Origin of the sequence: Streptomyces yaizuensis, assembly GCF_034961445.1 — a bacterium.
GTDB classification, from domain to species: domain Bacteria; phylum Actinomycetota; class Actinomycetes; order Streptomycetales; family Streptomycetaceae; genus Streptomyces; species Streptomyces yaizuensis.
In genome coordinates this window covers 749,730-807,400 of record NZ_BSBI01000001.1, presented here as the reverse complement: position 1 = coordinate 807,400, position 57,671 = coordinate 749,730, and the positions used below count along the sequence as shown (strand labels likewise).

Here is a 57,671-nt window from a genome sequence, read left to right as displayed (position 1 = left end):
GGACACCCTGGCCGACGAGGCCGCGCTGCTGCGCACCGACCCGGAACCGCTCGCCGGGCCGTTCGCGCACATCGTCGTGGACGAGGCCCAGGAGCTGACCGACGCGGAGTGGCAGATGCTGCTGCTGCGCTGCCCGTCCCGGAGCTTCACCATCGTCGGGGACCGCGCCCAGGCCAGGCACGGATTCACCGAGTCGTGGCGGGAGCGGCTGGAGCGGGCCGGGCTCGACCGGGTCTCCCTGGCCTCGCTGAGCGTCAACTACCGGACGCCGGAGGAGATCATGACGGAGGCCGAGCCGGTCATCCGGGCCGTGCTCCCGGACGCCAATGTGCCGACGTCCATCCGCAGCGGCGGCGTCCCCGTCGTCCACGGGTCGGTCACGGAGCTGGACGCGATCCTCGACACCTGGCTCGCGGCGAACGCCGACGGGGTCGCCTGTGTCATCGGTGATCCCGCGTTCCGGGCGACGCCCCGTGTGCGGTCGCTCTCCCCGGAGCTGTCGAAGGGGCTCGAATTCGACCTGGTCGTCCTCGTCGACCCGGAGAAGTTCGGCGAGGGGATCGAAGGAGCGGTCGACCGCTATGTGGCGATGACCCGGGCGACCCGGCAACTCGTCGTCCTCACCGGTTCCTGATGCCGGCCGGGACGGCGTGACCGCGTCCCGGCACCGCTCTCCCCGGGACCCGTCGCCCGGCACCTCGCGGGCGGCCGGCGGACGGCGCGCGGGCGGCTCCGGCGCACGACAGCGCCGGATGCGCCCCGCCGCCCCGCTGCTTCTCGCCATTCACGGTCGGAGCGTCTCCTGACGGGGTCGGGGCTGTTCAGGCGGGTGGAACCGGTGCGTGGCGCTGTTCGCCACCGGGCGGTGCGCCGATGGCGGTACGGGCGCCGTCGCGTTGGATCTCCCCAGGTCAGCCCCCGCGAGGGTCGGTGCCTGGGGCCCGGCCCGGCAGAGCGGCTCCCCCTGGCTCGATGGAGTCCCCGACCCGCCCGGAGCGATGACAAACCGTCATTTCCTGTCAGTGGCCGCTGATACACCGTATTCCTGGGGGCGGGCCGCACACCGGTGGCCCGCCGACGGGAGGGGAAAGGCATGACGAGGGTTCCGGACGGGTTCCACTCCGTACGCGCGCACATCCGCCGCAATCCCAGGCGCAGGAGCGCGAAGCGGATGAGCGGCTGGACGATCGCCGGTCTGGTGGCCGGTGTGTGGCTGTGGGGTCAGGTGTTCGGGTTCGGTGAGTCCACGGCCTCGACGCCGCCCGCCGATCACGGGCCGGCCGCTTCCACTCCGGCCGGCCGCTGATGGGGCGGCCGCGCCCGCGGCGCCCCCGTGGTGCGGCCGAGGTGGTATCGGCGGCCGTGGTGGCGGTGGCCGTGCTCGTCCTGGCCGTCCGGGCGGCCGCCGCGGCCCTCGGATCCCCGGGGGAGGTACGGGCGGTGCTGCTGCCCCTCGTCCTGGTCGCGGGGGCCGTCGCCGGGTGGCGCCTCAGGCGGGCGGTCTCACGGCGGCGCCGCGCACGCGAGCGGCTGGCCACGCTCCGTATCGACCTGGCCGCGCTGGACGCCATGGACGACCGGTGCTTCGAGTACGCGCTGCGGGATCTGCTGCTCCGCGACGGCTGGCCGGCCCGCAGGGTGGGCGGCGGCGGTGACCAGGCCGCCGATGTCATCGGTGACCACCGGCGGCGGGGTCGGATCGTCGTGCAGGCGAAGCACACCCGCGTCGGCGGGAAGGTGGGGTCGCCGGTGATGTACGCGGTGAAGGGCACGGCCGGCCCGGTGCACCGGGCCGACCACGCCGTCGTCGTCACCAACGGGGCCCTGACCCGTGACGCCATGGCCTGGGGCGACCGGCACGGCGTCCACTGGGTCGACCGGGAGAGACTGCGGCGGTGGGCCGAGACCGGCGCCGCCCTGCACGAACTCCTCCCGCTCGCCGCACGACCCCGCCGCAACCGGTTCAACCGCGCCGCCTGACCCACGCCGCCTGACCCGCGCCGTACGGTCCCGCCAGGGGCGCGGGGGCGCGGGGGGCGCGGGCTCACTCCTCCTTCGTCAGCAGGGCGAAGACCGCCGAGAAGTCCCGCTCCCCGAGCCCTTCCTCGCTCATCCGGGCGTACAGTTCGCGTGCCCGGTGGGTCACCGGCAGGTCCACCGCGTGGGCGGCGGCCGTGGCGAGGGCCAGATCCAGGTCCTTGCACATCAGGATGCCCTTGAAACCGGGCCGGAAGTCGTTCTCGGCGGGACTGGTCGCGAGGACTCCGGCCACCGGCGGGCGGGTGCGCAGGGCCCAGCAGTCCCCGGAGCCGGCCGAGACCACCTCGAAGAGGAGCCGGGGGTCGACGCCGAGGCTCCGGGCGAGGGCGTAGCTCTCGGCGACCGCCGCCATCGAGGTGCCGGCGATGATCTGGTTGGCGAGTTTCACCGAGACGCCCGCGCCGTTGCCGCCGCAGTGGACGATCGTGCGGCCCAGTTCCCCGAGGAGCGGGCGGAGTTCGGCGAGGGTCGCGGCGTCGCCGCCCACCATCACGGTGAGGGAGCCGTCGGCGGCTCCGGCGCTGGAGCCGCTGACGGGCGCGTCGAGCATGCGCACGCCGTGCCTCCCGGCCAGCTCGGCCAGTTCTCTGCTGGTCGGCGGGTCGATGGTGCTCATGTCGACCAGGACGCCGCCCGGCCGCATGGCCGCGAGCGCCCCGTCGGGGCCGGAGAGCGCCGCGCGGACATGCGGGCCGTTCGGCAGCATGGTGATCACGACGTCCGCGCCGGTGGCGGCGGACCGGGCGGAGCGGGCCGTACCGGCGCCGGCCGCGGCGAGCGCGTCGACCGCCTCGGGCAGCAGGTCGTGGACGGTGAGGCGGTATCCGACGGCGAGCAGCCGGCCGGCCATCGGGCGGCCCATGGTTCCGAGGCCGATGAAGGCGACGGTGGTGTCCGGCATCTGTGTTCCCTCCATGCTGTCTGTGTCCTGGGGGTGCTGCGTCCTTGCGGTGCCGTGTCCTTGCCGTGCTGTGCTGTGCCCTTGACGTGCTGTGTCCGTACGGGACGGACTGACCGGCCGACCGGTCTGTCGGAGCCGGCCGGCGCCTCGGGCGGGGTCAGTCGCCGGACGGCTCCAGCCAGATGATGTCGCCGAGGGTGACGGCGAGATGGGTCATGGCGCTGCCCGCGGTGGCACCGTGCCAGTGCTGTTCGCCGGGCGGGCAGGCGACGATGTCACCGGCCCGTACCACCGTGGGCTCCTGGCCGCGCACCTGGACGTATCCCTCGCCCTCGGTGATGTAGAGGAGCTGTCCCCCGGTGTGCCAGTGCCAGTGGTTGCGGGCCCCCGCCTCGAAGCGGACCAGCAGCACGCTGGAGGTGTGGGCGGTGTCCGAGGGGAACAGGTCCGTCAGCAGGGCCTCCCCCGAGAAGACCTTGGCGTACTTCTCCGGCAGCGGCTCCAGAGCGGCCCGGCAGTCGGCGGGGCTGTTGATGATCATGGCGTGGGTGGTCCTTCCTGGTTCCTGATTCAGGGTCGGGGTCGGGGTGTCGTGGTGGCGCGGGCGGCGAGGCCCGCGGGCGTGGGGTCCTCCATCAGGTCCGCGAGGCCCAGCGCGCCGCCGAGCCGCTCGCGGACCCGGGCGAGCAGCCGTACGGCGGTCAGGGAGGTGCCGCCGGCGGCGAAGAAGTCGTCCCCGGCGGCCACCGGGGTCCCCAGCACGTCGGAGCAGGCCGCCACGATCACGGCGAGCACCTCCGGGTCGGCGGGCCGGGAGGGCACCGGAGCCGCCCCCGTGGCGGGAGTGGCCGGGGTGCCGCGCCGGGTCTCCAGCTCCACGGGCGGGTCGTCGGCGCCGAGGAAGTCGTCCAGCGCCTGCCGCAGCCGGTCGTGGGGGCCGGGCGGCACCACCGTCACCAGCGCCGGGGCTCCCGCCGCGGGGGTCACGGCTGTGCCCCGCGGCGGCTGCGGCACCGCGGAATCCCGCCGGACGGCGAGGACGTTGTGGTAGCCGGTGCCGCGCAGCGCGGACACCGTCTCCACCGCGCAGTCGTAGCCGGCGTCCGTGAGCAGCGCGACCAGGTTCGCCACCTCGGACTCGCGGTGCACCTCCATGATGATCTGCCGGATACGTGACCAGTCCCGCGCGACCAGCGACCCGAGGATGTCGGCCTCCGCTCCCTCGGCGTCCAGTTTCAGCAGGTCCACATCGGCTCCGCCGAGCCTGTCGAGCACGTCGCGCAGGGCGATCACAGTGACCCCGGCGGTGCGTGCGCCCCGCATCCGTTCGCCGGCCAGTTCGCCGGCCACCTGGGTGCCGGCCCGGGTCCCGGTGTCGACGGCCGTGTCGATGGCGGCGCTGATCGCGGCGTGGTCGGCGGCGTCCTCCGCGTGGAGGCCGGAGTAGACGGTCGCGCCCGGGTAGACGGTCATGGCCGCCGTGCCGGCGGCGCCGCCCACCGCCCAGGGCAGGGCGACCACGGGCAGGCCGAGTGCCAGGACGTTGGCGGCGAGGGCGGTGAAGGCGTCCGGGGAGGGTTCGAAGGCGTAGACGGTCGCCCCGGGGTGGGCCCGGGTGAGGAAGAGCGAGCAGACGCCGATGTTGGCGCCGATGTCGAGGATCACGGGCCGGGCCGGCATGCGCAGGCCGACGGGGGCGTACACCCGGTCCTGGAAGATCTCCTGGTACAGGTAGTCGGTCTCGTAGCCATTGAGTTCGTAGAGCGGGGTGCCGTCCGGGAGGGTGCGGCGCGGCAGGCCGCAGGGGGTGTCCTCGACCCACACCGTGGCGAGCACCCGGTCGCCTCCGGGTGCGGGGCCGGTCTCGACGGCGGTGACCCCGTTCTGCGTACGCAGGAAGTCGCGCACCCGGTGGGCGGCCTGGGCGGCTGTGCGACTGCGGGTCCGGCCCCGCCGGATCAGGGACTGGGGGGTGAGGGAGGAGGGGCGGTCGGGCATCAGGGCCTGGCTCCTTCGACGGGGGTGGGGGCGAGCCGGGACACGGGGACGGCGAAGACCAGGTCGGTCAGGGGGTCCTCGTCCCGCCCGGTGGGCGCGGGGTCCGCCGAGCCGTGGCGGCGGAGGAACTCCAGGGCCGGTCCGTTGCGTCCGGTGCGCCGGAAACGCACCCGTAGTGAGGGGGACGGACCGTCCTCGGCGACGGCCGTGAAGAGGGCCTCGGCGACGCCCCGGTCCAGGGCCCGGCAGCTCATCGCGAAGCAGTCCACGTGGGTGGTGCCGTCGTCGCCGGGCGTGGCGACGGCGGCGGCGATGGTGCCGTAGTCGCCGAACCGGTCCCGCAGCCGCGCGGTCCAGGCGGTGGCGGCGGGGCGCCGCAGCAGCGCGGGCAGATCGGCCGCGCCCGCCGTCGCCGAGGTGAACTGGTTCGTCCTGGCGAGGAGCTGGCCGATACGGGGCAGGTCGGCGGGGCCGGCCCGGTCGACGGCGACGACGGTGCCGAGCCGTTCGTTGAGGAGGGCGGTGTCGGTGGCACCGGCGCCGGCCTCGCGCCGCAGTGCGTCGGCCCGGTAGCCGTCGTTGCGTGTGCGGTCCTCGGCGGTGGAGAAGAACCGGTCCAGCTCCCAGCAGTGCCGCAGCACGGCCGGCGGGTCGGTCCCGGGGCCGACATGGACCACGGCCACCTCCGGCAGGGCCTCGGCGACCTCGGCGCACACGTACGGGTCGTCGTCCACGAGGACGAAGGCGTCCACGCCGAGGCGCAGCTCGTCGGCCAGCGAGAGGATGCTTTGGGACTTGGGTTTCCAGTCGACGCGGGCGGCGACGAAGTGCTCGCGCGTCAGCAGCAGGTCGCGGGCACGTTCCGTGAACACCCGTTCGACACTGTCCGGGTCGTTGCGGCTGGCCAGGGCGAGGACGAAGCCCTCGTCGTGCTTGTGCCGCAGGAACCGCCGCACCTGCGCGAAGTGGCCCCCGAGGTCCAGGTCGGCGGGGGCGCGGTCGCCGCACGCACCGCCCCACAGGGTCTCGTCGCAGTCGGCGACGATCACCTTGCGGGGGCGGGCGAGAGTGGAGTGGACGACCCGGGCGATGCCCACCGCCAGGACGGCGAACGCCTCGTCGGTGTAGGGGATGTGGGCGATGTCGGCGGCTTCGGTGTCGTGGACGTCGTGGCAGCCGTAGGCGGTGAACCAGTCGGCGGCGTCGACGAGGGCGAGACCGGGGACGTCCCTCAGCCCGGCGAGGAGCCGGGCGGGCGCGGGCTCGCGTCCGGGGTGTTCCACGCCGGGCTCGGGCGGGTCGGGGCAGAGGACGAACACGGTCGGCGTGCCATGAGCTGCGGCGAACTCCCGGGCCGCCGCGACGAAGGCGTCCACGCGCTCAGGGGAACCGGCCCAGTCCGCGGTGCGGACCAGTCCGGCGTTGATTCCGGTGGTGTTGCGGGCGAAGTGGCCGGACGGCGAGAGCAGTTGCTCCACGAGTTGCCCGTACGGCGCGGACTCGACGCGGTGCGGGGCCTCGATGTGCTCCAGAGCGTCGCGTAACAGGGGTGGCAGGGGGTCGGCGGTGAAGGTCGCGGCCACGGCGACGAGGTCACGGGTCATACCTCAAGAACGGATCACCGGGGAGACCCGTTCAGACGTTCTGCGGCGGCGCGGTGCGGGGCGGGGCGGTGTGTGGCCGGTGTCCTGGCGCCATCGGGTGGCCCGGCGGGCCGTCAGCCTCCGCGAATGGCACCGCCGGCGCCCGGGGGCCGGCCCGGGTTGGCCGGATCACGCTCCCGTTCCCGTGCCACGCGGGCCCGTGACATGTCCTCACCCCGGGGCGCCCGCCGCCGGGTCCACCGTGTCCGTCGGGCCCTGGGACCTGCGACGTCCGCCCGATCAGGGGGACGGGACCGGTGTGCACTCCTCAGCGGCCCGGCCCCCGGTGGCGACCGTACGGGACCCTCCCCGGTAGGCGGTGGGGCTCACCCCGTGGACCCGCTTGAACGCGGAGCTGAAGCCGAACGCGTCCGCGTACCCGACCTGGTGGGCGACCGCCGCGACGGTCGCAGCCGACCCGGTCAGCAGATCGGCGGCCAGGGCCATCCGCCAGTCGGTGAGATAGGTCAGCGGGGGCCTGCCCACCAGGTCGGCGAAGCGCTGCGCCAGCGCCGTGCGGGACACCCCCGCCTCGCGGGCCAGAGCCGCGAGCGTCCAGGCCCGGCCGGGGGCCGCGTGCATCGCCCGGAGCACCGGGCCGGTCACCTCGTCGCCCAGCGCCCGAAACCATCCGGGGCACGCCTCTCCCGACTGGTCGAACCAGCCCCGTAACGTGCACACCAACAGCCAGTCGAGCAGCCGGTCCAGCACGACCCGCCGCCCCTGTGGGCGGGTGGCGGTGTCCGCGTCCAGGAAGTCGAGCAGGGGGCCGGACTCCTCGCTGGCGGGCATCATCAGGACGGGCGGCAGGACGGCGAGCAGCCAGCGGGACCGCTCGGCGCGTACCCGGTACGTCCCGACGAGCAGCACCGTCCGGTCGGCGGGCGGGGCGGGCGACCCCGGTGGCCGGTCGGTCAGGAGGAGCGGACCCGGCCCGTGGGTGACGACGACATCGCCGGCCCGCAGCGGCCGGGGGCTGCCGTCGGGTCCCCGGGTGATCCAGCCCTCGCCCCGCAGCGGTGTGCACAGCGTCAGGGACGCCTCGTCGTCGGCGAACCGCAGCGACCACGGCGGCGACAACTCCGTCCGGCTGAGGCCGTCGCCGTCGGCGCGGACGCCCCGGAGAAGATCGTCGAACGGATCCATGGAGTTCACGATAGCCGCCGGGACGGACACCGGCGGCCCGTGAACGTGCCCCGGACGGCCCCCTGGGCACGCCGGGACGATCACGCATGATCCGTGGACGACCGGCCATGTCCCCCGCTCCGCCGGGGCGGTTGAGTTGCCGAACATGACAACACATAAGCAGACGATTCTGGTTCTGGGAGCGACGGGGAAGACCGGGAGCCGGCTGGTACGCACCCTGCGGGCGCAGGGCAGATCGGTCCGGGCGGCGTCCCGCTCCGGCGAGTTCCGGTTCGACTGGTTCGACGAGGACACCTGGCAGGCCGCCCTCGACGGGGTGACGGCGGTCTATCTGATGGTTCCCGACGACCCGGCCCCGGTACCGGTGTTCGTCCGGCGCGCGACCGAGGCGGGCGTCGGCCGCTTCGTGGTGCTCTCCGGACGGGGCATGGGTCAGCTTCCCCCGGAGCTGTTCCAGGGGATGGCCGCGGCCGAGCGGGCCGTGCGGGGCTCCGGTGCGCGGTGGTCGATCATCCGCCCGAACAACTTCAACCAGAACTTCGAGGACGTGTGGCTGCCCCAGCTGCGGTCGGGCCGGCTCGCCCTGCCCACCGGCGGGGTGGGGGACCCCTTCATCGACGCCCAGGACATCGCGGACGTCGCGGCGGTCCTGCTGACGTCGGAGGGCCATCACGGCCGGGTGTACGACCTGACGGGCCCCCGGGTGCTCACTTTCGGGGCGGCGGTGGCCGCCATGGCCGAGGCGGCGGGCCGGACCATCGTGTACGAGGAGATCACGCCGGAGCGGTACCAGGAGGAGCTGCGGGAGGGCGGGGTGCCCGAGGAGGTGGCCCGGGAACTCGGGACGATGTTCGAGGTTCTGCGCACCGGGCTCCACACGGGAACGACTGACGCGGTACGGACACTGCTCGGCCGCGAGCCGGTCGACTTCGGCACCTACGCCGCCCGGACCGGTGCGACCGGTATCTGGTCGTGACCGGCGCCTGGTCGTGACCGCGGCCCCGGCACCGGCCCGGTGGACCGGGGCCGGTGCCGGTGCCGACGGGTCAGCCCAGGGGGACGGTCTCCACCGGTCCGCCCGAGGCCGCGTGGGCACAGGCCAGGCACTCCGCGGAGCAGCGGGTCAGCCCCGGTTCGGCGGCCAGCACGGGCGCCACGGCGGCCAGGACCTCGCGGACGGGATGGGCGAGCCAGCGGGCGGCGCCGACGGTCGTGGTCCGGGCGCGGGCGCGGAGCAGGGGTTCCAGCCGGGGGAACCCCTCCGAGCAGGAGCCGACCTCCACCAGCGCGGTGCGGCCGTCCCCGGTCCTCGCCCAGCGCCGGAACAGCCGGCGCCCGGACTGCTGCTCAGCGAGGTGGAGTACGGTCATCCGGTTCAGTCCGACGCCGATGAGCAGGCTCCGTCCGTCCCGCTCGGCCAGCGCGCGCAGCGGGGCGTACACGTCCACCGGGCTCTGGTCGCGGACGAGCGCGGCGGCGTCCGGGCCGACGGCGGCGAACGAGTTCAGCGGATGGCCGCCCCGGTGGACGCCGGGGCGGGCGACGAGGGCGGCGGGGAAGGCCCCGAGGTGGGGGTTGACCAGTCCGCAGCCGGGTGTGTAGACGTCGGGCGCCGCCAGTGGCTCGCGCGGCCACGGCCTGGAGTAGTCGATTCCGTTGCGGGCCGGGCGCATCGGCGGCGACGGCGGTGGCGCCACCCCGAAGTGCGGTTCGGTGAAGGCTGGGACGAGGACGGTGCAGCCCCGGTCGACGAGGGCGTCAGTGAGGGCGTCCGCGCCGCCGTCGAGGGGTTCCCCGAAGGATCGCAGGGCGGCGTGGACCAGGACGGGCCGCCCGGCGAGCCCCAGCTCGTCCACGGCCCGCCCGAGGTGTTCGGCGGTGATCGTCACACTTCCTCCTCCGTGGTGCACGACGGGGCGGCCGACCCGCCCCGGTCCGACCGTACGCCCGGACACGGCGCGGTCCGCCGTCCCGGGGACGGGACGGCGGACCGGACGGTGCTGCGGAGGCGACTCCCCCGGTGCCGGGCAAGCGAGGTGGCTCCCCCGCCGCCGGGCGGCGGAGGCGGCCTCAGGCCAGCGGCGCCGGGTAGGTCGGGTACTCCACGCCGGAGACGTACTGCACGACCCGGATGACCTGGCAGGAGTAGCCGAACTCGTTGTCGTACCAGAGGTAGAGGATCGCGTTGTCGCCGTCGACCTTGGTGGCCCCGGCGTCGACGATCGAGGCGTGCCGCGAGCCGATGAAGTCGCTCGACACCGCGTCGGGGGCGGTGGTGAAGTCGATCTGGCGCTTCAGCGGCGAGGTCAGCGACACCTGGCGCAGGTGGTCGAGGACCTCCTCGCGGGTGGTCTCACGGCCGAGGCGCAGGCTGAGGATGGCGATCGAGACGTCCGGCACGGGGACCCGGATCGAGCTGCCGGTGATCGGGGCGTCGAGGTCGGGCAGGGCCTTGGCGACGGCGGAGGCGGCACCGGTCTCGGTGATGACCATGTTGAGCGGCGCGGAGCGGCCCCGGCGGTCGGCCTTGTGGTAGTTGTCCAGCAGGTTCTGGTCGTTGGTGAACGAGTGGACGGTCTCCACGTGGCCGCGCAGCACGCCGTACTCGTCGGCCATCGCCTTCAGCGGCGGGACGATCGCGTTGGTGGTGCAGGACGCGCAGGACAGGATCTGCTCGTCCGGCTTGATGGTGTCGTGGTTGACACCGTGCACGATGTTCGGGACGTCGCCCTTGCCGGGCGCGGTCAGGACGACCTTGTCGATGCCGGGGCGCAGATGCCTCGACAGGCCCTCGCGGTCGCGCCACTTGCCGGTGTTGTCGATGAGGATGGCGTCCTTGATGCCGTACGCCGTGTAGTCGATCTCCGACGGGTCGCCCGCGTGGATCACCTTGATCTCGTTGCCGTTGGCGACGATCGTGTTGCTCGCCTCGTCGACGGTGATCGTGCCCTGGAACTGGCCGTGGATGGAGTCGCGGCGCAGCAGCGAGGCGCGCTTGACGAGGTCGTCGGCGGCGCGGCCGCCGCTCGGGCGGACGACGATGGCGCGCAGCCGCAGGCCGTTGCCGGAGCCGGCCTTCTCGATGAGGAGGCGGGCGACGAGGCGGCCGATGCGGCCGAAGCCGTAGAGCACGACGTCACGCGGCTCGCTGCGCTCGATCTTGCCGGTGCCGGTGGCGCCGGCGACGGCCTCGGCGGTGAACTCCGCCACGGTCAGGCCGCGGTCGTCGTTCCGGTAGGTCGCGGCGAGCATGCCGAGGTCGATCTGCGACGGACCGAGGTCGAGCGTGGTGAGCGCCTGGAGGAACGGCATCGTGTCGGTGACCGACAGCTCCTCGCCGGCGATCTGCCGGGCGAAGCGGTGGGTCTTGAGGATGCTGACCACCGACTTGTTCACCAGGGAGCGGCTGTGCAGCAGGACGGTGACGTCCCGCTCCCGGTGCAGCTTCCCGATGACGGGGATCATCGATTCCGCGATCTCTTCGCGGTTCTTCCAGTTGGTGAACGAGTCCTCGTTGACAGTCACAGGATCCATCTTTCGAGCTAGGCGTCGCTCATATGTTAACCATCCGTCGCTTTGATCTTTCAAGGGGCGCCACTCGATCGATGCTTTTATTGGCACTTACCCCTTTTGTTCACTTCGTGGTGGCGAACTGGTGATGGCGAACGGTCGGGGACCGCGTCACCCCGGGGCGGTTCACGATGGCGACGCCCTGGAGCCACTCCGGCACTCTCTGTGATCGAAAGGGGGGCGATGGCCGCCGGGGGCTGTCCGGGGCGGGCCGCACTCCTGCGCCGGGCTGCCGGGACGGGCCCGTACGGGGACAATGACCAGGGGACGGCGCGAGCGAGAGGTCCCGGGGGCCGCACTCCACGGGAGGCGGCGCATGCTCTTCATGGACAGGGTCGACGCGGGCCGGCGGCTGGCCGGACGGCTGGGCCCGCTCAGGGAGCGGAGCCCGGTGGTCCTGGGCCTGCCCCGGGGCGGTGTCCCGGTCGCCGCCGAGGTGGCCGAGGCCCTCGGCGCCCCGCTCGACGTCTGCCTGGTGCGCAAGCTGGGCGTGCCCTACCAGCCGGAGCTGGGCATGGGCGCCATCGGCGAGGACGGGGTACGGGTCGTCAACGACGACGTGGTGCGGCGGTCAGGGGTGTCCCCCGCCGAGCTGGCCGCCGTGGAGGAGCGCGAGCGGGCCGTGCTGACCGAGCGGGCGGCCCGGTACCGGGGCGAGCGCCCGCCGGAGCCGCTGGCGGGCCGTACCGTCGTGCTGGTGGACGACGGCGTGGCGACCGGTTCCACGGCCCGGGCCGCCTGCCGTATCGCCCGCGCCCGTGGTGCCGCGCGGATCGTGCTCGCCGTGCCGGTCGCGCCGCCGCGCTGGACGGCCGTGCTCGCGGGTGAGGCCGACGAGTTGATCGCACTGGAGACCCCGGCGGACTTCGCGGCGGTCGGCCAGTTCTACACGGACTTCGCCCAGACCTCCGACGACGAGGTCGTCGGCGCCCTGCGGCGCGCGGCCCGGCAGCTGCCCGGCACCGCTCCACCGCACAACGGAACCGGAACCGGAAACGGAGCCGGAAACGGCATGGGGCGGGTGGATCCGCCGGACACCGAGGTCTGGATTCCGGTCGGGGCCGCCCGGCTGGGCGGGACCCTGGCCGTGCCCGCCGGCGCCACCGGAGCGGTCCTCTTCGCGCATGGCAGCGGCAGCGGCCGGCACAGCCCGCGCAACCGGCGGGTCGCGGCGGGGCTCGGCCGCGCCGGGCTCGCCACCCTCCTCCTCGACCTGCTGACCGTCCCCGAAGCGGCGGACCGGGCCCTGGTCTTCGATACGGAGCTGCTGGCCGGACGGCTGAGCGCCGCCACCCGGTGGCTGCTCGCCCGGCCGGGCTGCCGGGAGTTGGCCATCGGCTACTTCGGTGCGAGTACGGGGGCCGCCGCCGCGCTGTGGGCGGCGGCGGAAACCGGCTCCCCCTGTGCCGCCGTGGTCTCCCGGGGCGGCCGCCCCGACCTGGCCGCCGCCCGGCTGCCCGCCGTGACCGCCCCCACCCTGCTGCTGGTGGGAGGCGCCGATCACCGCGTGCTGGAACTGAACCGGTGGGCCCGCGACCGGTTGCGCTGCGAGAACCGGCTGCTGGTGATCGAGGGCGCCGGCCATCTCTTCGCGGAGCCCGGCACCCTGGAACAGGTCACCGACGCGGCGGCGGAGTGGTTCACCGGGCACCTGGTCCGCCCCTGAGGCACATCCGGGCCATTCACCGCGCCCCGCCCCGCTCTGGCCCGGCCCGGCTCAGCGCAGACGCGGACTCCGGGTGAGCCCCAGCGTCCCGAGCAGATCCTCGATCATCTCCTCGAAGAGCGCGTCGCCGTCCCCGAAGGCGAACGCCAGATGCTCGTGCACGGCCATGGCGACCAGCCCGTAGATCTGCCGCCAGCAGGTGATCATGAGCAGGACGACGCCGAGCGGCAGATCGAGCCCGAGGGAGTCCCGGTAGACCCGGAGCTGGCGGCGGAGTCGGGGCCGGATCCCGGAGTCGGCCCGGCACTCCAGGCCGCCCGACGCGTACAGCTCCAGGAAGATCCGGCCGAACGCCGCTCCCACCTCCCGGGTGAACCGCGCCCCCAGGTCCGGCGATTCGCCGTCGGCCCGGGGGAAGGAACCCCCCATCAGCAGCCCGAACTCGGCCCGGTTCGCCGTCGACCAGTCGAGCACCGCCCGGGTGGCGGCATGCAGACGGGCGCTGAAGTCGTCCGGGTCCTGCCGGCCGGAGGCGCCGGTGATCTCGGCCACGATCTCGGCCGTCAGATCGTCGTACAGCGCCCGGACGAGCCCGCTACGTCCGTCGAAATACCGGTACAGGGCCGGTGGGCTGACGCCGACGCGCCGGGCGACCCCGGACAGGGAGAGCCCGGCCAGGCCCTCCGTGGCGATGATCTCGCGGGCCGCGAGCCGTGCGTCCCGGGCGAGTTCGGCCCGCAGCCGCTCACGGCGTGATCCCGCGCGCCGGGCGTATCCGCTCTCCTTCTCCACCATCGTTCTCCAGGCTGGTCCGCTGTCGGTGTCGGCCCCTACGGAAGGAGTGACGCTCCCGACAGGGGTCATGGGGGACTTGCGTCGACGGCTTCTCCTGTAGTTAATGGTTTTCACACAATTCAGGGTCTTCACGGACAGTGCATCCGTGTCCCCTGGACGCGCCGCGCGTCCGTACCTCCTTCACGGGGGAGGGGGTACGGACGGGCTCTCCCGCCTCAGGCTCCCGGCAGCGTCAGGACGCCGGGGTCGGACCACTCCCGGGTCGCCGCCCGGACGATCCCCGCCACCTCCGCGTACTGCCCGGCGTGTGCCCCGGATCCGGCGAGGTCCCGGGCGGCCAGGAGCAGATCGACGGCGCGGCCGGGACCGGGACCTGCCGCCGCCTGCCGGGCGCAGGCCAGGAGGGGGCGGGCCTCCGACTCCAGCCAGTCGAGGGCCGTGCGGCGGTCGGGGAAGAGAAGCCCCCTGTGCCCGGCGGGCTCCGGAAGAGGCCCCAGCGAGTCGCCGGCGAACGCCCGCGCGGCGGTGGCCAGATAGAAGTCGAGCAGACGGGAGAGCGCGGCCGCGCGCTCGTCCGGGGTGTCGTCGCGTTCGGCGCGGGCACGCGCGTAGAGACGGGTGAGGTCGTGGCAGTGGTAGCGGCCGGGGGCGGCCGACTCCAGGAGCGAGGTGTCCACCAGCGGCTCCAGGACGTCCTCGGCCTCGAACGGGCCGAGGTCGAGCAGGGCCGCCGCCGCTTCGAGGGAGATGTCGGGCCCTTCGGCGAGCCCGAACAGCCGGAAGGCACGCGCCTGTTCGGGCCCCAGCCGCTCATAGGCGATGTCGAGAGCGGTTCTGACGCCGAGGCCGCCGGTCTGGAACTGGTCGAGCCGGCGTCCGCCGGCCCTGAGCCGGGCCGCCAGGCCGGAGACGGTCCAGGTGCGGTGGGCGGCCAGCCGGGAGGCGACCAGCCGGATGGCCAGCGGGAGGAAGCCGCAGGCGGTGACGGTGTCGAGGGCGGCCTCGGGCTCGGCCCGCACCCGCTCCTCGCCGACGATCCGGGTGAAGAGCTGGAGGGCCTCCCCCGGCGGCAGCCCGTCGAGGCCGACGAGGTGCGCCCCGGCGAGATCGGTCAGCCGGGCCCGGCTGGTGATCAGGGTGGCGCAGCCGGCGGTGCCGGGGAGCAGCGGCCGGACGTGGGCCGCGTCCCGGGCGTCGTCCAGGACGAACAGCAGCCGCCGCTCGTCGAGCGCCGAACGGAAGAGCGCGGCCCGGTCGGCCTCCCCGTCGGGGACGCGCTCATCGGGGACGCCCAGTGAGCGCAGGAACGCGCCGAGGGCGGCGGCCGGTTCGACGGGGCGCCTGTCCCAGCCCCGGAGGTCGATGTAGAGCTGGCCGTCGGGGAAGCGGGACCGGAGCGCGTGGGCGGCGTGGACGGCGAGGGCGCTCTTGCCCACCCCGGCCATGCCGGTGACGACCGACACCGCAGGCACCCGCAACGAGGGGTCGGCGAGCCGGTCGGCCAGCTCCCGTACCTGGTCCGACCGGCCGGTGAAGTCCGGTACGTCGGCGGGGAGCTGGGCGGGCCGGATGTCGGCGCGGACGGGCGGCGGGGCCGATTCCGGCCGCTTCAGTCCGTCGTCGGCGCGGAGGATCCGCTGCTGGAGCCGGGCCAGCTCGGGCCCGGGGTCGACACCCAACTGTCCGACGAGCACATGGCGGATGTCCGCGTACACCGCCAGGGCCTCCGCCTGCCGGCCGCTGCGGTAGAGCGCGAGCATGAGCAGTTCGCGCAGCCGCTCGCGCAGTGGGTGGGCGGCGGTCAGCACGGTCAGCTCGGAGACGGCGTCGGCATGGTCACCCGCCTCCAGGTCGAGATCGAGGCGGGTCTCCAGGAGCTGGAGCCGCCACTCGTCCAGCCGGGTGCGCTGGCGTTCCGCGAACGGGCCGGGGACGTTCGCCAGCGGCTCCCCGTCCCACAGCCCCAGCGCCTCGGAGATCAGGGCACGGGACAGGTCGCGGTCCCCGGCGGTCCGGGCGCGCTCGGCCCGCAGTGCCAGGTCCTGGGCGACGAAGAGGTCGACGGTGTCCCACGGGACCCGGATGGCATAGCCGCCCGCTTCGCTCACCAGGGTGGTCGCACCGAGGATCTTGCGCAGCCGGGAGACGTAGGTCCGGGTGCCGGCGACGGCCTGCGAGGGCGGCTCGTCGCCCCACATGGCGTCGATCAGCTCCGAGACGGTGACATTGCGGCCCTCGCGCAGCAACAGCATGCACAGCAGGGCTCGTTGCTGAGGGGAGCCGGCCGGCAGGTACTCCCCGTCACGCCGGACACGCACCGGTCCGAGCACGCTGAAGCGCAGACCCGCCGCATCGCCGTCACCCCACACCCCGCACCCCGCACCCCCGTCGGCACCTCATGGGCGTCTACGAATCGTATATGCGTTACCGCCCCTGATATATCGATCGTATATCTCCTGCGGGAATAGTGGCATCGAGCTTCATGCGGGCGTGCCCAGTCCGGTGACGCATCGACAGGCGGGGCCCTGGGATGGCTTCCCAGGCTGCCTCGCCCTGTCGTCTTTCCTCAACTCTGTTGTTCCGTAGCCTTCTTGGGCTACGGTCGTCGTGTCGCCATGCCCTGAGTGCACCGAGACCCGCTCGCCACGGGTCCTTGACGGCCTCCCGGGCATGCGCGGCGTTCCTCCATCCGGACTGGGCATGCACGCAAGGAGACAACCACGATCATGGATCCGACTCTCATCCCCGCCGCCGTCGCGGCCGGGGCGCTGGTGGCGCTCGCCTACTTCGCCCTCGTCGCCCGGGTGGTCACCACCCTCGCCCGGCACCGCCGGCTCCCGGTGGTGCTCGCCTCGCTCATCGGACTGCTCGGCGTGCTGCCGGCGATCCTGTACGCGCTGAGCCAGACACCGGCCGCGGCCGCCTGACCCGCGGCGCGTCACCGGAACAGGCCCGTCCGGCGTGCCGGACGGGCCTGTTCACGGTCGCGGTGCTCAGCTCTCCCGGCGGTCCTCCGCCTCACCCGTCTCCCTGTTCTCCCCGGTCTCCCCGGGCACGTCCTCGGCAGGGGTGCCCTCCTTCACCGACAGGGTCAGCTCGCCGTCGCGGACGTCGGCGAGGACGGTGTCCCCGGGGTCGAGGGTGCCGTCGAGCAGGAGGGTGGAGAGCCGGTTGTCCAGCTCGGTCTGGATGGTCCGGCGCAGCGGCCGGGCGCCGAACTCGGGCTGGTAGCCCGTGTTGGCCAGCCACTCCTTCGCCGGTTCGGTGATCTCGAAGCCGACGTGCTGGGCGTGCAGCCGGCGCCGGGTGCCCTCCAGCAGCAGGTCCACGATGCGGACCAGGTCCGCCCGGGTGAGGCCGTGGAAGACGATGACCTCGTCGATGCGGTTGAGGAACTCCGGCCGGAAGTGGGCGCGCAGATCGGCCATCAGGTCGTCCCGGATCTGGTCCACGTCCCCGTGGTGGTCCAGGATGCGCTGGGAGCCGATGTTGCTGGTCATGATGACCACGGTGTGCCGGAAGTCGACCGTGCGGCCCTGGGCGTCGGTGAGCCGGCCGTCGTCCAGCACCTGGAGCAGCAGGTTGAAGACGTCGGGGTGGGCCTTTTCGACCTCGTCGAAGAGGACCACGCTGTAGGGCTTGCGGCGTACGGCCTCGGTGAGCTGTCCGGCCTCCTCGTAGCCGACGTAGCCGGGCGGGGAGCCGACGAGCCGGGAGACGGTGTGCTTCTCCTGGAACTCGCTCATGTCGAAGCGGACCATGCGGTCGGCGTCCCCGAAGAGCAGTTCGGCGAGCGCCTTGGCCAGTTCGGTCTTGCCGACGCCGGTGGGGCCGAGGAAGAGGAAGCTGCCGGTGGGCCGGTCGGGGTCGCCCATGCCGGCCCGGCCGCGGCGGACGGCCTGGGAGACGGCGGTGACGGCCTCGTCCTGGCCGATCACCCGCTCGTGCAGGGCGTCCTCCAGCTTCATCAGACGGTGCCGCTCGGTCTCGGTGAGCTGGGAGACGGGGATGCCGGTACGGGCGGAGAGCACTTCGGCGATGTCGTCGGCGGTGACATCGGCTGTCTCTCCGCGGTCGGCGCCGACCTGGGACAGCTCCTCCTTGAGTTCGCCGATGCGTTCCTTGAGCCCGGCGGCGCGCTCGTAGTCCTCGGAGCTGACGGCCTCGTCCTTCTCCCGCCGCAGCCGGGTCAGACGGTCCTCCAGGTCCACGACCTCGGTGGGGGCGCCCAGCGAGCGCAGCCCGACCCGGGCCCCGGTCTGGTCCATCAGGTCGATGGCCTTGTCGGGGAGGAAGCGGTCGCTGATGTAGCGGTCGGAGAGGGTGGCCGCCGCGTCCAGTGCCTCGTCGGTGAAGCGGACCTGGTGGTGGGCCTCGTAGGAGTCGCGCAGTCCGCGCAGGATCTGGACCGTCTCGTCCACGGACGGCTCGGGCACCATGACGGGCTGGAAGCGGCGTTCCAGGGCGGCGTCCTTCTCGACGTACTTGCGGTACTCGTCGATGGTGGTGGCGCCGACGACGCTGAGGTCGCCCCGGGCGAGCGCGGGTTTGAGGATGTTCCCGGCGTCCATGGCGCCCTCTCCGCCGCCGCCCGCGCCGACGACGGTGTGGAGTTCGTCGATGAAGAGGATCACGCTCTTGTCGGCGGCGGTGACCTCGTCGATCACCTTCTTCAGCCGTTCCTCGAACTCGCCCCGGTACTTGGATCCCGCGACGAGTCCGGCGAGGTCGAGGGAGACCACCCGGCGGTCGCGGAGGGACTTGGGGACCTCTCCGGCGATGATCCGCTGGGCGAGTCCTTCGACGATGGCGGTCTTGCCGACGCCGGGGTCGCCGATGAGCACGGGGTTGTTCTTGGTGCGCCGGGACAGTACCTCGACGGTCTGTTCGATCTCCTGGGCGCGGCCGACCACGGGGTCGAGCCTGCCGCCCCGGGCCTCCTCGGTGAGGTCGCGGCCGTACTCGTCCAGGGTGGGCGTCTCCCCGGGGCCGCCGCCGGAACTCTCGCGCGCGGCGCCACCGCCGCCGCTGCCGGCGCCGCTGCCGAGGGATCCGGAGCGGGGGACGCCCGCCGCGCCGGAGGCGGGGTCGTCCGCCAGGGCGGCGAGGATGTGTTCGGGGCCGATGTAGGAGGCGCCCACGGCCTGGGAGCGGGCGTGCGCGGCCAGCAGCGCGCGTTTCGCCGCGGGGGTGAGGGCGGGCTCGGTGCCGCCGGTGCCACGGGGCAGGCCGCGGGCCACCCGGTCGGCCAGCCGGTCCGGGTCGACGCCCGCCTGCTCCAGGGCCTGGCGGCCCGCGGGCACCCGGGTGGCGGCCCAGAGCAGATGGGGGGTGTCGAGGTCGGATCCGTCCTCGGCGGCGCGGGCGCCCGCCGCCGCGAGGAGTTCGTGCGCGGAGTCGCTGAGCAGACGTCCGATGGGGACGCGCTGCACGGCGGGCGGGGAGGCCGCCGGGCTCATCCCGAAGAAGCGGTTGAACAGATCGGAGAAAGGGTCGCCGGACCCGAAGGGCGAAGTCGTCACCGCGATCATCCCTCCGGCGGGCGCGGCCTCCGGCGGGGCGACGCCCACCGGACACGCCGCCCGCCGTCGTCGGCTGGCAGTACCGGCACCATTGTTCTCCGGCCTCCCGTGCCCCGCGACCGGAGCCGGGCGGGGCCGGCCGGGCCCGCGGACCGCCGGAGCCGGCCGGGCCGTGTCACAGGTTCCACTGGTCGAGCAGCGCGTCGGTGAGGTCGGGGCCGCCGGGCGGCGCGGCGGGCCCGTCGAGGGTCTGCTCGGTCCAGATCACCTTGCCGCGTGCGGTGTAGCGGGTGCCCCAGCGGTCGGCGAGCTGGGCCACGAGGAAGAGGCCGCGGCCGCCCTCGTCGGTGGTGGTGGCCCGGCGCAGATGCGGCGAGGTGCTGCTGCCGTCGAAGACCTCGCAGATCAGTGTGGTGCCGTGGATCAGCCGGACGGTGATGGGCTGGGTGGCGTAGCGGACGGCGTTGGTGATGAGTTCGCTGAGGATCAGTTCGGTGGTGAAGGTGATGTCCGCGAGTCCCCACTCCTGGAGTCTGCGGGCGCATTCGGAGCGTACGGGGCCGACGGCGGCGGTGTCGGACGGCACCCGCCACTCGGCGATCCGGGCGGGGTCGAGCAGCCGGGTACGGGCGACCAGGAGGGCGACGTCGTCCCGCTGCTGGTGCTCCGGGAGGGCGGTGAGGACGGCCTGGCAGGTCTCCTCCGGGGTCAGTTCGGGCCGTCCGGAGACGGCGTCGCGCAGCCGGGCGAGTCCGGTGTCGATGTCCTGGCCGCGGCTCTCGATCAGGCCGTCGGTGTACAGGACGAGCCGGGAGCCCTCGGGGAGCGGGATCACGGCCGTCTCGATGGGCAGCCCCGAGCCGGTGCCGAGCGGCGGTGAGACCGGTACGTCGGGGAACTCCACCCGGCCGTCGGGGTGGACCACGACCGGCGGGGGGTGGCCCGCGCGGGCGAGGACGCACTCGCCGCCGACGGGGTCGTAGATGGCGTACAGGCAGGTGGCGCCGGTGACGTCGGGGCCGTCGTCGCCGGCCGTGCGCTCCTGGTCCATGCGGCCGACGAGTTCGTCGAGGTGTCCGAGGATGTCGTCGGGCGGCAGGTCGAGGGCGGAGAAGTTGTGCACGGCCGTCCGCAGCCGTCCCATGGTGGCGGCCGCGTGCAGGCCGTGGCCGACGACGTCGCCGACGACGAGGGCGACGCGGGCGCCGGGCAGCGGGATGACGTCGAACCAGTCGCCGCCGACGCCGGCCTGCGCGGGCAGATAGCGGTAGGCGACCTCCACCGCGTCCTGGACCGGCAGATAGCGGGGCATCAGGCTGTGCTGGAGGGTGACCGCCATGGTGTGTTCGCGGGTGTAGCGGCGGGCGTTGTCGAGGGAGACGGCCCCGCGGGCGGCGACCTCCTCGGCGAGGGCCACGTCGTCGGCGTCGAAGGGTTCGGAGGCGCGCGTGCGCCAGAAGCTGGCCACCCCGAGGAGGACGCCCCGGGCGCTGAGCGGGGCGGTGATCAGGGAATTGATGCCGTAGTCGACGATCCGCCGGGCCCGCTGCGGGGACTGGGCCTGCCAGCCCGGCGCGTTCGCCAGGTCGGCCTCCAGCACCGGTGCTCCGGTGGCCAGGCCCTGGGCCTGCGGGGTCGAGGGGCGGAGCCGGATCAGTTCGCCCTCCGGGTAGAGCGGGGGGTCGTCGTGGATCCCGGCGACGCAGACCCGGCGCACCTCGCCCTCGGTGCCGGGCAGTTCCTCGCCGCGCAGGACGGCCTCCACGAGGTCGACGGTGACGAAGTCGGCGAACCGGCCGACGGTGGTCTCGGCGATCTCCCGCGCGGTGCGGGGCACCTCCAGGGTGGTGCCGATGTGGACCCCGGCGTCGTAGAGGACGTCCAGGCGCCGCTGCACGGCTTCGGCCCGGCCGAAGGCCGCGAGGAGTTCGGTGGTGTCCCGTACGGTGGCGACCCGGCCCGCGGGCCCGGCCCGGCCCTGGGTGGGGCGCTGGCTGACCACGAGGGTCCGTTCGCGTGCGTGGTGCGGCTCGTCGGTCGCCTCGCGGCCGGAGACGAGCAGCGCGGCGATGCCGGGCGGCAGGTCGAGTGCGGCCACCGCGTGGCCCTCGGCGTCCGGGGGGAGGTCGAGCAGGCGCCGGGCCTCGGCGTTGGCGAGGACGAGCCGGCCGTCGGGGTCGACGATCAGGACGCCCTCGCGGACCGAGTGGAGAACGGCGTCGTGGTGTTCGTACATCCGGGTGATCTCGGCGGGGCCGAGGCCGTGGGTCTGCCGCAGCAGCCGCCGGCCGAGCAGGGCGGCGCAGCCGGTGGTGAGGGCGACGGCGACGGCGGCCACCCCGAGGACGAGGGGGAGCTGTTCGGCGGCGGCGGACCGGACGCTGGCGAGGGTGACCCCGGCGCCGACCGCGCCGGCGACGGTGCCGTCGGGCCGTTCGACGGGGACGTAGGCGCGTACCTGGGGGCCGAGGGTGCCGTTCCACTCCTCGACGACGGTCCGCCCGGCGAGCAGGGGGGCCATCCGGGTGGAGGTGTGCTTGCCGATCCGGTCGGGCAGCGGATGGGTGAGGCGGGTGCCCTGGCGGTTCAGGTAGACGACGAAGTCGACGTGGGCACCCTTGCGTGCCTCCTCGGCCAGGGGCTGGAGCAGGGCGGTGGCGTTCGGGGACTCGATGGCGGCGGCCGCGCCCGGGGAGACGGCGAGGCCCTGGGCGAGGGCCAGGGAGCGGCTGCCGGCCTCCTGGACGCTCTCCTGGCGGGCCATGACCAGCAGCAGGACGACCGCGCCCACCGTGAGCAGCAGCACCGTCGCGAGCAGCAGGACGAACATCTGTCCGACGACGGTGCGCAGCGTCAGCAGGGACCGGGCGCCCGTGCGCCGGTCAGGGGGCGCGTGCCGGTCAGGAGGTGGCGCGTGCCCGTCGGCCGCCGGCCGCCCAGAGGTGCCCTCGAATCCCGCCATGCGTCTTTTCTACACGTATAGGGGCATTCAAGGATTCGAACGGCGCTCATGTCCTGTCCTCCGGACGGGGGTTCGCTTCCCCCGGCCGGCCGATACCCCAGGGGTCCCGGAAGCCTCCCCGTCCCCCGGGGGCACACCGTCCGGGGCGGCCTCCCCCTCACCGGGTGATAGGACACGGGCATCACCTGGCCTTTCCGGTCGAACAGGGACGGAACACCCCGCCCCGGGGCTATCGTTTCCCGGTATGAAGGACTTCGGGGGAGCGTCCAACCCGGCTGCGGGGGACGGGGGTTGGCGCGTACGGCTGTTCCTGCGGGACAGTCCCGGGGCGCCACCGGTCGGCGCCGGGGTACTGCTGGCGGACGGCCTGGTGCTCACCTGTGCCCGGGTCCTGGATCCGGAGCCCGCGGACCACCGCGCCCCGGAACCCCGATCGGAACCGGGACCGGAACGGGGACCGGAACGGGGACCGGAACGGGGGTCGAGACCAGGATCAGCGCGGGATGCGGAGCCGGGGCCGGAATCGGAGCGGGAGCCGGAGCCGGGCCCCGGGCCGGTGGACGGCGACACCCGGGCCGCCCCGGGACCGTCCGTACCCCGCACCGGACTGGGCGGCGGCCCGGCCTCCCGGGCACCCGCCCGGCTCTACGCGGACTTCCCCGCCGCCGGTGCTCACAGCCGCCCGCTGCCCGCCGACGTGATCACGGACGACGGCAGCGGCGGCGACGGCGGTGGCGGGGCGGCCAGCGGGGACGGGGACGGGGACGGCGGCATCGCGCTGCTCCGGCTGACCGGGACCCCACCCGTACCGCCCGCCGTGCTCCACCGGCAGACCCCCGCCCCCGGCGAGCCGGTGCGGCTGGTCGGCTACCCGGCGGAGCGGCCCGGCGGCCGGGAGGTGCCCGCCCGGATCCTGGGACGCGACACGGAGAGCGACCGCCCCGGCTGGGTGCGGCTGGACACCGGTGCGGCACAGGCCCGCCACGGCTTCGGCGGCGGCGGTGTGGTCCACGCCCGCACCGGCCGGATCATCGGCGTCCTGGCCCCGTCGGACCGCCCGGACGGCCCCGTCCGGATGATCCCGACCGAGACCCTGCTGCGCCGGCTGCCCGCCGCCGGCCGGGAGCGGATGGTGGCGGGCCCCCGGGCCGTCTCGCACACCATCCCGCTCACCCCCGGGCCCCCGGGCCCGCACCGCTCCCCCGGTCTGCGGCGCACCGTGGCGGGCTGGCTGGACGGCGGCGACCCATCGGGCCGCACCCCGCGCCCCGGCGCCCGTGCCGGGTCCGCCGAAGCCGTCGAGCTGGTCTTCGCCGAGGACGGCGACGACGACGCCCTGGCCGCGATCCACGAGACCCTCAACCTCGCCGACCGGGAACGCGACTCCCGCACCCCTGGCCGCTCCGCCGTGCCCGGCCCGCCGGCCGGTTCCATCGACCTCGCCGTGGAGGCGACCGGCCGGACCGTGGCGGAGCTGGTCGCCCACGCGGCGGGCCGCGCCGGACTCGACGACGGCACGACGGCCGCCGGCGACGACACACAGGCCCTGCTGGAGCGGATCGCCGGCGAGGGCCCGCCCCTCGCCGCCGCCTTCGTCTCCGTCGACCGCCTGGCCCCCCGCGCGGAGGACGTGCTGCCGCTGCTGCGGGCCCTGCTGAGCCGGGGCCGCAGCAGGGTCCTGCTCGCCTTCCGCGACCCCGCGTCCCCGCTGCTGGAGCGGGTCGCGGACGAACTGCTCGACGGGGCGTGGGCCGAGCGCCGGGCGGACGCCGTCGCCGCCCGGCTGGAGCTGCTGGCGTCCCGGGAGCGCCGGTTCCACCGCGCCGAGCGGGGCCGGACCGACCGGCACACCGTACGGCTCGCCCCGCCCGCGTCCCGCAGGTTCGCCGCCCGGCTGGAGCGGCTGCGCGGCGAGACCTCCTCCCGGACCAGCGCGGCCCTGGCGTACGAGCTGTCCCGGCTCCGTACCGACGTCGAGGACTCGCTGGTCTCCTGGGAGCCGGCGGGGCCGCACCGGCGGTACGTCGTGCTGCCGGCGGGCGGCGGGCTCACCGATCTGCCCCATGTCACCGTCGGCGACCCCGACGACCTGGTGGAGAGCGACCCCTCACCCGCTCCCGTACCGGACTCCGGACTGGACCGGGGGCAGGAGCTGAACCAGCAGTACCGGGTCATCGGCCGGCTCGGGCGGGGCAGTTTCGGCCAGGTGTACCTCGCGCGCGACCAGCTCCTGGAGGACCGGGCGGTCGCCCTCAAGGGCGTGCTCGACCCCGGCGACCCCCGGGCGGCGGAGACCGCGCTGCGGGAGCGGCTGCGGCTGGTCGGCCTCAACCATCCCTCGATCATCAAGGTCTTCAACTACGCCCGGCACCCCGCGCACCCGGGGAACACCGCCATGTTCATCGTGATGGAGTTCGCCGACGGCGCCCCTCTGAGCTGGGTCGCCGACCAGATCGCCGACCGCGTCCCGCCCTTCGACGACCAGCGTGTGCACGAGTTCATCGCCGCGTACGGGCTGCGTGTCCTCGAAGCGCTCACCTATCTCCATGTCGAGCTGGGGCTCGTCTACGGCGATCTGTCCCTCACCAACGTCATGCACTGCGGCGACGGCATCAAGCTGATCGACGTGGCCGGGGTGCGCCGGATCGGGGCGGCGGGGCCGGTGACCCATCCGGCGCCGGAGACCCGGTACGGCAGGGTGACGGTCGCGGCCGATCTGTACGCCGTCGGTGTCGTGCTCCGGCATCTGTTCGCCATGGTGCCCGGGGAGCCGGGGGCGGCGGCGGAGCCGTCGGCGACCGGGCCGACCCCGCTGGAGCGGGTGATCGTCCGGGCCACGGCCGCCGAGCCCGAGCAGCGGTTCGCCACGGCGGCCGAGATGGCGCTCCAGCTCCGGGGCGTCCTGCGGGAGCTGCGGTCGCGCCGGCTGGGCGTGGAGACCTTCGAACCGTCCCCGCTGTTCGCGCCCGCGCCCGCCGCCCTCGACGGCGAGCTGGGCAAGGCCCCGCCGCTCGCCCAGTGGCGGTCGGGCGGCACCCGCAAGCGCCGGCTGACCGCCCCGCCGCCGACGCCCGCCGAGGTCGCCCTCGGCCTGCCGGTGCCCCTGCCGGCCGCGGCCGACGCGAACTGGACCAAGCTCCAGCGCACCTCGTACGACGACCCCGCGGGGCTGCTCCAGCTCTCCAGCGCCTGGGGCGACTCCCCCGAGCGGTCGCTGCTGCGCTGCCGGCTCCATCTGGAGCTGGCCGGCGACCACCCCGCCGCCGGGCGGGCCGCGGAGTGCGACGCCGCCGGGGCTGAGCTGGACCGGGCCGGGACGGCGGTGGGGGCCCTGGCCGCGCACGACTGGCGGCTGCACTGGCACCGGGGCCTGCTCCGGCTCGTCCAGGGCCGGGTGGGGGACGCGCGGGACTGCTTCGAGACGGTGTACGCGGCGATCCCCGGCGAGTACGCGCCGAAGCTGGCGCTGGGCTACTGCCACGAGAAACTGGACCGGACGGACCGGGCCGGGCAGTTGTACGACGCGGTGTGGCAGCGGAACCGGGCCCTCGGCGGGGCCGCCTTCGGGCTCGCGCGGATCCATCTCGCCGCCGGCCGGCCGCAGGAGGCCCTGGACCGGCTCGGCGCGGTCCCGGCGGACTCCCGGCACCGGACGGCGGCCAGGACCGCGATGGTGCGGATCCTCGCCGACCCGCCCCCGGACGGCGGCCCGCCGGACCCGGCGGCGGTCTCCCGGGCCTGGGTGGCGCTGGACCGGCTCTCCCGCAAGGAGGGGCTGACCGACCGGCACGCGCAGGAACGGCTCCGTACCGACCTGCTGGAGCTGCTGCTGCACCTCGCCGCGCCACAGCGGACCGCGCCCGGCGCCGGGGACCCGCTGGGCGCGCTCCACGCCGAGCTGGCCGGGCTGCCCGAGCCGGTGCCCGCGCCGCGTTCCGAGCGGGAGCTGCGCGAGGACCTCGCCGCCTGCTATCTGCGGCTGTTCGAGCAGGTGCCGCTGGTCTCCGGGGACGGGCACCAGGAGCTGGCCGAGGCCCTGGTCGACAACGCGTACGACACCCGGCCCGTCGGCTTTCGGCACCACCGGCGCGGCGAGCGGCGCCACCGGCTCTTCGGCGGCCGGTCGGCGGGCCGCGCCGGCGACCCCGGGGGCACCACCCCGGCGAACGGGAGGCCGTGATGGACCGTCCCCGGGAGATCGCGCCCGCGCGCGCCGGCCGGGGCACCGGGCCGTGGTGGGCAGGGGCCGCCCGGCGGGCCTGGCACCGGGCGGCGGGGATCACCCCCGGCGGGCGGCGGCCCACCGGCCGGTTCCTGCTGGCGCGGATGGTGCTGCTGCCGGTCCTCGCGCTGACCCTGCTGGCGCTCGCGTCCGTCGCCTACTTCACCCTGCACGGCCGTACCGAGCAGCTGCGGGACCGCTACACCCCGGCACTGGCCGAACTGACGCACAGCAGGGTCGCCCTGACGCTCGCGCGGTACGAGGCGGAGCGGCGGCTCGGCGCGGGCGACGGGGGGCCGCTGCGCCAGACCGATCTGGTGGGGCTGGGCGAGCGGTATCCGTCGCTGCTCACCGAGGCGTCGCAGAGCCTGAACAACGCCGCCCAGACGGGCGCGCTGCGGCGCTCGCAGGAGCAGGAGCTGCGGGTGGTGTCGGGGCTGGTCGTCTCGTACAACGACCTGATCATCCTGGCGGGCACCCGGCAGGAGCGGGACGGGCTGCGGAAGGCGGGGCTCGCGTACGCGGCGGACCTGCTGGGGGACGGCCGGGGGCCCGACGGGTCCACGGCCGTGCTCGACCGGATCCGGGCGCTGGAGCGGGAGCTGCGCGCGGACGCGGCCCGGTTGTCGGGGTGGCATCCGCTGACGGCGGCCGCGGCGGCCGGGGCGGCGCTGACGGCGCTGGTCTTCGCCGTCGCGGTGGCCGGCACCCTGGACTTCCTGCGGGGGCGGATCCGGCTGCACAGCCCCCTGCTGACGGTGTGCGCGACGCCGGTGCTGCTGGTGCTCGCGATGCTGGTGTTCGGGGTGGTGGGGCAGCACCGCGCCCAGCGGTACGCCGGGGAGACGGTGGGCGCGCTCGCGGAGGTCTCGGCCGACCGGGGCCGGAGCACCGGGATCAAGGTGGAGATCGACCGTGGACTCGCCGCCGAACGGGACATCGAGGACGCCCGGGAGGAGCTGGCCGGGCGGCTGGAACGCGCCCTGCCCCCGGCGTGGACCCGGCTCAGCGCCCTGGCCCTGGTGCCGGGCACGGTGGGCGCCCTGGGGTGCGGCTTCACCCTCTTCCTCTACAACCGCAGACATCTGACGATCCTCTGGCGGACCCTATGAGACCTGTGTGTTCCCTGCTCCGTGCGGTCCTGGCGGGGGTGTTGTTCACCGGGGCGGCCCTGGTGTCGGGGGGCTGTTCGGCCGGCGGGGGCGAACGGACCCTGGTGGTCGTGGGCCCGTGGACGGGCGCCGAGGCGGAGCCGTTCGAGGCCGTACTGGAGCGGATCGGCGAGCGGACCGGGGTCCGTTACGCCTACGAGGGCACGCGCTCGCTGCGGGAGACGCTGGTGGCGCAGTTGCGCACGGACACGCCGCCCGATGTCGCCGTCCTCAACGGCCTGGGCGAGCTGGCCGAGTACGCGCGGGACGGTTCGGCCCATCCGCTGCCGGAGCGCCTGGCGTCGCGGCCCATGGGGGCGTGGGGGCCCCGGATCACGCTGCGGGGCGAGGACGGGGAGCTGCGGCAGCACGCGTACTGGGTGCCGGTGCGGGTCGATCTCAAGAGCATCGTGTGGAGCCGTCCCGGCGGCACCGACGGGCGCTGGTGCCTGGGCATGGCGTCGGGCCCGGTGTCCGGCTGGCCGGGCACGGACTGGATCGAGGACCTGCTGCTCCAGAAGCACGGCCCGGCGGTGTACGAGCTGTGGGCCGTCGGCTCCCTGGAGTGGACCGGCCGGCAGGTGCGCGGGGCGTGGCGGCAGTGGCGCGATCTGCTCCTCGCGCAGGGCCGGGGCACGGGTCCGGCCGCCGTCTCCACCCGGTTCGACGGCCCCGCCGGCCGGGGGCTGCTCAACGGCGGTGACTGCGAACTGGAGCACCAGGGTTCGTTCATCCGCCGCCACTACCAGGACCCGGAGGTACTGCCGTACCCGACCGCGGAGTTCGTACGGGGGCTGCCGCGTGGCGGCCGGGACTACCAGGTGTCGGGGGACATGGCGGCCGTGTTCGCGCCGAGCGACGAGGCCTGGGAGCTGCTGGAGGAGCTGACCTCCCCGAGGGCCCGCGAGGAGTGGATCGAGGCGGCCCGGCCCGAGGAGGTGCCGCTCTTCGCGGACGGCACCACGGGCCCCGGGCGGCGGACCCCGGCGACGGCGAAGGTGCTGCGGCTGTTCACGGAGGCGGACGTGGTGTGCTTCGACGCGTCCGACGCGATGCCGCCGACGCTGCGGGGGGCTTTTCAGCGGGCCGTGCTGGAATTCCTCCAGGACCCCGGGGACGACGCCCTGCTGGAGAGGCTGCTGCGGCAGCTGGAGGACGAGCGGCGGCTCCAGCGCGAGGCGCGGGCGTTCGCGCTGGAGGATCTCTGTGCCAGGGCGCCGGGCCGCTGAGCGGTCTCGGCGCTGTGGGGGCCGTCCGGGTGGGTGTGCCGATGCGGCACCGGGGTGGCTCCGGCGCGGCGGGGCGTGGGCCACCGCGCGCGCCGGAGCCGGTCAGGGCGGGAAGCCGGTCAGAACCGGAATTCCCAGCGCTGCTTGGCGGATCCGTCGCACGCGGCGGTCCGCAGCGCCTGTCCGAAGGTCTCGGCGGTCAGACAGCCGTTGTCGTGGCCGACGACCTCGTACTGGCGGTTGCCGACGGGGCGCAGGGTCCACTTCTGGTGTTCGGCGTCGGCCCACGGCATCAGATGGGTGAACCGGGTGGTGCCGTCCACGGTCCGGCCGCCGTTCGTGTTGACGGCCATGACCTTCTGATGGGCGAGGACGGAGCTGATGCGGTAGCGGTTGTCGGGGAGTTTCGCCAGGTGCCACCGCTGGGCGGCGGGGCCGTAGTCGTTCTCGGCCTTGATCCGGGTGTCGTCGGCGGTCCACGCCTGGTCGAGGTCGGCGGTGCGTCCACTGGCGGTGCGCGGGGTGGCGATCGCGGGCACGAGGTGGTCGGGCCGGATCAGGAAGGCGCTGTCGGCGGAGTTCCAGCCGCGGGCGAGATAGCTGCCCGGCTGGGGCTTCGGATTGAAGTAGGTGTCGCGGCTACAGTCGAGCCGGCTGATGTTGTCGGGGATGCCCGGCTGGGGACAGGGCCGCAGCGGCTGGGGCCACGGCCAGCCGGGCACCGTGTTGTCGTTGTAGCACATGACGTCGTTGGCGAAGTCGCAGTGGCCGCCGGGGGTGCCCCGGGGGGCCTCGCCCCGGACCGCGCCGAGCCCGTGCATCAGCTCGTGGAGTTCGATGTCGTTGTTGTTGATGCAGCCGGAGTGGTTCAGGCCGACCATCGCATAGCCGCCGCCGTGGTTGTAGGCGTTGGCGGCGCCCGGCCGGGCGTCCCCACCGGGGGCTCCGGGCACGGGGAAGGCCAGGCCGCAGGCGTTGTTCTCGGCCCAGACCACGTACTTGCGGTCCTGGCGGCCGAAGCCCTGGGCGGCGAGCGCGACCGCCAGGTCGGGGATGTCGTCCACGGTGGGGGCGGGCAGGACGACGCGGGTCACGGTCGGGTCGCAGGAGGCGTCGTGGACGTAGCGCACCTCACGGCGCTCCCCCATGGCGTCGCTGCTCTGGACGATCCGGCCGTTGATCTTCCCGGCGCGGATGCGGAAGTCGGAGCGCAGGGCGTCCAGCCGGTCGGCCTGGCCCTGTCCGCGGACGTACAGGAGCTGGACCCGGGGGCCGGAGGTGCCGTCCCCGGAGCAGGGGGCGGGGACGACGGGGGCCGGCAGGAACTGCTGGGCGGCCGCCGCGGCGGCCGGGGTGCGGGGGACGGGGTCGTCGGCGGCCCGGGGGCCGGATCCGGCCCGCGCGGTGCCGGCGGCGACGAGCGAGCCGAGGAGGGCGGTGGCCAGAACGGCGGTGGCGGTGGTTCTCAGCCGCGTGGCGGTGCGTCGTAACGTCATGCCCACCGAGTGTGCACAGCGACGGTCGACATTCTTTCAACGTTCCGGCCCGGATGTGTTGACGGGCCATTGACCCGGCCCGGCGGCACGCCCCCGTACCGGCGGGAAACATCCGTTCCCAAGGGCCCCGCCGCCGGGGGAGGATGGCGCCCGCCCGCCCCGGCGGCGGGCACGCCCGCGACCGGACCGAAACGGAGCCCCGCCGATGACCGAAGCACCCTACGTCCTCGATCCGACCGCCGCCGACGCCGTGGCCGAGGAACGCAGACTCCGCGCCCGCGGCCCCGCCACCCTGGTCGACGTGCTCGGCGTCACCGCGTGGTCGGTGACGGACCCCGATCTCCTCAAGGAGTTACTGACCAGTCCCGACGTCTCCAAGGACGGGCGGCGGCACTGGCCCGGGTTCGAGGAGGCCGTGGCGGGCTGGCCGCTCGTCCTGTGGGTGATCGTCCAGAACATGTTCACCGCCTACGGCGAGGACCACGGCCGGCTGCGGCGGCTGGTCCGCCCCTCCTTCGCGCCCCGCCGGATAGCGGCGCTGGCCGGCCGGGTCGAGGAGATAACCGGCCGACTCCTCGACGAGCTGGCGGCGGGGGACCCCGCCGAGCCCGTCGATCTGCGGGAGCGGTTCGCCTATCCGCTGCCGCTGGCGGTGATCGGCGAACTGATGGGTGTGCCCGCGGAGCGGTATCCCGAGTTCCGCAGGGCCGTGGAGGGCATCTTCGCCACCACCGCCACCCCGGCGGAGGCCGCCGCCAACAACGCCTGGCTCTACGGCCTGTTCGAGACGCTCATCGAGGAGAAGCGGGCGACGCCGGGCGACGATCTGACCTCGCGGCTCATCGCCACCCGGGACGAGGAGGGCGACGGGTCCGCCCTCACCGAGGAGGAGCTGAGGGACACCCTGATGCTGATCGTCGCGGCCGGGTTCGAGACCACCGTCAACCTGATCGACCAGGCGGTCGTCACCCTGCTCGGCCATCCGGAGCAGCTCGCCCGGGTGCAGGACGGCCGGGCCTCCTGGGAGGCCGTCGTCGAGGAGACCCTGCGGCTCCAGCCGCCCGTACGGCATCTGCCGCTGCGGTACGCGGTCCGGGACATCACCCTGCCCGACGGGCGCGTCATCCACCGGGGCGAGGCCATCCTGGCGTCGTACGGGGCGGCCAACCGCCACCCCGGCTGGCACGGGGAGAGCGCCGACAGCTTCGTCCTCGACCGGGGCATCACCCAGGGGCATCTGGCCTTCGGGCACGGCGTGCACCTCTGCCTCGGCGCCCCCCTCGCCCGCCTGGAGGCCACCACGGCGTTGCGCGCGCTGTTCACGCGCTTCCCCGGGCTGCGGCTAGCCGTGCCGGCCGGTGAGCTGTCGCCGCTGCCCTCGTTCATCTCCAGCGGCCACACCCGCGTGCCCGTCGTGCTGACCCCGGGGGCATAAGGACCGGCGGGGTGACCGCGGGGCCGGACACCGCATTCACCCCGCCGCTCGGCCGTGCGGAAATACCGGGCGGCCCGGCGTGATTCCCCGGAGGGATTCCAACGGGAATTCGGATGACTTCCCTGCCCCGCATCACGGGAAAAACGATTCTCGCATCAGCCCACTAGTACCACTATGTAACTCACACTGATTAAGCGTTCAGTCCGCAGGTTCCCGGCGTGGCGAAAATCCGGTTCAATGACCATGGGATAGGGGCGACGACACAGACAGCGAGCGGAAATACCCCGTCGGACGCCCAGGGGATCTGCATCCCGGCCGCACACCATGACATCGCATCATGCGATGATTTCACGAGTGTCCGAACCGGGTTCGGCGTGCCCGGTCGCAGAAATGCGATAAGGCTGGGGGGAATTTCCTCCCCGGGCGTCCGGCGCCGACCGGGATCTCCTTCCGCTGTGCCCGAGCCACTCGCGAAGGAGCCGTGGATGGACGCGTTCGGACAGACACCCGGCGCCGCTGCGAAGGCCACCCCGGCCACCGGGCTTTGGGCGGGAGCGGTCCTGCGCGCAGCCGCCTATCCCGTCCTGCTGGCCGCCACCGCGGCGACGGGCGCGGCGGCCCTGGTCCTCGGGTGGCCACCGGCCCTGGTCAGTCCCGCCTTCCTGGTCGGTGTCCTGCTCTACCTCGGCGCCCTGGAGCGGCTGATCCCGTACGACCGCCAGTGGCATCCGAGCCGGGCCGAATGGCGCTGGTACGGCGTCTACTTCCTGCTCACCATGGCGGGCAGCGCACTGGCCCAGGCCCTGGTGACCCTCGCCGTGGGGGCGCTCTCCCCCGGCGGGACCGGCGCCCGGCTGTGGGCCGAGATCCCCGGCGCCCTGCTCACCGGCTCGCTCGCCGGATATCTGCTGCACCGGCTGGGCCACACCAACCCCCTGCTGTGGCGGCTGCACGGGGTGCACCACGTACCCGGGAAGGTGAACGTCGCCAACAACGGCGTCAACCACCTCCTGGACATCGTCCTCGTCCAGGGCACCGTCCAGCTCTCCCTCGCCGTGGCCGGGTTCTCCGGCACCTCGGTCTTCGCCGCGGGCCTGTTCGTCACCGCCCAGGGCTACTTCGTCCACGCCAACATCGATGTGCGCATCGGGCGGCTCAACCATGTGCTCGCCAGCCCCGAACAGCACCGGCTGCACCACAGCACCGCGCTGGCCGAGGCCGGTCACTACGGCTCCGACCTCTCGGTCTGGGACCACCTCTTCGGCAGCTACACCTGGCGGCCCGGCCGGGTGCCCGCCGCCGTGGGGCTGAAGGACCCCGCGTCCTTCCCCGGCACCGGCGAGATCGTCGCCAGCCTGCTCCACCCGTTGCTCCCGCGCCGTGGCGGAAGCGGCTGAACCAGCCGCCCACCACCCCCGGGCCCGCACCACCCGCCCCGCCATGCCCCGGACCCGCCCCGTCCGGAGCGCCGGTCCCGGCACCGTCCCCGGGAGGACCGCCCCACCGTCCTCTCCCGGTGCCAGGCCCGCCCCCGTACCGACCCGTCCCCGTATCCCTCCGTGCCGCTGCGCCACGACGTGAGGAGCCCCACCATGAACGACGCGACCCCCACCCCCCGGCGAGGCCCGGTGGCCATCATCGGCATCGGCTGCCGGCTGCCAGGCGGCGCGTCGGACCACCGGAGCTTCTGGCGCAATCTCCTGGACGGAAAGGACTGCATCACCCCCACCCCCGCCGACCGCTACGACATCCGCACCCTGGCCAGCAGGGACACGGCGAAACGGGGACGGCTGACCGGCGGCAGGGGCGGCTACATCGACGGCTTCGACGAGTTCGACCCGGCCTTCTTCGGCATCAGCCCGCGCGAGGCCGACCACATGGACCCGCAGCAGCGCAAACTGCTGGAGGTGGCCTGGGAGGCGCTGGAGGACGGCGGCCAGCGGCCCGGGGAGCTGGCGGGCAGCGATGTCTCCGTCTTCATGGGCGCGTTCACCCTCGACTACAAGATCCTCCAGTTCTCCGATCTCGCCTTCGACACCCTGGCCGCGCACACCGCGACCGGCACCATGATGACGATGGTGTCCAACCGGATCTCGTACTGCTTCGACTTCCGGGGCCCCAGCCTCTCCGTGGACACCGCGTGCAGCTCCTCCCTGGTCGCCGTGCACCTCGCCTGCCAGAGCCTGTACCGGGGCGAGAGCCGGCTCGCGCTCGCGGGCGGGGCGCTGCTGCACATGGCGCCGCAGTACACCATCGCCGAGACCAAGGGCGGCTTCCTCTCGCCCGACGGCACCTCCCGCACCTTCGACGCCTCGGCCAACGGCTATGTCCGGGCCGAGGGGGTCGGCGTCGTCGCCCTCAAGCTCCTCGCGGACGCCGTGCGCGACGGCGACCCCGTGCACGCCGTGATCCTGGGCACCGGCGTCAACCAGGACGGCCGCACCCAGGGCATCACCGTCCCCAACCCCGACGCCCAGGTCGCCCTGGTCGAACGGGTCTGCGCGGAGGCCGGCATCACCCCCGGCCAGGTGCAGTACATGGAGGCGCACGGCACCTCCACCCCGCTCGGCGACCCGATCGAGGCCAACGCGCTGGGCCGGGCCCTCGCCATCGGACGGGCCCCGGGCGCGCGCTGCTACGTCGGCTCGGTCAAGACGAACATCGGCCACACCGAGGCCGCCGCCGGGATCGCCGGACTGATCAAGACCGCGCTCAGCCTGAAGCACCGGCGGATCCCGCCCCACATCAACCTGGAACGGCTCAATCCGGCCATCGACCCGGAGCGGCTCCCGTACGAGATCCCCACCCGGGTCACCGACTGGCCCGAGCACACCGGCCCCGCGCGGGCCGCCGTGAACTCCTTCGGCTTCGGCGGCACCAACGCCCATGTGGTGCTGGAGGAGGCGCCGACGGCCGTCCCACCCCCGGCGGCCGTCCCGCGTCCGTGGACACTGCTCCCGCTGACCGCCCGCACCGACGAGGCCCTGACCCGGGTCGCCGAGGGCATCCGCGGCGAACTCGCCGGGGAGCACACCGAGCCCGGAGCCGCCCCGCCGACCCCCGCCGACCTGGGGCACACCCTCGCCCACCGCCGTCAGCACCTGGAGTCCCGGCTGACCCTGGTGCACTCCTCACGTGCATCCCTCGACGAGGCCCTGGCGGCCGCCGTGCGCGGCGAGCCCCACCCGGGGGTGGTGCGGGGCAGACGGCTGGACGCGGCGGACCGCACCCTGGTCTGGGTCTTCACCGGCATGGGACCGCAGTGGTGGGGCATGGGCCGCGAACTCTTCGACCGCGAGCCGGTCTTCCGTGCCGCCCTGCTCGACTGCGACCGGGAGATCCGCGCCCAGGCCGGCTGGTCCCTGGTCGACGAGATGGCCGCCGACGAGGCGGACTCCCGCATGGGCGAGACCTGGCTCGCCCAGCCCGCCAACTTCGCCCTCCAGGTCGCGCTGGCCGCCCTCTGGCGCCACTACGGCATCGTCCCCGACGCGATCGTGGGCCACAGCACCGGCGAGATCGCCGCCTTCCACGCGGCCGGCGTCCACTCCCTCGCCGACGCGGTACGGATCGCCCTGCACCGCAGCAGACTCCAGCAGACGCTGTCCGGCACCGGGACCATGCTCGCCGCCGCCCTCACCGAGGAGGAGGCGGAGCGCCGGGTGGGCCCGTACGGCGACCGGGTGTCCGTCGCCGCCGTCAACAGCCCCACGGGGGTCACCCTCGCCGGGGACGAGGAGGCCCTGAGGCGGCTCGCCGAGGAGCTGACGGCCCAGCAGATCTTCACCCGGTTCCTCACCGTGCGGGTGCCGTACCACAGCGCCGGAATGGAGACCATCAGACAGGAGCTGCTGAACGCGCTCGACGGACTCGCCCCCCGGCCCGCGCGGGTGCCCCTGTGGACCACCGGCCACGGCGAGCGCGCCGACGGGCGGGAGCTGGACGCCGCCTACTGGTGGACCAACGTCCGCGACCGGGTCCGGTTCCGGGCCGCGATCGACCGCCTCGCCGACGACGGCCACCGGCTCTTCCTGGAGATCGGCCCGCACCCGGTGCTCGGCCACGCCATCCGCGAATGCCTCGACGCCCGCGGGCTCACCGGCCGGGTCCTGCCCTCGATCCGCCGCCAGGAGAGCGAGACCGGCTGCTTCGCCTCCTCCCTGGCCATGCTGCACAACCTGGGCGCGGACATCGCCTGGGACGTCCTCCAGCCGGCCGGGCGGACCGTGCCGCTGCCGCGCTACCCGTGGCGGCGGGACCGCCACTGGACCGAACCGGAGCCCGTGGCCCGGGTCCGGCTCGGCCGGCTCGACCACCCCCTCCTCGGCCGCCGCACCGACCACCCCGACCCCACCTGGCTGGCGGCCCTCGACACCGAGACCCTGCCCTACCTCGCCGACCACCGCATCCAGGGCACCGTGGTCTTCCCGGCGGCCGGCTATCTGGAGATGGCGGCGCAGGCGGTACGGGCGCTGAGCGGGGGCGGCCAGGGCGCGGTCCTCGCCGACGTCGAACTGCGCCGGGCCCTCTTCCTCCCCGAGGGCGAGAGCAGATCCGTGACCTTCTCCCTCTCTTCGGAGAACGCCGCCTTCAGCGTGGCGTCGGGGCCGGCGGACGGCACGGCACCCGACGAGGCGGAGCGGACCACCCACGCGTACGGGGTGGTCCGGGCCGGTCAGCGCCGCTCCCACGGGCCCGCGCTCGACGCCGGGCCGATCCGGGACCGCAGCGCGCTCCGGCTCGACGGCGCCGCCTGCTACGCGGCTCTCTCCGCCCTCGGTTACGACTACGGGCCGGCGTTCCAGGCCATCGAGGAGGTGTGGATCGGCCCCGGGGAGGCCCTGGCCCGGCTGCGCGCCCCGGCGGCGGCGCACACGCCCGGCACCCACGCCGCGCCCGCCACGCCCGCCACGCCCGCCATGGATGCCACGGATGCCACGGATGCCACGGGCCATCATCTGCACCCCGTCCTCCTCGACGCCTGCTTCCAGTCGCTGCTGACCCCCCAGCTCCTCGATGCCACCGACGACGGCGGGAACGGCGGCGGCGCGGCGGGCACCGGGGTCCGGCTGCCGCTCGCGATCGGCGAGGTCGCGCTCGCGCCCGGCGCGGAAGGCCCGCTGTGGGCCCACGCCACCGTCACCCGGACCGACGGGGACGAACTCGTCGGCGACATCGCCGTCTACGCGCACGACGGGACGGCGATCGGACGGATCAGCGGATTCCGGGCGGCCGGCACGGAGGGGGCCGGCGCGGCGTCCGCGGGCCGCGCCACCATCGACTCCTGGCTCACCGAGACGGTCTGGACCCAGCGGCCGCCCCTCGACGGGCCGCAGGAGGACACCGCCGGGGCCGACTGGCTGATCCTCGCCGACGAGGGCGGCATCGGCGACGCCCTGGCCGCCCGGCTCGCCGCCCGGGGCACCCGCAGCCGTCTGGTGCGCCCCGGCGACCGGTACCGCAACGACAGCGCCGGGCCCGCGACCGTCGCACCGGACTCCCCCGCACAGTGGGAACGGCTCCTGGCCGAGCTGCGCCCCGCCGGCCCGGCCGGCTTCGGCGCCGTGGTCCACCTGTGGAACCTCGACCTCCCCGCCGTCGCCGACATCGAGGGGCCGGAGCTGCGCGAACACGGCTGCACCGGCGCCTACTCGCTGGTGGCGCTGGCGCGGGCGCTGCTCTCCTCAGGCACCGGCGGCGCGCTCCATGTCGTCACCCGGGGCGCCCAGGCGGTGCTGCCGGGCGCGGACGTGGAGCCGCTGGGCGCACCCGCCTGGGGCGTGGGCCGGGTGCTGTGGCACCAGGAGCTGACCGGCCACCGGGGCACCCTGATCGATCTCGACCCCGAGCGCTCCGCCCCGGCGGACGAGGCACGGGCGCTGCTGGGGGAGATCACCGCCGGGGACGAGGAGGAGGTGGCGCTGCGCGGCGGCACCCGGTTCACCAGCCGGATCCGCCGGGCCGAGGGGCTGACCCGGCCGCTGCCGCTGCGACTGCGCGCCGACGGCGCCTATCTGGTCACCGGTGCCTTCGGCGCACTGGGCCGGCTGCTGTGCCGCACCCTGGTGGCCCGGGGGGCCCGCCGGCTGGTCCTGGTGGGCCGGACCCGGCTGCCCGCCCGGGAGGGATGGGCGGCCGTCGACCCGGCCTCGCCCGCGGGCGGCGCCGTCGCCTTCGTGCGGGCGCTGGAGGCGTCGGGGGCCCGGGTGGAGGCCGTGTCCGCCGACCTGACCGACGCGGCGGACCTGTCCGCCTGGTACGCGGCCCGGCGGCGGGCCGGCGCGGAGCCGCTGCGGGGGGTGTTCCACCTCGCCGGCCAGGTGCGGGACGCGCTGCTGCCGGAGATGGACCGGGACACCTTCGACGCGGCCCACGGGCCGAAGGCCGTCGGCGCGCAGCTGCTGCACCGGCTGTTCGCGGACGAGCCGCTGGAGCACTTCGTGCTCTTCTCCTCGATCGCCTCGCTGCTGACGACGGCGGGCCAGACCAACTACGCGGCGGGCAACGCCTTCCTGGACGCGCTGGCGCACCACCGGCGGGCCCGGGGGCTCCCGGCGCTCAGCCTGGCCTGGGGCCCCTGGGCCACCGGGATGATCGAGGAACTGGGTCTGGTCGAGCACTATCTCGTCGACCGGGGGATGAGTTCGCTGGCGCCGGCGACGGGCATGGCGGTGCTGGAGCGGGTCATCGGCCAGGACCGGGCCCAGCTGCTGATCGCCACGGTGGTCGACTGGCCGGCCTTCCTGTCCTGGTACCCGTCGCCGCCGCCGCTGGTGGCCGAGTTGGCGGCGGCGGCACCCCGGCCCGGTCCCGGCGGCGGCGGGGGCCTTCTCGACGCCTTCGGGGAGCTGGCCGGGGAGCCGGAGCGGCGGGCGCTGGTGGCGGAGCGGTTCACCGCGCTCGCGGCGGCGGTGCTGCGGTGCGCGCCGGCGGCGATCGACCCGGCGGAGGGCCTGGGCGCCCTGGGCCTGGACTCCCTGCTCGCGATGGAGCTGCGGGGCCGGGTGCAGGCCGAGTTCGGGATCGCGCTGCCGGTGGTGGCCCTGCTCAGCGGGGTGCCGGTGACGGAGCTGACGGAGCGCCTGTACACGGGTCTGGTGGAGCTGGCGGACGGCCCGGGGGCCGCCGGCCGGCCGGGGGCCGGGGAGCCGGCGGTCTTCACGGACGAGCGCGAGTACCCCCTGACCCAGAACCAGAAGGCGCTGTGGTTCCTCAAGCAGCTCAATCCGGAGGGGTACGCGTACAACATCGGCGGCGCGGTGGAGGTGCGGGTCGCCCTGGACCCGGATCTGATGTTCGCGGCGGTCCGCCGTCTGGTCGAGCGTCATCCCGCGCTGCGCACCAACTTCCTGCTGGTGGAGGGCCGGCCGGTGCAGCGGGTGTCGGCGGGCGCGGAGGTGGACCTCGGGCTCTTCGACGTCCGGGACCGGAGCTGGGAGGAGATCCACGCGGCCATCGTGGCCGAGTACCGCCGGCCGTACGACCTCGCCCGGGACCCGCTCTTCCGCTTCCGGCTCTTCCAGCGGGCCCCCGACCGCTGGGTGATCATGAAGGCGGTGCACCACATCGTCTCGGACGCGGTCTCGACCTTCACCTTCATCGAGGAACTGCTCGCGGTGTACGAGGGGCTGCGGCGGGGCGAGGAGGCGGCGCTGCCGCCCGTACCCGCCCGCTACCTGGACTTCCTCAATGAGCAGAACCGCTTCCTGGCGGGCCCGGAGGCGGCCCGGATGCTGGACTACTGGCGGGGGCACCTGCCGGAGCGGGTGCCGCTGCTGGACCTGCCGGTGGACAAGCCCCGCCCGGCGGTGCAGACCCACAACGGGGCCTCCGAGTTCTTCGTCCTGGACGCGGAGGTGAGCGCCCGGGTGCACCGGCTGGCCCGGGCCCACGGGGTGACGCCGTTCGTGGTGCTGCTGAGCGCCTACTACGTCCTGCTGCACCGCTACTCGGGTCAGGACCACATCGTCGTCGGCAGTCCGGTGACGGGCCGGACCCGGCAGGAGTTCGCGCCGGTGTACGGGTACTTCGTCAATCCGCTGCCGCTGCACGCGGACCTCTCCGGGGAGCCGTCGGTGGCCGCCCTCCTGGACCAGGTGCGCCGCTCGGTCCTGGGCGGCCTGGACAACCAGGAGTATCCGTTCGTGCTGCTGGTGGAGGAGCTGGGGCTCCAGCACGACCCCAGCCGCTCGGCCGTCTTCCAGGCGATGTTCATCCTGCTCACCCACAAGGTGGCCACGGAGAAGTACGGCTACCGGCTGGAGTACATCGAACTCCCCGAGGAGGAGGGCCAGTTCGACATCACGCTCTCGGTGTACGAGGAGGAGACGGAGAACCGGTTCCACTGCGTGTTCAAGTACAACACCGACCTGTTCACGGCCGCGACGGTGCGGCGGATGGCGGGGCACTACACCCGGCTCCTGGACGAGCTGACGCGGGCCCCCGCCGAACGGCCCGTCACCCGGCTGGACATGCTGGGCGCGGCGGAGCGGGAGCGGCTGGTCGACGGGTGGAGCGGGGCCGGGCGTTCGGCGCTGCCCCGGGGCGGCGGGGAGCCGTGGGCGGACGGGGCGCCGGACCACCTGGACGTGCCGGTGCACCGGCTGGTCGCGCGCGCGGCGGAGCGGTGGCCCGACACCGTCGCGGTGCGGGTGCCGGCGTCGCCCGGGGACGGTGAGGGTCTGCGGCTGACGTACGCGGAGCTGGAGCGGCGTTCGGGGACACTGGCGCGCGGGCTGCGGGAGCGCGGGGTGGGGCCGGGTGCGGTGGTCGCGCTCTGCCTGGAGAAGTCGCCGGAGCTGATCGTGGCGCTGCTGGCGGTGCTGCGGGCGGGCGGTGCCTATCTGCCGCTGCCGCCGGAGCTGCCCGCCGACCGGATCGCCCATACGGTCCGTACCTCGGGGGCGGTGCTGGTGGTCGTGGCGGACGTGGCCGGGCGGGCGGGGCTGCCGGAGCTGCCGGTGGAGACGCTGGTGCTGGCCGGTCCCGGCGGGGTGGCGGCGGGGACGGTGCCGCTGCCTCCTGTGCCGGTCGCGCCGGACTCCCCCGCGTATGTGATCCACACCTCCGGTTCCACCGGGCGGCCCAAGGCCGTCGAGATCAGCCACCGCAATCTGGCCTCCGCGTACGCCGCGTGGCGGGAACTGTACGGGCTGGCGGACGAGCCGGGGTGCCACCTCCAGATGGCGGCGCCGTCGTTCGATGTCTTCACCGGGGACTGGGTGCGGGCGCTCTGCTCCGGAGGCACGCTGGTGCTGGCGGACCGGGATCTCCTCTTCGACCCGGCGCGGCTCCACCGGACGCTGCGCGAGGAGGGCGTGGACTGTGCCGAGTTCGTGCCGGCGGTGGTGCGCGGGCTGATGGACCACTGTGTGCGGCTGGGTCTCGGGCTGGAGTTCATGCGGCTGCTGGTGGTGGGCTCGGACACCTGGAAGGTGGCGGAGTACGAGCGGCTGCGGGCCCTGGGCGGCCCCCGGACCCGGGTGATCAACTCGTACGGGGTGACGGAGGCCAGCGTCGACAGCGCCTGGTTCGAGGGCCCGGCGGAGGGTCTGGAGCCGGGGCGGACGGTGCCGATCGGCCGGCCGCTCGCCAACAGCACGCTGCACGTCCTGGACCGGCACGGCGAGCCGGTGCCGCCAGGGGTCCCCGGTGAGCTGTGGATCGGCGGGGAGGGGGTGGCCACGGGGTACGCGGGTGATCCGGACCGCACGGCGGAGCGGTTCGTGGTCCGTACCCTGGGCCGGGGCGCGGGCGCGGCCCCGGAGCGGCTCTACCGCACCGGCGATCTGGCCCGCTGGGACGCCCTGGGCCGGGTGCATCTGCTGGGGCGGGCGGACAGCCAGGTGAAGCTGCACGGCCACCGGATCGAGACCGACGAGATCGCGGTGCTGCTGGCGGCGCGTCCCGAGGTGGCGCGGGCGGTGGTCGCGGTGCGGCCGGACGCCCGGGGCGAGGCGGTGCTCTGCGCGTACTGCGTACCGGCGGAAGGGACGGCGCCGGGCCGGCGGGAGCTGCGCCGCTACCTCGCGCGGTTCCTGCCCACGTACATGATCCCGGCGTACTTCGTCATGGTGCCGGCGCTGCCGCTGACCGCGCACGGCAAGGTGGACACGGCGGTGCTGCCGCCGCCGGGCGGAGCCGCGGAGCCGGACGACGCGTACGAGCCGCCGGTGACCCCGTACGAGGTGAGCATGGCCCGGCACTGGAGCGGGCTGCTGGGCCGGGAGCGGATCGGGCGGGACGAGGACTTCTTCGAGTCGGGGGGCAGCTCCATCAAGCTGATCGAGCTGATCCACCATCTTCAGGCGGAGTTCGGGGTGCCCATTCCGGTGAGCAGGCTCTACCAGGTCACGACCCTGCACGGGATGGCGGCGGCGGTGGAGCGGATCACCGTGGCGGACGGCGGCGGGGAGCGGCCCTGGATCGGTTTCAACGACGACGGGGGCGAGCCGGTGTTCTGCTTCCCGCCGGCGGGCGGTCAGGCGCTGGTGTACCGGGGGCTCGCCGGGGAGCTGGCGGAGCACCGGCTGTTCTCGTTCGAGTATCTGCCCGGGGACGACAAGGTGACGCGGTACGCGGATCTGGTGGACGCGCTGCGGCCCGAGGGGCGGTGTCTGCTGCTCGGCTACTCGCTCGGCGGGAATCTGGCCTTCGAGACCGCGAAGGAGCTGGAGCGGCGCGGGCGCCCGGTGGCGCAGGTGGTGATCCTCGACTCGCACCGGATCGACGAGCCCTTCGTGCCGGGCCCGGAGCATCTGGCGGCCTTCGAGAAGGAGCTGGCGGAGCATCTGCGCAAGCACACCGGTTCGGAGATCGTGACGGCACAGACGATGGAGCACGCGGCGGACTATCTGGCGTTCTGCGGGCGCACCCCCAACGGGGGCACGGTCACGGCGGCGGTCGGGGTGATCGCGGACGAGGACGGTGTGGAGCTGTACGCGGCGGGGGTGCCCGGTGCCTGGCACGGCAGTTCCGCGACCGCGCACACGGTGGTGCGCGGTTCGGGCTCCCACGCCGACATGCTCGACACGGGGCATCTCGCCCGGAACGCGGAGCTGGTCCGCCGGATGCTGGCGGGCGCGGGGGACGGGGCGGCCGGCCGTGCACGCTGACGAGGAGCGGGAGTGGACCGAGCGCCCCGGCCGTGCGGACGGCGGCGGCGACGGCGGGCCGGCCGGGCGGGGCGGCGGCGACCGCCGGCCCCGGGTGATCGTCGTCGGTGCGGGCATCGCGGGGATGGCCACCGGCTGCTACGCCCAGATGAACGGGATGCGCAGCCGGATCTTCGAGAAGCATGTGCTGCCCGGGGGCTGCTGCACGGCGTGGGCGCGGGACGGCTATGTCTTCGACTACTGCATCGAGTGGCTGATCGGGACGGCGCCGGGGAACGAGGCGCACACGATCTGGCGGGAGCTGGGCGCGCTCGACGGCAAGAGCGTGACCCACTTCGACATGTTCAACCGGGTCACCGACGAGGACGGCCGGTCGGTGATGTTCTGGAACGACCCGGGGCGGCTGGAGGCGCATCTGCTGGGGATCTCCCCGGCGGACGCGCCGCTGATCCGCTCGTTCTGCCGGGATCTGCGCCGGTTCACGGACATCGAGCTGTACCCGTTCCTGACCGCCCCGGCGCTGCGGAGCGTACGGGAGCGGGCGGCGCTGCTGCGGACGGTGCTGCCGTCGTTCCGGCTGTTCTGGCGGACGGCGGCGACGCCGATGCACGCCTTCGCGGACCGGTTCACGGATCCGCTGCTGAGACGGGCGTTCCGGAACGTGTTCTTCCAGGATCCGGAGGGCTTCCCACTGCTGCCGTACCTGTTCAACATGGCCGCCGCGCACCGCCGCAACGCGGGTTTCCCGCAGGGCGGTTCGCTGGGGCTCGCCCGGTCGGTGGAGGAGCGGTACACGGCGCTGGGCGGGGCGGTCTCCTACCGTTCGCGGGTGGCGCGGATCCTGGTGGAGCGGGACCGCGCGATCGGGATCGAGCTGGCCGACGGGCGGCGGTACTACGCGGACCACGTGGTGGCGGCCTGCGACGGCCACACCACCGTGCGGACGCTGCTGGGCGGCCGGTACACCGGGCCCCGGATCGAGCGGCTGTACGGGGAGCTGCTGACGGAGCGGGGCACGCTCTTCCCGGCGGTGGTCTCGGTCTTCGCGGGGGTACGGGGCGATCTGGGCGCCGACCGGGCGCACAGCACCACCTACCTCCTCTCCCCCGGGGACGCGGCGCGGCTGCCGGGGGCGCTCCAGCGGAGTCTGGTGGTGCAGCTGCGGTCGCACTACTCGGACGGTTTCGCGCCACCGGGGCATTCGGTGATCCACTGCACGTACTTCAGCGACTTCGCCTTCTGGAAGGAGCTGCGGACCCGGGACCGGAAGGCGTACTGGGCGCTGAAGCGGCAGGTGGCGGCGTTCGTCAAGGAGTTCCTGGAACGGCAGCGGCCCGGCATCGGCGAGCGGATCGAGGTGCTGGACGTGGCCTCGCCCGCGACCACCAAGCGGTACACGGGCAACTTCGACGGCAGCATCCTGGCGTGGAAGGCGTTCTCGGAGGCCGACGACGTGGCGGCGGCGCTGGTGGGCAAGGACCGGATGCGGCTGCCGGGGCTCGCCGGGTTCTCCATGGCCGGGCAGTGGGTGGGTCTCGGCGGGCTGATCCGGGCGGCGTCGACGGGGCGCTTCGCGGTGCAGTACCTGTGCGACGAGTGGGGGCTGCCGTTCACGGCCCGGGAGAGCCCGGCGCGGGAGCCGTGGCACCCGGGGCGGCTGGGCCGGCTGCCCCAGCTGGACCGGCGGGACGGGCGGCTCGGGCGGGAGGTCTCCGGGGCATGAGGGCATTTCAGCGGCGGGCGGCGACGGAATCGGGCGCGGACGCGGGTACGGCGTCGAGGGCGGGGTCGGGATCCGGCCAGGGGTCCGGTTCCGGCCGGGAGACGATGATCATCATCGGGGCCGGGCTCGGTGGCCTGTCCACCGGCTGCTACGCGCAGATGAACGGCTACCGCAGCCGGATCCTGGAGATGCACGAGGTCCCCGGAGGCTGCTGCACGGCCTGGTCACGCGGCGACTTCATGCTGGACTGCTGCGTCAGCTGGCTGCTGGGCAGCGGGCCGGGCAACGAGATGCACCAGATCTGGCTGGAGCTGGGCGCACTCCAGGGCAAGCAGGTGCGCCACTTCGATGTCTTCAACATCGTCCGCGACCAGGCCGGGCGGACCGTCCGCTTCTACTCCGACCCGGACCGGCTCCAGGCCCATCTGACGGAGATCTCCCCCGCCGACGCCGAGCTGATCCGGCGCTTCTGCGACCAGCTGCGCGCCTTCCGCAAGGCGCTCGCCGTCTATCCCTTCCTCAAGCCCGTGGGACTGATGGGACGGGCGGAGCGATGGCGGATGCTGGCGTCCTTCCTGCCGTACGCGCGGGCCGTCAGCAGCACGATCGGGGTGCTGATGGCGGACTTCTCGGCACGGTTCCAGCACCCGCTGCTGCGCGAGGCGTTCAACTACATCCTCTACGAGCGGCACCCCGCCTTCCCGGTGCTGCCGTTCCACTTCCAGCTCGCCTCGCACGCCAATCTGTCGGCGGGGGTGCCGGAGGGCGGTTCGCTGGGGCTCGCCCGCTCGATCGAGGCCCGGTACACGGCGCTCGGCGGCGAGGTCGCGTACAACGCGAAGGTCGAGGAGGTGCTGGTCGAGGACGACCGGGCGGTGGGGGTGCGCCTGAGCGACGGGAGCGAGCTGCGTTCGGACATCGTGGTCTCCGCGTGCGACGGGCACACGACGATGACGAAGTTCCTCAAGGGGCGCTCCCTCGGTCCGGAGTACGACCGGCTCTACACCCGGACCATCCAGGAGCCGGGCATGGTCTTCCCCGGCTACTTCACGCTCTTCCTCGGGCTGCGCCGGGAGTTCCCCGACGGGGAGCCGTGCACGACGCACCTGCTGGACGAACGGATGGCGGCCGAGCTGACCGGCATCCGCCATCCGAGCATCAATGTGCAGTTCCGCAGCCGGCACTACCCGGAGCTGTCACCCCGGGGCACGACCGTCGTCTACGCCACCTACTTCTGCGACATCGCGCCCTGGCGGGCCCTGGACGAGGGGCCGGAGCAGATCAGCCGGGTACGGGCGGGCGAGGAGCTGCACACCCTGCCGGTGCGGCACGGGCGGGGCTACTACGCCGCCAAGCGGCGGGCCCGGGAGGCGATCACGCGGTTCCTGGAGGAGCGCTATCCGGGGATCCGGGACGCGATCGCCGTCCGTGACGTCTCCACCCCGCTCACCCAGGTGCGGTACACGGGGAACTACGACGGCACGGTGCTCGGCTGGCAGCCTTTCGTGGAGAGCGGCGAGACGCTGGAGGAGCTGGTCAAGAAGTACGGGCCGGGGCTGCCGGGCCTGGCCGGTTTCTACCAGTCCGGGGTGTGGGCGACCACGGGCGGGCTGATCCGGGCGGCGGCGGCCGGCCGCCATGTCATGCAGTTCGTCTGCCGGGACGACGGCCGGGAGTTCACGGCGTGGATCGACGAGAGCGCGCCGCCGCCGACCCATGTGGTCATTCCGGTCGGCGTGGGCGCGGACGATCCCGTACCGCTCCCCCGGCCGCCGGATCCGGCCCCGGACGGGGCCCCGGCACCGACGTCACAGGAGGACGCGTGGGAGTGAAGGCCCAGAGCTGGGTGGTCAGCGAGCACATGCGGGGGGTTCCCGACGTGGGCCGGGTGTACACGAAGGTGGACGAGGAGCTGGACACCGACCTGGCGCCGGACGAGATGCTGCTGCGGACCCTGTATGTGTCGGTCGACCCCTATCTCCAGGGCATCGCCCTGGACACCCCCATCGGCGACCCGATGGGCGCCGATTCGATCATGGAGGTGCTGGCGGCCGGGCCGCTGGCGCCGCACCGGCCGGGCGACCTGGTGCAGGGCTTCGGCGGCTGGCGCACCCATCTGATCAGCGACGGCGCCCCGAAGGCGTGGCAGACGGGCACCTTTCCCATGGTCTTCCCGGCGTACCGGCGGCTCGACCCCGGCTGGTACGACGCGGAGGTGCCGCTGCCGACCGCGCTCGGCGCCCTGGGCGGGCCGGGGATGACGGCGTGGGGGACGCTCAACCGGTTCATGACGGTGACGGCCGGTCACACGCTCGTGGTCAGCGGCGCCTCGGGCACGGTCGGCTCGCTGGTGGGGCAGCTGGCCAAGCGGGCGGGCGCGCGGGTGGTGGGCACCACCTCCAGTCCCGCGAAGGCCGACCGGCTGCTGAAGCTGGGCTTCGACGCCGTGGTCCCGTACCGGCACGGCGACAGCGCCCGGGCGGTGGGCGCCCTGCTGCGGGAAGCCGCCCCGGGCGGGGTGGACCGGTACTTCGACAATCTCGGGGGCCCGGTCACGGACGCGGTGTTCCCGCTGCTCGCGGTGGACAGCCAGGTCGCGGTCTGCTGGCAGTGGGCGACCCAGGTCGGCGGGGACACCCAGGGTCCCCGGCTGCTGCCCTGGATCATGTTTCCCCGGACCACGATCCGGGGGGTGTTCTCGCTCGAATGGTTCACCCCCGCGAACTGGCGGGCGCTCCACGAGGAGCTGGGCGGCGGCATCCGCCGGGGCGAGATCGTCCACGAGTACACGCTGCACCACGGCTTCGACAGCATCCCGGACGCGTACCACAGCCTCTACGGCGACCGGGGCGACCGGCTGGGCAAGGTGCTCGTGGCGCTCTGACGGGCCGGCCCGCCGGTGCCGTCCGGCGGGCCGGGGGCTCCCCGGACGGGCGGGGCCGGATTGCGGGCGCCGGACGGCGGTCGCAGGCTGGGGGGAACGGAACGATCGGTCACTGTCCGTATCGACCCTGGGCGCTGGCCTCGTCGGGAGATGCCCATGGCCCTGTACTTCGCGCGGTCGGCGCGGTCGCTGGTGGCCGACGCCCTGGAGGGGTTCGCCCGCGCCCACGGGGACCTGGTCGCCTACCACCCCGAACACGGCTTTCTGCGGGCCCGGCACAGCTCCCCACTGCGGCGGGTCGGTGTGGTCTCCGGCGGCGGCTGCGGGCACGAGCCCCTGCACACCGGGTTCGTGGGGGCGGGCATGCTGGACGCCGCCTGCCCCGGGCAGGTGTTCGCCTCCCCGCACAACCGGCAGATCTTCGAGGCGTCGCGGGCGGTGGCCCGGCGCGAGGGCGTCCTGCACATCGTCAAGAACTACACCGGCGACCGGATCAACTTCGGGATCGCCGCGGAACGGCTCGCCCATGAGCGGGTGCCGTGCGCACGGGTGCTCGTGGACGACGACATCGCGTCGGACGGCCCGGCGGTCGCGGTGGGCCGGCGCGGCACCGGCGCCACCGTCCTGCTGGAGAAGCTGCTGGGCGCCGCCGCCGACCGGGGGCTCGGGCTGGCCGAACTGACCGACCTGGGCACCCGGCTGACCGGCCGGTGCCGCAGCGTCGCCGTGGCGTCCGCGCCGCCCACCGCGCCGGCGACCGGCCGGCCGGCGTTCGACCTGCCGCCGGGGGTGCTGGAGTACGGCGTGGGCATCCACGGCGAGCGGGCCGGGCGGACCATCCCCGAGGAGCCCCTGGACACCCTGGTCGACCGGATGACCACGGCGCTGCTCGCCGCGCTGCCGCCGCCACCGGACGGCACGCTGATCGCGCTGGTGAGCGGCCTGGGCTCGGTCACCCGGCTGGAGCTGTACGCGGTCCTGCGCGAGCTGGCGCGGACCCTGGACGACCTGGGGTTCGCGCTGCGGCGGAGCATGGTGGGCGACTTCGTCACCGCGCTCGACACCCGGGGCTTCTGCCTCACCCTGCTCACCGCCGACGACGAGACGACCGGGTTGTACGACGCCCCGGTGAGCACACCGGCCTGGCGGTGGTAGGCGCAGCCGGCACGGGGCGCCCGGCAGACGGCACAGGACGAGGGACCGACGACGGACACGGGACGGGTGCGATGGCCGAGGACGGCGCGTTCACCGAGCGCTGGGTGCGGGCGTTCGCGCGGTCGGTGGAGAGCTGCGAGTCCGAGCTGACGGCGCTCGACCAGCTGGCCGGGGACGGCGACTTCGGGGCGAACCTCCGCTCCGGGCTGCGGACCGGGGTCGGCGCCCTGGACCGGGCGGCGGGGCCGCGGGCGGCCCATGAGCCCCTGCGGCTGCTGGCCACCGCCTTCCTCGACCATGTCGGGGGAACCAGCGGACCGCTGTTCGGCCTGCTCTTCCAGGAGCTGGCGGCGGCGGCCGAGGCGGACGCGCCCCTGCTGACCACCCGGGCGCTCGCGGCCGGCACCGGCCGGGGCATGGCGGCGATCCGCCGGGTGGGCGGGGCGGCGCCCGGCGACAAGACACTCCTGGACGCGCTGCACCCGGCCGCGCTCGCCCTGGCCGCGTGCCCCCCGGCCACCCCGCCGGGGCAGGCCCTGGACCGCGCGGCCACCGCCGCGTGGGACGGGGTCCGGCGCACGGCGGGCCTGACGGCCCGGCGGGGCCGCGCCAGCTATCTGGGGGCGCGGGCCTCCGGCGTTCCGGACCCGGGCGCGGTGGGGGTGGCGCTCCTCCTCGGCTCCGCCGCCCGACCGGTCACCACCCTCGGCCCGCTGCTGTCCGGGCCCGCGGCACCGGTGTCCCCCTGAGGCCCTGCCCCGGGGAGGGCGCGGGCCGTGGGCTCCGCCCGTGATCGGCAGCCGGGGCCGGAGGGGGACGGGACCGTCCAGGTCGATTCTTACGGATCGGGCTGGGTCAGGGGGACATCGGCGAGGGGTTGTGGGCTCAGGGAGTGCAGTACGGCGAGCGTCTCCCCGATCCGGGAGACCAGCCGTTCCCGGCCGGCGGGGGACACACGCGCCCAGGAGCCGGCCAGGTTCTCGCCGCGCAGCCGGGAGATCAGGACGTACCGCCAGCCGTTCTCGTACGCGCCGGCGTCGTGCACGCGGGGGTGGGGACGGGCAGCCGCTCCTGGAGGTGGGCCAGGACTCGGCTCTCGGCGACGGCGTCCCGGGCGGCGGTCCCGGGGAACAGTTTGAGCACCAGGTCGTCACCGACCGCGTGGACGGGCCGCGACCCGTCCGGGAAGCGGGTCAGCGGGGCGGCGGGGCGGCGGCGAGGCCCAGGCGCGCACAGAGGTCCGCCGCCCCGGGACGCATCACCGTCTCGTCCGGGACGACCGCGTCCCACTCCTCGTCCGTCTCGTCCGTCTCCACGACAGGCAGCATGTCCGGGACCGTAAGTGAGCGGGTACCGGGGCGCAACGGGGTTTCCACGGCGGCCCGGTGAGCCCCGGGGGTGTCGTCGGCGGGGCAGCGGGACACACGGGGAGGTCCCGCGCCGGGGTGATCGGCGGGTGGCGGGAACGGGCCGCAGGCCCGGTGGCGGGCTGCCATGCTGGCGCGGCGGCGGCCGACCGGCGCCCGCCGCACACTCCTTGGAGGCGGTCAGATGAGCGACAGCACGCACCCGGTGGACGGGGCGCAGGCGGCACGGCGGAGCAACGCCCTGGTCGTGGCGCAGGCGGTGGAGTTCCTCTGTACGGCGGCGCTGCGCGCGGCGGCGTCCGTGGGGGTCGCGGACCATCTGGCGGACGGGCCGCGTACGCCCGGGGAGTTGGCGGCGGCGACCGGGACCGACGCGGGCAGTCTCCACCGGGTGCTGCGGCTGCTGGCCACCCGGGGCCTGTTCGAGGAGGACGGCGGCGGCCGTTTCCGGCTCACGGCCGACGGGGACGCGCTGCGCACGGACGCCCCGGTGTCGGCCCGCGCGGCGGTGCTGATGCTGACGGACCCCACGATGTGGCGCCCGGCCGGAGAGATGGCGCGGTGTCTGACCGACGGCGGCTCGGCCTTCGACGCCATCTTCGCGACGGATTTCTTCACCCACTTCTCCCAGGACGCGGAGACGGCCGCCGTGTTCCACGCGGGCATGGCCTCGCTGTCGGACGCGGAGAACGGGCCCATCGCCGGGAGCTGGGAGTTCCCGGAGGGGGCCACGGTGGTGGACGTGGGCGGCGGTTACGGCGGGCTGCTGCGGGAGGTGCTGTCCGCCGGGCCCACGCTGCGCGGTGTCCTGCACGACCAGGGCCATGTGCTGGCGGGGCACGGGCTCGCCGACGCCGTGCCCGGCGGCGCCGACCCGGCGGGCCGCTGGGAGACGGCCGAGGGCGACTTCTTCCGGTCCGTGCCGGCGGGGGACATCCTGCTGCTCAAGCGGATCCTGCACGACTGGGACGACGACCGGTGCGTGACCGTTCTGCGTCACTGCCGTGCGGCCCTGGCCCCCGGCGGCCGGGTGCTGGTGATCGACGCGGTGATACCGGACGGCAACGCGCCGCATCAGGGCAAGGCGCTGGATCTGATGATGATGGCGTCGCTGACCGGCCGTGAGCGCACGGAGGCCGACTTCGCCCGGCTCTTCGCGGCGTCCGGGCTGCGGCTCGTACGGGTGGTGCCCACCCCGGCGGTGCTCTCGATCGTGGAGGCCGCCGCGGCGGAGGAGTGAGCCCGCGCATCGGCCGGCCCGGGTACGGGGGGTGGGGTGGCGGCGCGGCCATCTCCCTTGGCTGGCGGCCGGGTTGGGCGTGCGGGGCCGGACAGGCACCGGGGGCGTTCCGTTCGCGAACGTTTCCCCGGCGGCCCGCGTGGCGCCCTTCTCTCCCCACCCGCTTTATTGGATCATCAGCCCGGCGGGGACGTTTCTCCTCCGGTGACAACCGGGGAACAGCGCGTCCGCGTCGCACACCCGATGCTCCACGACCACGAGGGGGTTGCCTGATGCACAGAGGGCACCGTATATCCATCGCCACCGCCACCGCCGCCCTGCTGATTCTCGGCTCGGCGGGCCTGGCCCTGGCCGACAACCACGTCCCCGGCCCGCCGCGCGGCGGCGGCGTCGGGCCGGCCGGGGCCCCGGCGGGCTCCGCGGGGGTGCCCGCCCCGCAGGCCACGGTCGTCGCCGGGCGTTAGGACGCTCCGGGCCGGCGGCTGTTCGGCCGCCGGTCCGGGAAGCCGGTCCGGGAAGCCGGTCCGGTGCTCGGACATGCGGCCGGACATGTGCCCGAAGAAACGATTCTGCTCCCGGTCGGCCCGCCCCGGGGCGCGCGTCCGGTGTCCGCGTACGCCCGCCCACGCGTCGCCGCGACCACGGCCACGGCCACGAGCAGGATCACGAGCGCGGCCACCAGCGATCACGCGGGGGTCGCCCCGTCGCAACCCGCTCGCAACGTGGTGGGGTGTTCACTGAAACGACCACCGCACGATCCCGGAGCGGAGTCGGCGCCGCTCCGGGGTCCCGGTGCGCGCGGGCGCACGCCCCGGGACCCGGGCGCCGGTGTCAGCCGCCGGTGGAGGGGGTCTCCACGACAAAGACCGGAATCGCGCGGTCCGTCTTCTCCTGGTAGTCGGCGTAGTCCGGATACGCCTCGACGGCGCGCGCCCACCACAGGGCCTTCTCCTCGCCCGTCACCTCACGCGCCACCATGTCGCGGCGCACGGGCCCGTCCTGAAGCTCCACCCGGGGGTCCGCCACCACGTTGTGGTACCAGACCGGGTGCTTGGCCGCGCCGCCGGCGGAGGCCACGATCGCGTACCGGCCCTCGTGCTCCACCCGCATCAGCGGGGACTTGCGGATCAGCCCGCTCCTGGCACCCACGGTGGTCAGGATGACCACCGGCATGCCGCGCAGGGTGGTGCCCTCGGTGCCGCCGGAGCTCTCGTACAGCTCCACCTGGTCCCGTACCCACTGCGCCGGACTCGGCTGGTACTCGCCTTCCAGAGGCATGTGGCTCCCATCGTGTCGTCGTCGTGTGCCGCGCGTTCGGGGGCGGCGCGGCGGCGGACCTGCCTGCCGCCGGGACCACCGAATCATCTCCGGGCGACCGTGTCGAAGGGAAGGCACGATCGCTTGACGCACGGGTGACGCAACGGTGCCGCAACCCGGCGGATGGTTCACTGGCCCCATGGCGGACTCACCCCGAGTGGAACTGACCGAGGCGGCGGCCGGGTTGTTGCGCCGGCTGCACGCGGACCACGGGCCCTTGATGTTCCATCAGTCGGGCGGCTGCTGCGACGGCAGCGCGCCCATGTGCTACCCGCGCGGCGAGTTCCGCACCGGGGGCTCCGACGTACTCCTGGCGGAACTGGTGGTGGCGGGGGTCCCGGAGACCGTCGGCTTCTGGATGTCGGCCGCGCAGTACGAGCGGTGGAGCCACACCCGGCTCGTCGTGGACGTGGTCGAGGGGCGCGGCAGCGGCTTCTCGCTGGAGGCCCCCGAGGGCGTGCGCTTCCTGATCCGTTCGCATCTCGTGGCGGGCTGACCGGCCCCGTGGCGGGTGCGCCGGTGCCCGTTCAGGGGTGCAGACCGCTCACGACGTCGGCGGTGGCGGCGACCCCCTCGTGGATGGAGGGCGCCATGCTGGTGCCCGCGAGGAAGAAGCCCAGCAGCGCGCAGACGAGCGCGTGGGAGAACTTCAGCCCGTTGTTGCGCATGAAGATCACCGCGAGTACCAGCATCAGCAGGACCACCGAGATCGAGACGGCCATCGCCGGTCTCCTTCACCGTGCGGGACGGGCACGCCCGGCGGACAGCCGGACACACCTGTCGGGTTTGCGGCATTCGGCCGTAGTCTGGCGCAGTGGAGGGCGGGGGTGGCCGACTGGCGTGTCCGCCGTACGGGTGATTGAGGCGGCGGACGTCCGGTGACGGGCGGTCGGCGAGCCGGGCCGCCGGGGCGGTACGCGGCCCCGGCGGCGATACGGCCGGCCGGCTAGACGGAGTCGGCAGGGGGCCGGTGGGTGCGGAGGAACCGTTCCAGGCCGGGCAGATCGTCGGTGTTGAGGTGGTCGGCCCCGGCGGCGAGCAGCTCCCGCCAGACCGCTTCCCGTGCGGGCCCCGGCGTGTCGGGGGTGGCCCAGAAGCGGATACGGCGGCGGGCCGCGTGGGCGGCGCCGACCAGGGTCCGCAGCCGCTCGCGCTCCGCCGCAGGGAAGGGCCCCGCGCCCTGCCAGGTGAAGGCCGTGTTCCAGTTGCTGGAGACGAGGGGGATGAAGGAGGCGGGCACGGCGGTGGGCAGGTCGTCGAGGCGGCCGTCGTAGAACGCGAGGCGGCGCCGCTGGGCGGCCATGGGGACGCGGGCGGCCCGGTCGCCGGAGACCACGGCGGTGACGGCGCCGGAGCTCACCCGGCCGTCGGCGTACGAGGTGAACAGGCGGCGGTACGCGCGCAGCTGGCGGTCCAGCTCCAGGTAGCAGGCGGCGCCGTCCGCCTTGATGTCGACCAGCAGCTGTACAGGCCGGTGGTGCCCGGGGTGGACGGTGCCGTCGTTCTCCCGGACCCGGGCGAGCAGCGGTTCGAGGTAGAGGGAGCGGAGGGTGCGGGCGGGGTCCAGCTCGGCGGGGGTGTGGGCGACCAGCAGTTCGCCGTCGACCAGGAAGATGTCGGCCTCCACGCTGGTGAAGCCGTGGGACAGGGCGTCGTGCAGCGGGCGCGGGTGGAGGTAGTCGTTGTGGGCGTGGGCGTGCCGCAGCGGGCGGCGGCGCGGGGGGCCGGTGCGTTCGGCGGCGTGGGCGGTGTGGGCGAGGGCGGGGACGGCTGCGGTGCCCGCCAGCGCGGCGGCGAGGGTGGTGACGGCTCTGCGGCGCGTGGGTGACACGGTGGGACCTCCGGGCTCGTGGGAACGGGAGGGACACCCGAGTATCGGCCCGTGCGGGGTCCACGGGGAGGGGCCGGGGCGGGAGTTCGGCCGGTCCGGTACCCCCGGGAGCCGGTGCCCGCCGGCCGGTCGTCCGGCTGCGGGAGGGTGACGCCGGTCATCCGTTCGGCCCGCCGGCCGGGCCCAGGGTGCGGGGGGCGGGTTCGGTGGAGGGGAAGCCGCAGCGCGCCTGCCGCAGGGACGGGCGCCCGGTATCCGTCCGAGAGGTGGTTTTCGTCGATGTTCACACATCTGCGCCCGAGGCTGGCCGCTGTGGCCGCCGCCGCGTTCCTGCTCGGCGGGGCCACGGTCCCCGTCGCCCACGCCACCCCGGCGGAGCCGGCGGTTTCGGCGGCGCCGGTGCGCCAGTGCGTCAACCCGGGCGATGTCATCGCCGACGACAGCGACGACAGGGTCTACTACGTCTGCAACTTCCTTCGGGAGCCGGTGCCGTACACCTGCGTCCTGAACTTCGTCTTCGATCCGGTGCTCAACCTCTGCCGGCCGCGCCTGCCCTGACGGCGCCGCTTGACGCTACCGCTGTGCCCCGGTCTCGGACCAGTCCACGATCCGGTCGCACCAGCGGTTCAGCAGCACCCGGTCGTGGGAGACGGCGAGCAGGCCTGCGCCCTCGGTGCGGCGGTACTCCTCGACCACCGCGACCAGCGCGGCGGTCGTGGAGGCGTCCAGCATCGCCGTCATCTCGTCGCAGATCAGCCAGCGCGGCCGCAGGACCAGGGCCCGGGCCAGGCAGGCCCGCTGGAGCTGTCCGTCGCTGACCTCGTGGGGCCGGCGGGTCAGCAGTTCCCCGGTGAGGCCGACCGCCCCGGCGAGTTCGGCGACGCGGGTGCCCGCCCCGGCGCCCCGGCCGGTGGCCCGCAGCGGTTCGGCGATCAGGTCGTGGAGGGTGAGGCGGGGGTCGGCGGACATCCTCGGCTGCTGGAAGACGACTCCGATGGCGGTCCGCCGGTCGCGCGGGGCGGTGTGCCGGGCGCCGGTGACCGGTTCGCCGTCGAGGACGACCCGGCCCGCGTACGGGCGGTGCAGCAGTGCCGCGACGCGGGCGAGTGTCGACTTGCCGCAGCCGCTGGGGCCGAGGAGTCCGACCGCCTCGCCGGGGGCCAGCCGCAGCGAGACATCCCGTACCACGGGGGCGCGCCGGTCGTATCCGGCGGTGATCGCGTCGAGTTCAAGCATGGGTGGCGCTCCCCCGTACGGCGGCGGCTCCCGGCACCGGGCCGGGGGACGGGTGGTGGCAGGCGAGGCCGCCGGTGAAGTCCGGGACGCCGGCGCAGCGGTCCGTGGCCCGGTCGCAGCGGGCGGCGAAGGCGCAGCCGGGCGGCAGGTCGCCCAGTTCGGGCGGGAGTCCGGGGATGGGGACGAAGTCGCGTTCGGGGAGGGCGGCGAGCAGTCCCCGGGCGTAGGGGTGGCGGGGGCCGGGTCCGCCGAAGAAGTCGGCCGCGCGGGAGATCTCCACGATGCGTCCCGCGTACATCACGGCGACCCGGTCGGCGATCCGCTCCGCCGCCACCAGATCGTGGGTGATCATCAGCAGGGCGCGGCCGGCCGTGCCGTCGGTGACGTGGCGGACGTGCCGGCGGAGTTCGTCGGCGGTGTGGTTCACCAGGTCGCGGTCGAGTCCGGTGGTGGGTTCGTCGGCGAGCAGGAGGGGCGCGTCGCCGATGAGGGCGAGCGCGGTGGCGGCCCGCTGGGCGAGTCCGCCGGAGAGTTCGTGGGGGTAGCGGTCGAGGTGGTCGGCGGGGAAGGCGGCCCGTTCGGCCGCGGCGACGGCGGCGGCCCGCACCTGGCGGCGGGGGGTGCCGGCGAGTTCCCGCAGGGTCTCCTCCAGATGGGCGCGGACGGTGCGGACGGGGGTGAGGTGGGCGGCGGGGCTCTGGGGTACGAGTCCGACGCGCCGTCCCCGTACGGACGTGGCGAGGGTGCGTTCGCCGGCGCCGAGCAGTTCGACCCCGTCGACGGTGGCGGTCCCGGCGGTCTGGGCGTTGCCGGGGAGCAGCCCGAGGAGGGCGGAGGCGAGCACGGACTTGCCGCATCCGCTCTCGCCGACGAGGGCCAGGCACTCCCCCGCCGCGAGGTCGAAGGTGGCGGAGGTGACGGCGGCGACATGGCGGCCGCCGCGCATCCGGAACCGTACCGAGAGGTCGCGTACCGACAGGACGGTGGCGGGGGCGGTGGCGGCGCGGGGGGCGCTCACAGCATCAGCTCCGATCGGCGGCGGGGGTTGATCCGTTCCCGCCAGGCGCCGGCCAGACCGGCGACGGCCAGGGTGGGGACGATCAGGAAGAGCCCGGGGAAGAGGGTGGGCCACCAGTCCCCGGCGAGGAGGGTGCCGCGCGCGCTCTGCACCAGATTGCCCAGGCTGGCCTGGTGGCTGGGGAGGCCGAGGCCGAGGAAGGAGAGCGCCGACTCGTGCCAGATGGCGTGCGGGATCATCAGGACGGCGGCGAGGCCGGCCTGGGGCAGGACGCCGGGGACGAGGTGGCGGAGGGTGACCCGCAGGCGGGAGGCGCCGCCGGAGACGGCCGCGTCCACGAAGGGCCGGGAGCGCAGGGAGAGCACTTCGGAACGGACGATCCGGGCGGTGGAGAGCCAGTGGGTGAGGGCCACGGAGGCGATGACCGGCCAGACCCCGGGGCGGAACATCGCCACGATGAAGATGCCGAGGAGCAGATGGGGCACCGAGGAGAAGGTGTCGACGAGCCGCATCACGATCCGGTCGGTCCAGCCGCCGAAGGCTGCGGCGGCCGCGCCGACGAGGGTGCCGATGACGGTGGCGACGAGGGCTGCGACCACGCCGACGAGCAGGGAGACCCGCAGCCCGTAGACACAGCGCAGCAGCAGGTCGCGGCCGACGTCGTCGGTGCCGAAGGGGTGTTCCCAGGACGGCGGGAGGAGCTTCTGGGAGAGGTCGACGGCCTGTTCGTCGAGTTGGACGACCGGGGGGACGACCAGGACGGCGAGCACGGCGGCGGCGACGAGGACGGCGGAGACCGTGACCCGGACGGTCCGGGTGGAGCGGCGGGTGCGTCCGGCGGAGCGCCAGACGGGCCCGGTGCCGGTGCCGGTGCCGGCCTTGGCACGGGTGCCGGTGGTGGTGCCGGTGCCGGTGGTGGTGTCAGCCATCGAAGCCCACTCTCGGGTCGGCGAGTCCGTACAGCAGGTCGGAGAGCAGGTTTCCGGCGAGCACGGCGGCGGTGGCGAGCA

General features: G+C 74.5%; 41 protein-coding genes and 1 pseudogene (2 of these 42 cut by a window edge). 21 read left to right on the top strand and 21 right to left on the bottom strand.

Going from position 1 to position 57,671, the window contains the following annotated elements; all coding sequences use genetic code 11:
- The 3 genes from helR to SYYSPA8_RS02990 form a co-directional block, all read left to right on the top strand.
- On the top strand, positions 1–634 hold the 3' end of the coding sequence (helR, locus tag SYYSPA8_RS03000) for an RNA polymerase recycling motor ATPase HelR (protein WP_323445303.1). The gene continues 1,514 nt to the left of window position 1, outside the view; 634 of the gene's 2,148 nt are visible here — the last part of the coding sequence; its start codon lies off the left edge, out of view; its stop codon occupies positions 632–634.
- Between the two features lie 459 nt (positions 635–1,093).
- Entirely contained in the window at positions 1,094–1,306 is a 213-nt protein-coding gene (locus tag SYYSPA8_RS02995) for a hypothetical protein (RefSeq protein ID WP_323445302.1), read from the top strand.
- Positions 1,306–1,980: a restriction endonuclease gene (locus SYYSPA8_RS02990; protein WP_323445301.1), complete on the top strand. Its 675-nt coding sequence runs from the start codon at positions 1,306–1,308 to the stop codon at positions 1,978–1,980. Before SYYSPA8_RS02995 ends, SYYSPA8_RS02990 begins: the two co-directional genes overlap by 1 nt.
- 64 nt (positions 1,981–2,044) lie before the next feature.
- Here the strand turns inward: SYYSPA8_RS02990 and mmsB are convergent, their stop codons facing one another.
- The 5 genes from mmsB to SYYSPA8_RS02965 all read right to left on the bottom strand — a co-directional run bounded on the left by mmsB (position 2,045) and on the right by SYYSPA8_RS02965 (position 7,728).
- Positions 2,045–3,151, bottom strand: a complete 1,107-nt coding sequence (gene mmsB, locus SYYSPA8_RS02985; protein WP_323445520.1) for a 3-hydroxyisobutyrate dehydrogenase — start codon at positions 3,149–3,151, stop codon at positions 2,045–2,047.
- Positions 3,099–3,482 carry a cupin domain-containing protein gene (locus tag SYYSPA8_RS02980; RefSeq protein WP_323445300.1) on the bottom strand — a complete coding sequence of 128 codons (384 nt, stop codon included), beginning with the start codon at positions 3,480–3,482 and terminating at the stop codon, positions 3,099–3,101. The genes mmsB and SYYSPA8_RS02980 overlap by 53 nt, the downstream gene beginning before the upstream one ends.
- A gap of 29 nt (positions 3,483–3,511) precedes the next feature.
- A complete protein-coding gene (locus SYYSPA8_RS02975) occupies positions 3,512–4,939 on the bottom strand; it encodes an FkbM family methyltransferase (RefSeq protein WP_323445299.1) in 1,428 nt (475 codons plus the stop codon).
- Positions 4,939–6,543 carry an HAD-IIIC family phosphatase gene (locus SYYSPA8_RS02970; protein ID WP_323445298.1) on the bottom strand — a complete coding sequence of 535 codons (1,605 nt, stop codon included), beginning with the start codon at positions 6,541–6,543 and terminating at the stop codon, positions 4,939–4,941. The genes SYYSPA8_RS02975 and SYYSPA8_RS02970 overlap by 1 nt, the downstream gene beginning before the upstream one ends.
- Before the next feature lie 279 nt (positions 6,544–6,822).
- Positions 6,823–7,728, bottom strand: coding sequence for an AraC family transcriptional regulator (locus SYYSPA8_RS02965; RefSeq protein ID WP_323445297.1), 906 nt, complete (start codon positions 7,726–7,728; stop codon positions 6,823–6,825).
- Positions 7,729–7,873: 145 nt separating this feature from the next.
- On the opposite strand from SYYSPA8_RS02965, the gene SYYSPA8_RS02960 reads away from it, so the two are divergent.
- Positions 7,874–8,704: an NmrA family NAD(P)-binding protein gene (locus tag SYYSPA8_RS02960; protein ID WP_323445296.1), complete on the top strand. Its 831-nt coding sequence runs from the start codon at positions 7,874–7,876 to the stop codon at positions 8,702–8,704.
- 70 nt (positions 8,705–8,774) lie between these two features.
- Here the strand turns inward: SYYSPA8_RS02960 and SYYSPA8_RS02955 are convergent, their stop codons facing one another.
- On the bottom strand, positions 8,775–9,617 hold the full coding sequence (locus SYYSPA8_RS02955) for an AAC(3) family N-acetyltransferase (RefSeq protein ID WP_323445295.1): 843 nt from the start codon (positions 9,615–9,617) through the stop codon (positions 8,775–8,777).
- 181 nt (positions 9,618–9,798) lie between these two features.
- Positions 9,799–11,253, bottom strand: a complete 1,455-nt coding sequence (locus tag SYYSPA8_RS02950; RefSeq protein ID WP_323445294.1) for a glyceraldehyde-3-phosphate dehydrogenase — start codon at positions 11,251–11,253, stop codon at positions 9,799–9,801.
- 361 nt (positions 11,254–11,614) lie between these two features.
- Here SYYSPA8_RS02950 and SYYSPA8_RS02945 point away from each other — a divergent pair, with 361 nt between their 5' ends.
- Positions 11,615–12,964, top strand: a complete 1,350-nt coding sequence (locus tag SYYSPA8_RS02945) for a phosphoribosyltransferase family protein (protein ID WP_323445293.1) — start codon at positions 11,615–11,617, stop codon at positions 12,962–12,964.
- Positions 12,965–13,015: 51 nt separating this feature from the next.
- Here SYYSPA8_RS02945 and SYYSPA8_RS02940 read toward each other — a convergent pair whose 3' ends face one another.
- Positions 13,016–13,759: a TetR/AcrR family transcriptional regulator gene (locus SYYSPA8_RS02940; RefSeq protein WP_323445292.1), complete on the bottom strand. Its 744-nt coding sequence runs from the start codon at positions 13,757–13,759 to the stop codon at positions 13,016–13,018.
- Positions 13,760–14,004: 245 nt separating this feature from the next.
- Positions 14,005–16,128, bottom strand: a pseudogene (locus SYYSPA8_RS02935) (BTAD domain-containing putative transcriptional regulator); the annotation flags it as partial.
- A 357-nt stretch (positions 16,129–16,485) separates the two neighbouring features.
- Between SYYSPA8_RS02935 and SYYSPA8_RS02930 the strand changes: the two are divergent.
- Positions 16,486–16,686, top strand: a complete 201-nt coding sequence (locus SYYSPA8_RS02930) for a hypothetical protein (RefSeq protein ID WP_323445291.1) — start codon at positions 16,486–16,488, stop codon at positions 16,684–16,686.
- A 66-nt stretch (positions 16,687–16,752) separates the two neighbouring features.
- On the opposite strand, the gene SYYSPA8_RS02925 is transcribed toward SYYSPA8_RS02930, so the two are convergent.
- Positions 16,753–19,290, bottom strand: coding sequence for an ATP-dependent Clp protease ATP-binding subunit (locus tag SYYSPA8_RS02925; RefSeq protein WP_407705888.1), 2,538 nt, complete (start codon positions 19,288–19,290; stop codon positions 16,753–16,755).
- 166 nt (positions 19,291–19,456) lie between these two features.
- Positions 19,457–22,243 carry a SpoIIE family protein phosphatase gene (locus SYYSPA8_RS02920; RefSeq protein ID WP_323445289.1) on the bottom strand — a complete coding sequence of 929 codons (2,787 nt, stop codon included), beginning with the start codon at positions 22,241–22,243 and terminating at the stop codon, positions 19,457–19,459.
- Between the two features lie 556 nt (positions 22,244–22,799).
- Between SYYSPA8_RS02920 and SYYSPA8_RS02915 the strand changes: the two genes are divergently transcribed.
- Genes SYYSPA8_RS02915 through SYYSPA8_RS02905 form a run of 3 tightly spaced genes read left to right on the top strand, consistent with a single transcriptional unit; the run spans position 22,800 to position 28,845 of the window.
- A complete protein-coding gene (locus SYYSPA8_RS02915; protein ID WP_323445288.1) occupies positions 22,800–26,423 on the top strand; it encodes a tetratricopeptide repeat protein in 3,624 nt (1,207 codons plus the stop codon).
- Positions 26,423–27,577, top strand: coding sequence for a hypothetical protein (locus SYYSPA8_RS02910; RefSeq protein ID WP_323445287.1), 1,155 nt, complete (start codon positions 26,423–26,425; stop codon positions 27,575–27,577). The genes SYYSPA8_RS02915 and SYYSPA8_RS02910 overlap by 1 nt, the downstream gene beginning before the upstream one ends.
- Positions 27,574–28,845 (top strand): hypothetical protein, encoded by a 1,272-nt coding sequence (locus SYYSPA8_RS02905; RefSeq protein WP_323445286.1) that lies wholly within the window; start codon positions 27,574–27,576, stop codon positions 28,843–28,845. Before SYYSPA8_RS02910 ends, SYYSPA8_RS02905 begins: the two co-directional genes overlap by 4 nt.
- 119 nt (positions 28,846–28,964) lie before the next feature.
- Here SYYSPA8_RS02905 and SYYSPA8_RS02900 read toward each other — a convergent pair whose 3' ends face one another.
- Positions 28,965–30,341 carry an RICIN domain-containing protein gene (locus SYYSPA8_RS02900; RefSeq protein ID WP_323445285.1) on the bottom strand — a complete coding sequence of 459 codons (1,377 nt, stop codon included), beginning with the start codon at positions 30,339–30,341 and terminating at the stop codon, positions 28,965–28,967.
- 205 nt (positions 30,342–30,546) lie between these two features.
- Here SYYSPA8_RS02900 and SYYSPA8_RS02895 point away from each other — a divergent pair, with 205 nt between their 5' ends.
- The 8 genes from SYYSPA8_RS02895 to SYYSPA8_RS02860 all read left to right on the top strand — a co-directional run bounded on the left by SYYSPA8_RS02895 (position 30,547) and on the right by SYYSPA8_RS02860 (position 49,401).
- Positions 30,547–31,776 carry a cytochrome P450 family protein gene (locus SYYSPA8_RS02895; RefSeq protein ID WP_323445284.1) on the top strand — a complete coding sequence of 410 codons (1,230 nt, stop codon included), beginning with the start codon at positions 30,547–30,549 and terminating at the stop codon, positions 31,774–31,776.
- A gap of 485 nt (positions 31,777–32,261) precedes the next feature.
- Positions 32,262–33,173, top strand: coding sequence for a sterol desaturase family protein (locus tag SYYSPA8_RS02890; RefSeq protein WP_323445283.1), 912 nt, complete (start codon positions 32,262–32,264; stop codon positions 33,171–33,173).
- 195 nt (positions 33,174–33,368) lie between these two features.
- Complete coding sequence (locus SYYSPA8_RS02885) at positions 33,369–42,890, top strand: non-ribosomal peptide synthetase/type I polyketide synthase (RefSeq protein ID WP_323445282.1); 9,522 nt, start codon at positions 33,369–33,371, stop codon at positions 42,888–42,890.
- Positions 42,880–44,613: a phytoene desaturase family protein gene (locus SYYSPA8_RS02880; protein ID WP_323445281.1), complete on the top strand. Its 1,734-nt coding sequence runs from the start codon at positions 42,880–42,882 to the stop codon at positions 44,611–44,613. Before SYYSPA8_RS02885 ends, SYYSPA8_RS02880 begins: the two co-directional genes overlap by 11 nt.
- 104 nt (positions 44,614–44,717) lie before the next feature.
- Entirely contained in the window at positions 44,718–46,445 is a 1,728-nt protein-coding gene (locus tag SYYSPA8_RS02875) for a phytoene desaturase family protein (protein ID WP_323445280.1), read from the top strand.
- Positions 46,442–47,497: an MDR family NADP-dependent oxidoreductase gene (locus SYYSPA8_RS02870; RefSeq protein WP_323445519.1), complete on the top strand. Its 1,056-nt coding sequence runs from the start codon at positions 46,442–46,444 to the stop codon at positions 47,495–47,497. Before SYYSPA8_RS02875 ends, SYYSPA8_RS02870 begins: the two co-directional genes overlap by 4 nt.
- 156 nt (positions 47,498–47,653) lie before the next feature.
- On the top strand, positions 47,654–48,652 hold the full coding sequence (locus tag SYYSPA8_RS02865) for a dihydroxyacetone kinase subunit DhaK (RefSeq protein WP_323445279.1): 999 nt from the start codon (positions 47,654–47,656) through the stop codon (positions 48,650–48,652).
- Between the two features lie 71 nt (positions 48,653–48,723).
- On the top strand, positions 48,724–49,401 hold the full coding sequence (locus tag SYYSPA8_RS02860) for a DAK2 domain-containing protein (protein ID WP_323445278.1): 678 nt from the start codon (positions 48,724–48,726) through the stop codon (positions 49,399–49,401).
- An 89-nt stretch (positions 49,402–49,490) separates the two neighbouring features.
- Here SYYSPA8_RS02860 and SYYSPA8_RS02855 read toward each other — a convergent pair whose 3' ends face one another.
- Together SYYSPA8_RS02855 and SYYSPA8_RS02850 are read right to left on the bottom strand one after the other, a co-directional pair.
- Positions 49,491–49,697, bottom strand: coding sequence for a phosphotransferase (locus SYYSPA8_RS02855; RefSeq protein ID WP_323445277.1), 207 nt, complete (start codon positions 49,695–49,697; stop codon positions 49,491–49,493).
- A 148-nt stretch (positions 49,698–49,845) separates the two neighbouring features.
- Positions 49,846–49,980 carry a hypothetical protein gene (locus SYYSPA8_RS02850; RefSeq protein WP_323445276.1) on the bottom strand — a complete coding sequence of 45 codons (135 nt, stop codon included), beginning with the start codon at positions 49,978–49,980 and terminating at the stop codon, positions 49,846–49,848.
- 223 nt (positions 49,981–50,203) lie between these two features.
- Between SYYSPA8_RS02850 and SYYSPA8_RS02845 the strand changes: the two genes are divergently transcribed.
- Positions 50,204–51,259 carry a methyltransferase gene (locus SYYSPA8_RS02845; RefSeq protein ID WP_323445275.1) on the top strand — a complete coding sequence of 352 codons (1,056 nt, stop codon included), beginning with the start codon at positions 50,204–50,206 and terminating at the stop codon, positions 51,257–51,259.
- 272 nt (positions 51,260–51,531) lie between these two features.
- The gene (locus tag SYYSPA8_RS02840; RefSeq protein WP_323445274.1) at positions 51,532–51,723 is read left to right on the top strand and encodes a hypothetical protein; all 192 of its coding nucleotides are present in this window, start codon (positions 51,532–51,534) and stop codon (positions 51,721–51,723) included.
- 367 nt (positions 51,724–52,090) lie between these two features.
- Here the strand turns inward: SYYSPA8_RS02840 and SYYSPA8_RS02835 are convergent, their stop codons facing one another.
- Positions 52,091–52,537: a nitroreductase family deazaflavin-dependent oxidoreductase gene (locus tag SYYSPA8_RS02835; protein ID WP_323445273.1), complete on the bottom strand. Its 447-nt coding sequence runs from the start codon at positions 52,535–52,537 to the stop codon at positions 52,091–52,093.
- A gap of 178 nt (positions 52,538–52,715) precedes the next feature.
- Here SYYSPA8_RS02835 and SYYSPA8_RS02830 point away from each other — a divergent pair, with 178 nt between their 5' ends.
- Positions 52,716–53,072 carry a DUF779 domain-containing protein gene (locus SYYSPA8_RS02830; protein WP_323445272.1) on the top strand — a complete coding sequence of 119 codons (357 nt, stop codon included), beginning with the start codon at positions 52,716–52,718 and terminating at the stop codon, positions 53,070–53,072.
- Between the two features lie 31 nt (positions 53,073–53,103).
- On the opposite strand, the gene SYYSPA8_RS02825 is transcribed toward SYYSPA8_RS02830, so the two are convergent.
- Together SYYSPA8_RS02825 and SYYSPA8_RS02820 are read right to left on the bottom strand one after the other, a co-directional pair.
- Positions 53,104–53,298 carry a hypothetical protein gene (locus SYYSPA8_RS02825; protein ID WP_323445271.1) on the bottom strand — a complete coding sequence of 65 codons (195 nt, stop codon included), beginning with the start codon at positions 53,296–53,298 and terminating at the stop codon, positions 53,104–53,106.
- A 224-nt stretch (positions 53,299–53,522) separates the two neighbouring features.
- A complete protein-coding gene (locus tag SYYSPA8_RS02820) occupies positions 53,523–54,407 on the bottom strand; it encodes a phosphatidylinositol-specific phospholipase C/glycerophosphodiester phosphodiesterase family protein (RefSeq protein WP_407705887.1) in 885 nt (294 codons plus the stop codon).
- Positions 54,408–54,686: 279 nt separating this feature from the next.
- Here SYYSPA8_RS02820 and SYYSPA8_RS02815 point away from each other — a divergent pair, with 279 nt between their 5' ends.
- Positions 54,687–54,965, top strand: a complete 279-nt coding sequence (locus SYYSPA8_RS02815) for a hypothetical protein (RefSeq protein ID WP_323445270.1) — start codon at positions 54,687–54,689, stop codon at positions 54,963–54,965.
- Positions 54,966–54,980: 15 nt separating this feature from the next.
- Here SYYSPA8_RS02815 and SYYSPA8_RS02810 read toward each other — a convergent pair whose 3' ends face one another.
- The 4 genes from SYYSPA8_RS02810 to SYYSPA8_RS02795 all read right to left on the bottom strand — a co-directional run.
- The gene (locus SYYSPA8_RS02810) at positions 54,981–55,643 is read right to left on the bottom strand and encodes an ABC transporter ATP-binding protein (protein ID WP_323445269.1); all 663 of its coding nucleotides are present in this window, start codon (positions 55,641–55,643) and stop codon (positions 54,981–54,983) included.
- Positions 55,636–56,589, bottom strand: coding sequence for an ABC transporter ATP-binding protein (locus tag SYYSPA8_RS02805; protein WP_323445517.1), 954 nt, complete (start codon positions 56,587–56,589; stop codon positions 55,636–55,638). Before SYYSPA8_RS02805 ends, SYYSPA8_RS02810 begins: the two co-directional genes overlap by 8 nt.
- A 68-nt stretch (positions 56,590–56,657) precedes the next feature.
- Entirely contained in the window at positions 56,658–57,590 is a 933-nt protein-coding gene (locus SYYSPA8_RS02800; protein WP_323445268.1) for an ABC transporter permease, read from the bottom strand.
- Positions 57,583–57,671: the 3' portion of an ABC transporter permease gene (locus SYYSPA8_RS02795; protein WP_323445267.1), read on the bottom strand. It continues 877 nt past the right edge of the window; the window shows 89 of its 966 coding nt (coding positions 878–966); its start codon lies beyond the right edge, outside the window — the gene reads right to left on this strand; the stop codon is at positions 57,583–57,585. The genes SYYSPA8_RS02800 and SYYSPA8_RS02795 overlap by 8 nt, the downstream gene beginning before the upstream one ends.

Bases quoted from the DNA above. Each gene is read 5' to 3' on its own strand.
- SYYSPA8_RS02970 (WP_323445298.1), bottom strand. From the start codon at position 6,543: ATGACCCGTGACCTCGTCGCCGTGGCCGCGACCTTCACCGCCGACCCC.
- SYYSPA8_RS02975 (WP_323445299.1), bottom strand. From the start codon at position 4,939: ATGCCCGACCGCCCCTCCTCCCTCACCCCCCAGTCCCTGATCCGGCGG.
- SYYSPA8_RS02840 (WP_323445274.1), top strand. From the start codon at position 51,532: ATGCACAGAGGGCACCGTATATCCATCGCCACCGCCACCGCCGCCCTG.
- SYYSPA8_RS02815 (WP_323445270.1), top strand. From the start codon at position 54,687: ATGTTCACACATCTGCGCCCGAGGCTGGCCGCTGTGGCCGCCGCCGCG.
- SYYSPA8_RS02930 (WP_323445291.1), top strand. From the start codon at position 16,486: ATGGATCCGACTCTCATCCCCGCCGCCGTCGCGGCCGGGGCGCTGGTG.
- SYYSPA8_RS02965 (WP_323445297.1), bottom strand. From the start codon at position 7,728: ATGGATCCGTTCGACGATCTTCTCCGGGGCGTCCGCGCCGACGGCGAC.
- SYYSPA8_RS02900 (WP_323445285.1), bottom strand. From the start codon at position 30,341: ATGACGTTACGACGCACCGCCACGCGGCTGAGAACCACCGCCACCGCC.
- SYYSPA8_RS02990 (WP_323445301.1), top strand. From the start codon at position 1,306: ATGGGGCGGCCGCGCCCGCGGCGCCCCCGTGGTGCGGCCGAGGTGGTA.
- SYYSPA8_RS02940 (WP_323445292.1), bottom strand. From the start codon at position 13,759: ATGGTGGAGAAGGAGAGCGGATACGCCCGGCGCGCGGGATCACGCCGT.
- SYYSPA8_RS02830 (WP_323445272.1), top strand. From the start codon at position 52,716: ATGGCGGACTCACCCCGAGTGGAACTGACCGAGGCGGCGGCCGGGTTG.
- SYYSPA8_RS02890 (WP_323445283.1), top strand. From the start codon at position 32,262: ATGGACGCGTTCGGACAGACACCCGGCGCCGCTGCGAAGGCCACCCCG.
- SYYSPA8_RS02805 (WP_323445517.1), bottom strand. From the start codon at position 56,589: ATGCGCGGCGGCCGCCATGTCGCCGCCGTCACCTCCGCCACCTTCGAC.
- SYYSPA8_RS02845 (WP_323445275.1), top strand. From the start codon at position 50,204: ATGAGCGACAGCACGCACCCGGTGGACGGGGCGCAGGCGGCACGGCGG.
- SYYSPA8_RS02885 (WP_323445282.1), top strand. From the start codon at position 33,369: ATGAACGACGCGACCCCCACCCCCCGGCGAGGCCCGGTGGCCATCATC.
- SYYSPA8_RS02920 (WP_323445289.1), bottom strand. From the start codon at position 22,243: ATGGCGGGATTCGAGGGCACCTCTGGGCGGCCGGCGGCCGACGGGCAC.
- SYYSPA8_RS02960 (WP_323445296.1), top strand. From the start codon at position 7,874: ATGACAACACATAAGCAGACGATTCTGGTTCTGGGAGCGACGGGGAAG.
- SYYSPA8_RS02865 (WP_323445279.1), top strand. From the start codon at position 47,654: ATGGCCCTGTACTTCGCGCGGTCGGCGCGGTCGCTGGTGGCCGACGCC.
- SYYSPA8_RS02895 (WP_323445284.1), top strand. From the start codon at position 30,547: ATGACCGAAGCACCCTACGTCCTCGATCCGACCGCCGCCGACGCCGTG.
- SYYSPA8_RS02810 (WP_323445269.1), bottom strand. From the start codon at position 55,643: ATGCTTGAACTCGACGCGATCACCGCCGGATACGACCGGCGCGCCCCC.
- SYYSPA8_RS02995 (WP_323445302.1), top strand. From the start codon at position 1,094: ATGACGAGGGTTCCGGACGGGTTCCACTCCGTACGCGCGCACATCCGC.
- SYYSPA8_RS02945 (WP_323445293.1), top strand. From the start codon at position 11,615: ATGCTCTTCATGGACAGGGTCGACGCGGGCCGGCGGCTGGCCGGACGG.
- SYYSPA8_RS02850 (WP_323445276.1), bottom strand. From the start codon at position 49,980: ATGCTGCCTGTCGTGGAGACGGACGAGACGGACGAGGAGTGGGACGCG.
- SYYSPA8_RS02875 (WP_323445280.1), top strand. From the start codon at position 44,718: ATGATCATCATCGGGGCCGGGCTCGGTGGCCTGTCCACCGGCTGCTAC.
- SYYSPA8_RS02835 (WP_323445273.1), bottom strand. From the start codon at position 52,537: ATGCCTCTGGAAGGCGAGTACCAGCCGAGTCCGGCGCAGTGGGTACGG.
- SYYSPA8_RS02905 (WP_323445286.1), top strand. From the start codon at position 27,574: ATGAGACCTGTGTGTTCCCTGCTCCGTGCGGTCCTGGCGGGGGTGTTG.
- SYYSPA8_RS02860 (WP_323445278.1), top strand. From the start codon at position 48,724: ATGGCCGAGGACGGCGCGTTCACCGAGCGCTGGGTGCGGGCGTTCGCG.
- SYYSPA8_RS02980 (WP_323445300.1), bottom strand. From the start codon at position 3,482: ATGATCATCAACAGCCCCGCCGACTGCCGGGCCGCTCTGGAGCCGCTG.
- SYYSPA8_RS02910 (WP_323445287.1), top strand. From the start codon at position 26,423: ATGGACCGTCCCCGGGAGATCGCGCCCGCGCGCGCCGGCCGGGGCACC.
- SYYSPA8_RS02925 (WP_407705888.1), bottom strand. From the start codon at position 19,290: ATGATCGCGGTGACGACTTCGCCCTTCGGGTCCGGCGACCCTTTCTCC.
- SYYSPA8_RS02800 (WP_323445268.1), bottom strand. From the start codon at position 57,590: ATGGCTGACACCACCACCGGCACCGGCACCACCACCGGCACCCGTGCC.
- SYYSPA8_RS02825 (WP_323445271.1), bottom strand. From the start codon at position 53,298: ATGGCCGTCTCGATCTCGGTGGTCCTGCTGATGCTGGTACTCGCGGTG.